The organism is Gluconacetobacter dulcium (assembly GCF_014174165.1).
Classification (GTDB): domain Bacteria; phylum Pseudomonadota; class Alphaproteobacteria; order Acetobacterales; family Acetobacteraceae; genus Gluconacetobacter; species Gluconacetobacter dulcium.
In genome coordinates this window covers 1-56,866 of the sequence record NZ_JABEQN010000026.1, presented here as the reverse complement: position 1 = coordinate 56,866, position 56,866 = coordinate 1, and the positions used below count along the sequence as shown (strand labels likewise).

The following is a 56,866-nucleotide window of genomic DNA, read 5'->3' as shown; positions in this document are numbered from 1 at the left end:
TTGCCCTTGGCGTCGCCGGTATCGGTTTCCTGTGCTGGCTGCTGTTTCTCTGTGCGGTCTATGCAGCTCCCCTGTTTGTGGCGGCAATGGTCTGCACCACATTTTATGACCACGCCATGATGTCCGGCTCTCATGCCATCCTTGCTGGTATCGCCGCCGGGATCATGGTTCTGGTGCTCGGTCAGGCGATCCTCGTCTCCTCGCACGATCCCGTCCTGCGGGTTACGGTCTCGCTCCTGCTTGCTTTGCCAGCCGCGCTGGCTGGATTTGGCATGACGCTGGGGTTCAGCGGTCTGGGCGATATGGGTGCCATTCCCTCGTATATCTTCGCGACATTCGGGGCGCTGTGTGTCGGTGGGGCCGCATGGACGCGGCTATGCGCCATCCAGCCCGCCTGAAAGATCGTTCCTTCGACGAACAGGAGGGGCTGAGGGTGGTCAGTCCCCGTTGCGCAGGGCAGCGTCATGGGGTGAGTTGACGCACTTCCCGCATCGAAAGGGCAGGGCACGGACCAGTGGATCGGAGGTCGGACCGTCCAGCTTCACGCTGAGATACACCTGTTCATACGGTGCAATGCAGGATCGGTGCTGCCCGCTGCCGTTTTCCTGCCCGGATGTGGGGGAGCAATAGATACAGGCCCGCTGTTCGATACGTGAACTGGTAACGGCCCCGGATTGTCCCGAGACGCAGAGAGACATCCCCATCAGACCCACGCCCCAGTCATGCAACACGACGGACTGCCCTGTCCCCACGCAAGGCTGACGGCGCCGCACATCATGGCCTCGGATAATGGCCGATCTGCCCGAAGACCGGCTTCGCCTCGCCCGGCTATGGCGCAACGGCGTCCCGCAACTTTCTTCCCCTGCCGGCTGCGCCGTCATTCCTCGCGAGGCAACAAAGTTCCGTGCCGCCGTCCTCCGCGTTGCTCCGGCCTGCCAGCAGGTGCGCCGCCGGTCGTCTCCGGGCTGACGATGGCCATCGAGGCCGTGGTGGTCGCGGCCCGATACAAGCCAGGAGACAGGACAATGATCATCGGTTCATTCAAAAAGGTCGGCGAGGGTTACGAAGGCGAAATCGTCACGCTGACACAGAAAATCCGGGGTATCCGCTTCGTGCCCGAAGCCAACCGGGCCAGCGACAATGTCCCCAACTTCCGGGTGCAGATCGGAAAACTGGAAGCCGGGGCCGCCTGGATCAAGCACACCACGGACTGGCGCAAATATCTCAGCGTGAAGCTGGACGATCCGACCCTTCCCGGTCCGATCTTCGCCAGCCTCTTCGAAGAGGAAGGTGGCGCCTACAACCTGGTCTGGAGCCGCCAGCGCCCGCGTAACGGGGACTGACCACCCCCGGCCCCTCCGGTTCGCCGGAGGGGCTTTCTTCTTCAGGCCAGTTATGGCTTCCCGCCGGTCGGTGCCTCTTCTGTTGCGACAACGTGGCTTTCATCCAGTAACGCCGCCGGCCGCACGCCCAGCGCCTGCGACGCATGCCACAGCGAAAGCAGCGTCGCGTTCTGTCGTCCGGTCTCGATCCAGCTGATATAGGCGCGGTCCACGCCCATCCGTTCCGCCAGGGCTTCCTGGCTGAGACCGGCGGCGCGTCGCAGGCGCCTCACGTTCGCGCCGAAGAGTCCTCGGATGTCCATCCGCAGGATAGGAACGATTTGTGTATTATCACGCTACGTATTATAATACACATGTGGTTTCTCTACCGCCGGAGTGATGTGCCGAGCGCATCACGTAATGCCGGAAAAACCGACATTTCCCGCCCGCGTGGCCTGAATCTTCCTCCTTCCTCCAAATAATCCCTATCAGGCCAAAGATTTTCGGGATCACCTCCCTGAGTCTTCGGGACTACCCGTTCTGGTCCTGCACCGGATACTGGGGGGAATCCATGACATATCGGGGGAGGAGGGCGTGCCGACAATCCGGCCGTGGGATGCCGCACCCCTTCGTCGCGCCTACGCCGGGCTCGACCCTGCCGGTCTCGCCCAGGAATGGCTGCGACATAATCCGGCCTACCGGCGCGATCATGCCGCAACCATTCGGACGAGCAAGGTTGACGCTGAGGCTTGGCGCACCTTCGCCCGTCGCTGGGGGTTGCGTTTTCCCTGTCGACCCTGATCTCCCAGCCTGGCTCGCCCCCGCTTTCTGGGATCCGGACATCGCGCCGGAGGTCGCCGTGCGTGGCGATGGGGGTGACATTCTGTCCCGTCTCGCGCCGTATGCGCGGGCACGATACGACGGTCCCGATGGTGTTCATCTCGTGCTGGACAGTGCAGCGGGTCTGCTGCGCCTTGTGATAGTCGTCGATCGGCAGCCCGATGCGCCAGGAACCTGGTTCATTATCGACGATCAGCACCTCGTGGCCCGTCTGGCCTGCGTCGCACGCTTTGGCCGCCTGCTTGCTGGCGAGATGCCCGGTCCTCTTCCCTCTACGCTGCGCCTGAGTCCCCAGCAGAAACTGCGGCAGATACGCATGCTCTGCATTGCCGAAGGCCGGCGCATGGGGGTGGCGGTCCGACGGATCGCGGCCGGCATCTACGGTGAGCATATCCTGCGCCTGTCCCGCAATGAATGGCGTGCCAGCTCATGGCACCGCGCCTTCTACCGCGATCTCGACGGTGCCGGTTTCTATCTGAACGGCGGACACATTGCTCTCCTTCAGGGGCTGAAGCAGGGGGGTGACAGTCTGGCGGCCTGAACTTTGTCATCCCTCCCCACAGCCCATTCTCCGGCAGCGTCCTCCCATGAGCCGCGACATCCCGCCAGCGGCCCGATACACCGGGAGAAAGACCCCATGCGTGTTCAGCCGACACTGCCACCGCGCTATCTGCGCACCCCGGACGCGGCCAATTTCGTTGGCCTGTCCATCCGCACCCTCGAAAAACATCGGAGCTGTGGCACCGGTCCGCTCTACCGCCAGCTTGGCGGCCGGATCGTCTATGCCGTCGAAGACCTCTGCGCCTGGGCCGATCTGAACGTCCGGCTGTCCACGGGTGATGGAGGCGGCATTCCCATGCCGTCCGATCCCCGCGCCTATATCATCCGCCTGCAGGCGAAGGCCCGTAAGGCACAGCGGAGTGCCGGACGATGATGCCGGCCGCTGATAGCTGGCGTCAGCCCGACCGCCGCTTCGTGGTCACGGGGTCGGCAAGGCCCCGTGACATTCGTGATCTCATGGGGCGTCCGTTTTTCGCATTGGGAAAAACGCCGCGCCTTACCCCGATCGATTACCAGGCACGACATATCGCGGTCATGGTTCGGGCTGAAAATGCCGGTGGTATGGCGACCGTCTGGGACGTCGATGTTCTGATCTGGCTGACCGGGCAGATCGTCGATGCGCTGAACCACGGATTGTGGGTGTCACGCCATGTGCGCTTCACACCATGGCGTCTATTTCAGGATCTGGGCTGGGCGACGGGCGCGCATGAGTATGATCGCCTCCATGGCGCGCTCGCGCGTCTGTCGGCGACAACAGTCATAACGAACATCCGCCAGGGCACTGACTGGAGGGAAAGACCGTTCCCCTGGATCAGTGATGTCCGGATATCCCGTGAAGATGGCGTGGCCCTGACGCTGCCGGAATGGCTGATGGAAGCCGCCTGCGATCGCTCGCGCGTGCTGAGCGTTGACCCAGCCTATTTCTGCCTTCGTGGCGGTCTGGAGCGGTGGCTTTACCGCCTGACGCGTCGGCATGCCGGACGGCAGAAGGAGGGGTGGCGCTTCGATCTGGCGGAGTTGCACGCACGCTCAGGCAGCCTGACCCGGCGTCGCGATTTCATCGCGAAAATCCGCGCCATTGTCGTCAGCCAGATCATCCCCGGTTATGCGTTTCGCGTCATTTCTGGCGGAAAACAGGGAGTTTTATGCGCTGTTCCAACGAGTCAATCCACCGAGGGTGTGGATAACGATGTGAAACATGTCGTTGGATCAACGGCGCATTATATCGTGGGAGCGACGGCGGATTTATCGTGGGATCATTGGCGAAAATCGGCGCAACGTGTTGTTTTCAAAAGAGGAATCAGCCCCGTAACTTATATAACTAATATAATAACTTATTATGTAGGGAATTTCGGTCTTTCGGTTCCCCTTCCGGCAGCCCGATCGGGACGTGCAGAAAAGGCTCGGGAAGCGGTCGCGGATCGCCTGGTCGGTGTCCCATGACCGCCCGTTCTTTCAGGCCGGACGATGCGGTCCTCACCACGGTTGAACTGACGTGGATCGAGAAGCGCATCGAACACTGGATCCGCTTCGGCCATCCCGTCGAGGATCGCATTCTCGATCGTCGGCGCAGGCTGATGAGTTTTGCGCCGGGCAGCGTGTTCGCGTTCATCCGCTGGGCCGCCAACGATTTCGGCACCGTGGTGTCCTGCATCGACATCGTGCGGGCGGTCGGGGCTCAGGAAGCCTGCCAGACGGTGCCGTTCGTGCGGCCCGGTGGCGAGAGCCTGCTGCGTCAGAGCGGCTGGCCCAAGGTGCGGCGCGTGCTGGAGGCCATCGACGGCGTGGAGGTGCTGGGGATCGATCCCGCCGCAGCCTGTCCCGATCACTGGCGGCATCTGCATCACCGGCTCACGGCGGCGCAGGAGCCACGTCCTTACACGTCAGAGCGCCATGAGGCATGGCTGCGCCGGAGGGCTGTGGCATGACGCATGGTCATTCCCCCATGGGTGACATCTCACCCCGCACACCCTTCCGCGTGCTGGACCTGTTCGCGGGTGCGGCTGGCGGCTGGACTCTGGGCCTGCACCGGGCGGGCTTCGTCACCGTCGCCGCCTGCGAGATCGTGGAATGGCGGCGCGTGCTCTATGCGGAGAACAATCCCCATGTCCGCCTCTACGACGACGTCCGGACCCTCACGGCAGGGCGACTTGTTTCCGACCTCGGTTTCCTGCCCGATCTCATCACGGGCAGCCCGCCGTGCCAGGACATCAGCAGCGCCAACATCAGGGGCAAAGGGATCGACGGCGCGCGGTCGGGCCTCTACCGCGAAGCCGTCCGCCTGGTCGGAGAGTGCTGCCCTCGCTGGTTCGCTTTTGAGAACAGCGCTAACCTCAGAACTCGCGGCGCGGACCGGCTGCTCGATGCGCTGGAGGCGCTCGGCTACGCCTGCGAACCGTGCGTGGTGGGTGCTGGAGACGTCGGCGCCTGCCATGTCCGCAAGCGGTCCTGGCTCATCGGTTTCGACCCCCGGCAGCTTGCCGACGCCGGTCTCGCAGTCGCAGCAGGGCGGGATGCGGATGGAAGGGGGATCGGGCGCGCGGGCGGCGATGAAGGCGTCGGGTCTTTACGATGTGTTCCGCACGGATCGTATGGCGACGCCACGGGCGTCGGATGCCGCGAAGGGTGGTCGGGGCGACGTGCTGGCGCAGATGACGGGGCAGGAGAACCGTCATGCGGGGATGCTGGGAACCCCGACTGCCAACCCTGCGCCACGGGGCAGCATGCTGCGTCGGTGCAGGGGGCGGATGACACCGGAGCAGGGCGATTTCAACCGTACGCCGACGATCGGGGAAGCGCTGTATTTCGAGGAGCACCAGCCTCCCTGCGGGATGCTGCCCACACCGCTCGCGCCGAATGGAGGTCGCCGGCTGAGTGCGGGGGAGATCAGGACAGGCCGTCGGGCGAACGGATCCAAGGCCCAGATCGACACGCCGAACCTACTCCGGCACGCGGATCTGGAAACGCTGCCCACGCCCACGAAACGGGACCGCCGGATGGACGGGTGGAGCGATGCCTACGACCGCCGCAAATCCCCGACGATGGACGCGGTGATGGATGGTGCGATGACGGGCCGAGCACCCCCGGACCGCTGGGCTGGAGCGCGGGCGCTGGCGGCGTTACTGCGGAGCCATGGGCTGACTGGAACGGCGGCCCTGCCGCTCACCTACGGCTGGATGATGGGCTTTCCGCCTGGCTGGCTCGCACGCGCGTTGCACTCGGCGATGGACGCCGGGCGTCTACCGCCAGCCTCGTCGTCGAGGCGTTCGGCGACGCGGTCGTCCCGGACATCCCCGAAGCCATAGGCAACGCCATCCTGCGGGTCGAACGCGCGCTCGACGCGGTCTTCGTGCGTGCGGCGGCGGGAGAAGTGTCATGACCCGGCGCGGCTGGTTTTTCACCACGTATTTCACCGTGCTCGGTGTGGGTGCTTCGCTGGCGTTTCATCCCACGCCGCACTGGGTCTGGAACGAGACGGCCAGCGTGCCGGTCGGCCTGTATCGCATCCAGCCCACGGTTCCGGTGCGCGTCGGCGACATTGTCGCCATCCGTCTTCCCGAGCACGAGGCAACGCTGCTGGCGACGCGCGGCTACCTGCCGTTCGGTGTGCCGCTGCTCAAGCCTGTGGCAGCGCTCGCGGGTCAGAGTGTCTGCCGCATCGGTGCGCATGTCAGCATCGACGGCAAACCTGTCGGTGACGCGAAATCTGTCGATCATCGAGGCCGCAAGCTGCCGGTCTGGCAGGGCTGTCAGCGTCTCGGTCAGGGGCAGGTGTTTGTCATGAACGCCGCCGTGCCGACCAGTCTGGACGGGCGGTATTTCGGCATCCTGTCGATGGACACCGTCATCGGGCGTGCCGTGCCGGTGCATGTGCGCACAGGCGAGGCCGAATTGCCTCCGCCGCATTTCGATCCCCTCCCGAAACCGGATGATTCCGTGAGGAAGGGACTGCTCCTGGCTCCGCCCATGATGCCCGCGAAAGAGAGCGAACCGCCGACCGAATGATGATCGTAAAGCACACGGATTTTCCATCATCCCTATCATTTCCGAAAGGATTTTTCCCATGAGCCAGATCGGATTTTTTACCCGCACCGCCGATGGTTTTGCCGGGCGGGTGCGCACCCTGTCGCTGGACGCCGAACTGACCTTCGTGCCAGCGGAAAACAATGGTGCGGAGCATGCGCCGGACTATCGCATCCATCTCGGTGACGGAGACGCTGGACCGGAGATTGGTGCCGGGTGGACCCGCACCGGGGAGCGTGCAGGCGAGTATATTTCCATTGTGCTTGATGATCCCAGTTTCATGCAGCCTGTCCGGGCCACGCTGTTCCAGGCGGGACGCGGTGGGCGTGAATGGCAACTGGTGTGGAACCGCCCCGCAAAACGTCCGGGAGGCCGGGAATGAACGGCCGCTTTTTCCTGCCTGGCCGCATGCTGGTCGTGCTCGCGCTGACGCTCTCGCCGACCATCGTCCGGGCGCAGGATTTTGACGATCTGGTGCGGCAGGCGGCGGAACGGAATGCGATCCCGGCGACGTGGGTGCGGGCGGTCCTGCAAGCCGAAAGTGCTGGCGATCCACATGCTGTTTCGGGTGCTGGTGCGATGGGGTTGATGCAACTCATGCCGGGCACCTGGAAGGAGGTCCGGCGCACGCTCAATCTGGGCGCCGATCCCTTCGATCCGCGTGACAATATCGCGGCCGGGGCAGCCTATCTGCGATGGCTGCACGACCGCTATGGCGATGCGGGATTTCTTGCCGCTTACAACGCCGGTCCCGGTCGCTATGACGATCACCTGGCGACTGGTAGGCCCTTGCCTGCCGAGACGATTTCCTACGTGGAATTCGTCAAACGGCTGATGAAAAACCGATCGTCTGACCTTCATCTTCCCGCTGCCTTTTTGCCCTTTCCGGCTCGTTCCTGGATGACGGCTGCGCTCTTCGTTTCCGGTCAGCCCGATGCGTTTCGGACCACAACTTCACGTCATGTCGCTGTTCCCGAGAATCTCTTCGCAGGGCATGCCGGGAGTACGTCCAACATGGTCCCGGTGAGGGGATCGGATCAGGTCCAGTGAGGCGTGAGAACCCCGGAAAACCAACAGAAAAGGGAGGGCTGGATAAAAGGCCGCACATCGCGGCTCGGTTGGGGTGTCTGTTTTCCGGGGTTTTTGAAGTCTTGTCGCGAGGTGCGTGGATTTTCCGCACCTCGCGACACGATGTCATCTCTTTGATCCGATGTGATCTTTCGCGCGGTGCGGGACATTTTTCATGAACAGGGATGAGGACTTCCGGGTTCGGCCAGGGCGTCTCCGCTCCACCCGCGCCCGGCAGGCGCGGCCCTTTGTGACGCAGGTGCTGGCGTCCGTGCAGCGGGCCGGTGGCAGGGTTTCCCGCTCGGGGAAAATCAGTGCCGGGCGTCGCTCCACCTTCGGGCGGGGCAGGGCCGCCGTCCATGCGGCCAATCGCCTGCTGACCAGCCGCTCGCGGGGCGTCGTCATCAAGGCGCGCGTCGTGCGCCACGCGCCGCGCGCCACACCATTGGCAGCACATCTGCGCTATCTGCGTCGGGAGGGGGTGACGCGGGACGGAGAGGATGCGCGCCTGTTTGGCAAGGACAGCGATGACATCCGCGCTTCGGACTTCGCGGAACGCTGCGATGGGGACCGGCATCATTTCCGTTTCATCGTCTCCCCGGAGGACGCGCCGGAGATGTCGGATCTGCGGGCTTTCGCCCGCGATCTGATGGGCCAGATGGAATCTGATCTCGGGACGAAACTGGACTGGGTTGCTGTCGATCACTGGAACACCGCCCATCCCCATCTGCACGTCATCGTCCGGGGTGTGGCGGAGGATGGGTCCGATCTGGTGATCGCGCGCGATTACATCCGTGAGGGCATGCGTGCCCGTGCCCAGGATCTGGTGACGCTGGAACTCGGGCCTCGCACCGATCATGACATCCATCAGGCGGTCGAGCGGCAGGTAAATGCTGACCGCTGGACCCAACTCGACCGACAGCTTCAGAGGGATGCCGGTGAAGATGGCATCATCGCTCTCGGGCGCGCGCCGGGCGAAACGCCGGACGCCTTCGCCACGGTGAAGCTGGGTCGCCTGCGTCGCCTGGAAACCATGGGGCTGGCGCATCAGGTCGGGCCGGATCGCTGGAGGATGGACGAGAGTGCGGAGGCCACATTGCGGGAGATCAGCGAACGCAACGACATCATCAAACGGATCCATCGGGGACTGGCGGAACAGAAGATCGATCGCACCGCGTCGTCCTGGGTGCTGGCGGGTGAGGACACCACCGATCCTGTGATTGGACGACTGGTCGATCGTGGCCTCGATGACGAACTGCGCGGCACGGCTTATGTTGTCATCGATGGAATTGATGGACGCACGCATCATGTCCGTATGCCGGACCTTGAAGCCGCTGGTGACGGAGCAGTCGGCTCCATCGTCGAACTGCGACATTTCATCGATAAACAGGGCCGTGGCCGTGCCGCGCTGGCCGTGCGTTCGGACGTCACGCTGGAGCGGCAGGTGACGGCGGACGGCGCTACCTGGCTCGACCGACAGGCCATCGCGCGGGAGCCTCTTGCGCTGGCCTCCACCGGGTTCGGCGCCGAGGTCAAGGAGGCGATGGAAAAGCGCACGGAGCATCTGGTGGAGCAGGGTCTGGCCAGCCACGATGGCGGGGGTATTCGATACGCGCGGAACCTGCTCGCCACGCTGCGCCAGCGGGAACTGGAGATGGTAGGACGGAACCTCAGCGGGAAGTCTGGGACACCGTTCCGGCAGAGCGGCCAGGGTGATCCCGTCACAGGCACCTATCGGCAGCGTTTCAATCTGGCGTCGGGCCGGTTCGCCATGATCGATGACGGGCTGGGCTTCGAACTGGTGCCATGGTCGCCCTCGCTGGAAAAGCAGCGCGGACGGGAAGTGTCGGGCATCATGCGCGGTGATGGAGGGATCGACTGGTCGTTCGCGCGGAAACGCGGGTTAGGTCTTTGACTGGGATGAGATGTATGTTGGCGGCTTATCACTTCAAAATAATTGCGTCTTAGGGGCGTCGGTATTCGAAGTGATACATTCTAATTGTTTCTTCGTATTTGTGATCGTGGATTGTATTGTCGAGGGTGTCGTTTGACACTCCCATATTGTTATAACTTTCCAGCCTGCCTCCTCCAGGAGAGACTTATTGCGTCGGTCGCGAGCGGCGTTTGCTTCAAGTTTGGGCTCCCAAAATTCTAACCGTGATTTGGGTAGCCGGGCGAGTTTGCAATTCGGATCTGAATGGCGGTGCCAGAAGCATCCGTGGACGAAGATGACCGTTTTCCGAGAACGAAAAACAATATCCGGATGTCCCGGAAGGGATTTGTCATGGAGACGATATCGAAAGCCCGCCGCGTGCAAAGCGCGGCGGACGCGAAGCTCGGGTTTCGTATTCTTCCCCTTTACCAAGGCCATTTGGGCGCTTCGTTCCGGAGAGACGTGTTCTTTCGCTTTAATCCGTGCCATCGTCCTCTGGACCTGGACCTCGGAAATTCACGGGTGGTTTAAGCTCTTCCGTCTCCGTCTCAAGTGCAACCGTATCATCCTGCCGAAATGCGACCAGCATTTCCTCAAGGAGTTGCTCGTGACTTCGACGCGGTGGCGTGCGCTCCAGCAATTCGCCAATACGACGCTGAATTTCGCTTGGGGAGAGCGCGTCTTCCTGCTTCTCGTCCGTTGTGTCGGCGGCCCATGCTTTGCCGGGATGAATCACGTGCCATGGTGACCGTTTATTTTTTCGGGTTTTATGGGAATCCCCATGTTTGCTCATGCCCCAGCAGACTTTCGTCTCGCTATTCCATAATGGCCAGAAAGTGGAAATGAGATGTCGTTCGGCGACAAGCTGGGCGTTTGTGGCGCATACCAGACGACGGCATTCGAAATCTTTCAGGCGAATAGGAAATAATCCGTCGGGAAGATGATTTTCATGGGCGTGCGCGTCAGCCGCTCGAATGGTTTTCGCGTGCTCTTTCAGTCGAGAGGTAAGTTTCGATCCTTGTTCCCGTGGAGTGTTCGCCTCGGGAGTCTCTGGATCAGCCTTTCCCACGTAGATCGGAGTTTCGGTGTGGCTGATGGCTTCATAGAATGGGTGATCGCCATTGTAGTAGATCGCGTAGACACCGGAACCATAGGCGTCTGGCACGGAGGCGAGCGGCAGCCGTGGTTGAGCTAGGAGAGCAAGGGCGACCATTCGGCCGACTGTTTTGGGATCGCCGGGGTCAAACGACGCCTTTGGTAGTTTAACCGTATCGGTGCTCTCGCGAGCGGTGTCTACTTTCTCGGCGAACTTGGTCAGTCCGTTCCGAAGCTTGCGCGTGGCATGAGCGGGCAGATCGGTGGACGCCAGACGAATTAACTCATCAAGGCCGTTTTCCAAGTCGGCTAATACCTTCTCGGGTGAGCTATCATTTGTCCCGAGAGCCGAGTTTGGCTGCTTCAGGCGGCCCGCCGTGCCCCGTCCGCTCGCGCTAGTAGTCTTTTTAACCAAAGTCCCGCAGCCTCTCCGAGCTGCGCTGGAACGGCGTTCCCAAGTTGACGCATGCTCTCGGTCCATGATCGCGGAAAAACATACGAGTCGGGAAGCCCCACAAGGCGTGCCGCCTCGCGAGTGGTGAAATAACGGACCCCACCATCATCGAGCACCGCCATGTTTTCGCCGCCGGGAACGCCATGATCGCCCGCTTTTAGGGCCTTGGCGGGGAGATCCAGAGGACTGCCGGTGTGTCCAGGGTAAACACGCGCACCTGGCTGATAGACGTGGTTACTCTTGCCGTTGGGCTCTCCAAGACCGAGCAGAGCGTCACGTACCGTAACCCATGGAAGCCCGATAGGTTCGACGTTCGATGCTTTGAGACGAGCCACGCGCGCCGCGTCAACCCCAGTCACGGGAGCGGTCTTCGTTGGGAGGCTATGTCGGGACCAGTACGTTCCCGTTACATATTGCTCCCAAAGCAGCCGATCTCGCGAATGAGTCGGAGACATGGGTTCGGGATTGATGCCAAGACGCGAGGCGATGCCAAAAATAAGGACGCGATGACGTATCTGCGGCGCGCCGTAATCAGCCGCGTTCACGACCTGCACCAAAACCTGATAATCCCCAAGGCGATCGATCTGTAGGAGGCGCTGAAGATGCCCGGCGTAAGTCTCGTTTTCCCGGCGCGTCATGCGCGGATGACGGAGGTGTGACGCGATCCATTCCAAATAGCTCTGGAACTTGGGGCCAGCGAGATTGCGGACGTTCTCGAACAAAAAAGCATCAGGTCGGGTTTCCCGTACCGCGCGAATGGCTTCCGGCCACATGTCGCGATCATCCTCGTGGCCGCGCTTCTTGCCACCGATGCCGAAAGGCTGGCACGGTGGGCCACCAGAAACCACCCTAAGCTTACCCGCGAGGGGTGACCAATCAATGTCTCGGACGTCGGTCTCGCCGCTAATCGGCCATTGCGCCACATGTTTGATGCGTCGCCGCTTATTATGCAGCAGGGTCGCAACAGCCTCGTTATTCCATTCCGCGAGGAGCGCGTGCTCGAAACCGGCGCGGGACATGCCGAGAGCGAGGCCGCCACATCCACAGAATAACTCCGCGCTAAGCATTGGTCTCTCCAAGGGCCAATGGGAGAAGGGGGCCGCCGTTTTCCTGCTCGATAAGTCGCTCACATGCTCGCCGCACAAGCCAAGCGGTCGTCATTCCATACTTGCGCGCGATGCGTGCCATTTCCGCGTGTTGCTGCTTGGTCAGGGTGGCGGTGACCCGATGCGCGTCTTTTCCGTCCTTGCCCATCACATGCTCCGATTCTATCCGCGGCTATCCGCATCTCCTTAATGTTTGGCTTCTCAACGCTCAAATCGCAACCAGAGATTTGAATGATCTCTTTAAAATTTTTATTAGAACATATAGAGAACATGATCAACGTTGGAAGCGGGCTTGGCTATGACGCGGCCTATACCGCACTCAAAGTGATTGTTCTGGATATGGACACCGAGCGGGATCCCGGTTTCGGTAGATCGCGAATTGCGGCATCGGATCAGAGCGTCGAGAACTCGTCACTCAGGAAGCCGTGCCGAATGTGCAGATTGTTCACCGCGTCGATCACACCGTGGTGCCTCCTCTGCTCTTCCGTGTCTTGCTGATCGACGCTGTCGTCAGACCGGAGCAGGTTCCGTGGGCCAGTCATGGCGCGACTCCTTCCGAGGGAACTCCCAAGTATGATGGGCGGGTTTGGCTGTAGCCCGCAACGCGCAAGTATTTTTTCGCTCCTGCCCGCTCCGGTACGACAACCAGTGGATCATGCTTGCGCCTTGGAAAAGGCCGGTTCTTCGCTGTTTCCCATGACGGGGGGAGGTCTCGATGGACCAGCCGGGAACACGTATCCAGTGGGGGCAGGCGCTCGTGGTCCTGTCCATGATCGTGCTGTCGTGGTGGACGGCGACACAATGGACGGCCAGGGAGCTGGCGTTCCAGCCTGAACTCGGCCGCCCGTGGTTTACGGTCCTGCATCGCTGGCCGGTCTATGCCCCGCCGCTGTTCTTCTGGTGGTGGTACGAGTTCGACGCCTACGCGCCGGCGGTGTTCGCGCGCGGCGCCTGGATCGCGGGTTCGGGCGGGGTTCTGGCTTTTGCCGCAGCCGTGGCGCTGTCCGTCCATCGCGCCCGCGAGGCAAAGCGCGCGGCAACTTACGGCTCCGCCCGATGGGCCGATGATGCGGAAATCCGCGCGGCGGGGCTGCTGGGCGAGGATGGCGTTGTGCTGGGCAAATACCGCCGCAGCTATCTCCGGCACGATGGCCCTGAGCACGTCCTGATCTTCGCGCCGACGCGCACGGGCAAGGGTGTGGGCATGGTGATCCCCACACTCCTGACCTGGCCGGGGTCGGCCATCATCCACGACATCAAGGGCGAGAACTGGCAGATCACCGCCGGTTTCCGTGCCCATTTCGGGCGGGTGCTGCTGTTCGATCCCACCAATCCGGCGTCCTCGGCCTACAACCCGCTGCTGGAGGTCCGGCGTGGAGCGTCGGAAGTTCGCGATGTGCAGAACATCGCCGACATCCTGGTCGATCCCGAGGGTTCACTGGAGCGCCGCAACCATTGGGAGAAGACCTCCCATGCCCTGCTGGTCGGTGCGATCCTGCATGTGCTCTATGCCGAGGAAGACAAGACCCTCGCCGGGGTGGCGAAATTCCTCTCCGACCCGAAGCGGTCGATCGAGGCGACCCTGTCCGCCATGATGCGCACGAACCATCTGGACGGGAAGGGACCGCATCCTGTCGTGGCGTCGGCGGCGCGGGAACTGCTGAACAAGTCGGACAACGAGCGCTCCGGCGTGCTGTCCACCGCCATGTCGTTTCTTGGCCTCTATCGCGATCCGGTGGTGGCGACCGTGACCAATCGCTGTGAATGGCGGATCGGCGATCTGCTGGAGGGTGAAAAGCCCGTCTCCTTGTATTTCGTCATCCCGCCCTCGGATATCAGCCGCACCAAGCCGCTGATCCGCCTGATCCTCAACCAGATCGGGAGGCGGCTGACGGAGGATCTATCTGGCCGGGAGGGGCGGCGTCGCCTGCTGCTGATGCTCGACGAGTTTCCGGCTCTGGGCCGTCTGGATTTCTTCGAGAGCGGGCTGGCCTTCATGGCGGGCTACGGGATCAAGGCGTTCCTGATCGCCCAGAGCCTGAACCAGATCGATAAAGCCTACGGCCAGAACAACAGCATTCTCGACAATTGCCATGTCCGGGTCAGTTTTGCGACCAATGACGAGCGCACCGCGAAGCGCGTGTCCGATGGGCTCGGCGTGGCCACCGAAATCCGGTCGCAGAAGAACTATGCCGGCCATCGACTGTCGCCATGGCTCGGGCATCTCATGGTGTCGCGTCAGGAAAGCGCGCGGCCACTGATGACGGTGGGTGAGGTCATGCAGCTTCCGGCGCGGGATGAGGTGGTCATGGTGGCGGGCTGCCCACCGATCCGCGCACGGAAGGCGCGGTATTTCCGGGATCGCCGCTTCGTCGAGCGTGTCATTTCGCCACCCGATCCCGCACAATTACCTCGCCAGGTCCAGCCTGATGACTGGAGTGGACGCACGCTTCCTGCCATCCCGCCGCCGGAGAAAACGTCGGCGGCAGAGCCTGACAGGCCCGACGATGCCGATAGCGATGAATCGCTCGGCACGGGGCGGAAGTGGTCGCGCGAGCATGATCCGGCGGAGACCGACAAACGCAAGCGGCGTGCGGCACCGGACCTTTTTGGTGAGGAACCGCCACAGGATCCAGAAGCGCGGGATCGCGCCGACCTGACGCGGATTGCCCGGCAGGCCGGGCTCGACCGTGGCAATGACCTTGGGTTGTGAGGGTGCAATGAGAACATCCCCGAAGAAGGCGCGGCTGTCGGTCTATCTGGAACCGAAACTGCTGGACGCCCTGACCGCGCATGCGGCGCGGCGCGATCTCTCCCTGTCCCTGGTGGCGGAAGCCGCCATCGCATCCTTCCTGTCGCCTGATGCCGATGAGCGGCGGGAAGCAGCGATGAGCCGCAGGCTGGATCGTCTCGACCGGCAGGTCGCCCGCATGGAGCGCGATCTCGGGATCAGCCTTGAGACGCTGGCTCTGTTCATTCGCTACTGGATGACGGTCAGCCCGCCCTTGCCGGAACCAGCGGCCGCTGCCGCGCGGGTGCAGGGGGCGGAACGCTACGAGGCGTTTGTAGCGGCTCTCGGTCGGCGACTCAGCCGGGGGCCGGTCTTCCGGCAGGAAATTCCCGACGACGTGTCTCCAGGGCCAGAAACCTGATCCCGCAATTCGCAAGTAAAAACCGCATCCGGTACGATCCTGTACTATGGCTGGAAAATACTGTTGAAATCAGGAGAAAGCAGCACTCTCTAATTGTCCCCGTCGTCGTCCGGAGAGGCCGGATGATCCGCAGAGACGGGGATTTCCATGGCGGTCACATCGATTGAAAGTGGTGCGCGCCAGCGCGGCATGTCCATGCTGCGCACGGCGATGGGACCGGCCATTGCCCGGTACCTCGCTGATCCCGCGATCGTCGAGGTGATGCTCAATCCCGATGGCAGGCTGTGGATCGACCGTCTGTCCGAAGGGCTGTCTGACACAGGCGAGACGATAACACCGGCTGACGCCGAACGCATCGTGCGGCTGGTGGCGCACCATGTCGGGGCAGAGGTCCACGAGGCAGCCCCACGTGTGTCGGCGGAATTGCCGACGGGTGAGCGGTTCGAGGGTTTGCTCCCACCCGTGGTGACGGCCCCGAGTTTTGCGATCCGTAAACCCGCCGTCGCCGTCTTCACGCTCGACGATTATGTCGCTGCCGGGATCATGACCGACGCCCAGGCCAGTTTCCTGCGCCATGCCGTCGTGGATCGGAAGAACATCCTGGTCGCGGGTGGCACATCCACGGGCAAGACCACTCTGGTCAACGCCCTGCTGGCCGAGGTCGCGAAAACCGACGACCGCGTGGTGCTGATCGAGGACACGCGCGAACTGCAATGTGCTGCGCCGAACCTCGTGTCTCTGCGCACAAGAGACGGCATCGTCACGCTGTCCGAACTGGTCCGGTCAGCGCTACGGCTACGCCCTGACCGTATTCCCATCGGCGAGGTGCGCGGCCCCGAGGCGCTTGACCTCCTCAAGGCGTGGGGCACGGGTCATCCCGGCGGCGTGGGCACGCTGCATGCTGGCACCGCCATCGGCGCGCTGCACCGCATGGAGCAACTGATCCAGGAAATCGTGGTCACGGTGCCCTGTGCACTGATCGCTGAGACGATCGACGTGATCGCCGTTCTGTCCGGGCGTGGCACGCAGCGCCGGCTGTCCGAACTCGCCACCGTGGACGGGCTCGACCCCGCCACAGGTGCCTATTGCATTTATTCAATCGATACCGATGGAGATTCCCAATGAACCTCACGCTGTTGCGCGTGCGTCGGCACGCGCCAGCCGTCTCTGTCATGCTGCTGTCCATCGCATGGTGCTCCTCGGCTCTGGCCTCGGGCTCTGACATGCCGTGGGAGGAACCGCTCAACCAGATCCTGGAATCCGTGCAGGGGCCGGTGGCGCGTATCGTGTCGGTGATCATCATCACCGTGACCGGCCTGACCCTGGCCTTTGGAGAAACATCCGGCGGGTTCCGTCGCCTGATCCAGATCGTCTTTGGACTCAGCATCGCTTTTGCGGCGTCCAGTTTCTTCCTGTCGTTCTTCTCCTTCTCCGGGGGAGCACTGATCTGATGGCGGGATATGACGATGATGCGGTGCCGGGCTTCCATGTCCCGGTGCATCGCGCCCTGACCGATCCGATCCTGCTGGGTGGTGCGCCACGCGCGGTCGCCATTGCCAATGGCACGCTGGCGGCTGCGATCGCGCTGGGCCTGCGCCTGTGGCTGATCGGCGCCGCGTTCTGGGTCGTGGGGCACACGCTTGCGGTCTGGGGCGCGAAGCGTGACCCTTTCTTCATTGAGGTCGGTCGGCGGCATCTCCGTTATCCCGCCTGGCTCCGGGCGTAGGGAGGGCAGGGCCATGATGTCCCTTGGCGAATATCGCAATCGTGCCGCGTTCCTGTCCGATTTTCTCCCCTGGGCCGCACTGGTCGGGAAAGGTGTTGTCCTGAACAAGGACGGCAGTTTTCAACGCACCGCCAAAATACGCGGTCCTGATCTGGATAGCGCCACGCCAGCCGAACTGGTGGGTGTCACGGGGCGTCTGAACAATGCCCTGCGGCGTCTTGGTTCAGGTTGGGCCGTGTTCGTGGAGGCACAGCGCGTCCCGGCCACGATCTACCCGGACAGCGATTTCCCGGACGCTGCCAGTCAGATGGTCGATCTCGAACGCCGGGAGCAATTCGAAGATGAGGGCGCGCATTTCGAGAGCCGGTATTTCCTCACCCTGGTCTGGCTACCGCCTGCGGAATCATCAGGCCGTGCCGAGCGTTTTCTCTATGAGGGCAGGGAACGTGACGGCCCCGATCCACATGGCATGCTCCATGCGTTCGTGGATCGCAGTGATCGGCTTCTTGCCCTGCTGGACGGGTTCATGCCCGAAGCGGCCTGGCTGAATGATGGCGAGACGCTGACCTATCTGCATTCGACCATTTCGACGCGGAACCAGCGCGTCAGGGTGCCGGAAATTCCCATGCATCTCGACGCGCTGCTGGTGGACCAGCCGCTCTTGGGCGGCCTGGAACCCAAACTGGGCGACGCGTTCCTCAAGACCCTGACGATCACCGGTTTCCCATCGCGGACATTTCCCGGAATCCTCGACGATTTGAACCGGCTCGCGATGCCCTATCGCTGGTCCACCCGCGCTATCCTGCTCGACAAAACCGATGCGACGAAGGTGCTGACGAAGATCCGGCGTCAGTGGTTTGCAAAACGTAAGAGCATTGCGGCCATTGTCCGCGAAGTCATGACCAACGAAGCATCCGTTCTGGTGGACAATGATGCCGCCAACAAGGCAGCCGATGCCGATCTGGCCTTGCAGTCCCTCGGTGCCGACGATGTGGGGCAGGCCTATATTACCGCGACGGTGACGGTCTGGGACGGCAGCGCCAGCATTGCGACCGAAAAACTCCGTCTGGTCGAGAAGGTCATTCAGGGCCGCGACTTCACGTGCATGGCGGAAAGCCTCAACGCGGTGGAAGCCTGGCTCGGTTCTCTTCCCGGCCATGTCTACGCCAATGTGCGGCAGCCCCCGGTTTCGACGTTGAACCTCGCGCACATGATTCCGCTCTCAGCCGTGTGGGCAGGGCCGGAGCAGGACGGGCATTTCAAGGGAGCGCCGCTGTTCTATGGCAAAACGGCAGGGGCTACGCCATTCCGGTTTTCCCTACATGTTGGCGATGTGGGTCACACGCTGATCGCTGGGCCAACGGGGGCGGGGAAGTCTGTGCTGCTGGCTCTGATGGCGTTGCAGTTCCGCCGCTATGTGGGCGCTCAGATTTTCGCCTTCGATTTTGGCGGCTCCATGCGCGCCGCCACGCTCGGCATGGGAGGAGACTGGCATGACCTCGGGGGTGGGCTGACGGATGATCATCCATCGGAAGAACAGGGCAGCAGCGTCTCACTCCAGCCCCTTGCAGGGATCGATGATCCGGACGAGCGCAAATGGGCCAGCGAATGGCTGGGGCAGATCCTTGTCGGCGAGGGCGTCGCGCTGACGCCGGACGTCAAAGCCCATCTCTGGTCGGCCCTGAATTCGCTGGCGTCATCGCCTGACCATGAACGCACGATCTCCGGGCTGGTGGCATTGCTCCAGTCTAACGCCCTCAAGCAGGCGCTGGCCCCGTACTGCCTGGGCGGTCCCTATGGTCGCCTGCTGGATGCGGACGCCGAGCGACTGGGCGATGCCGATGTGGTGGTGTTCGAGACCGAGGGGCTGATTGGTTCCGGCGCGGCATCATCCGTTCTGTCCTATCTGTTCCACCGCATCGAAGGCCGTCTGGACGGTCGCCCGACGCTGCTGGTCATCGACGAGGGGTGGCTCGTTCTGGATGACGGGAATTTCGCCGGCCAGTTGCGGGAGTGGCTGAAAACCCTGCGCAAAAAGAATGCCAGCGTCATCTTTGCCACGCAGTCTTTGTCAGACATCGCCAACTCACCGATTGCCCCGGTCGTGGTTGAAAGCTGCCCGACGCGGATCTTCCTGCCCAACGAGCGGGCCATCGAGCCGCAGATCATGGCGATTTATCGCGACTTCAGTCTGAACGACCGTCAGATCGCCATCATCGCACGTGCGGCCTCGAAGCGGGAATATTACTGCCAGACCCAGCGTGGCAACCGGCTGTTTGAACTCGGCCTCGGTCCCGTCGCTCTGGCCCTGTGCGCCGCGTCCGGCAAGGACGACCACAGGCTGATCGATGCGGTTCTGGCGGAACATGGGCGGGATGGCTTTCTGCCTGCCTGGTTCGAGGCGCGTGGTGTCATGTGGGCGGCTGACCTTCTGCAGGAAGGAGGTGTGCCATGAAATACGGCATGCGTCTTTATGTCGCCATTGGGGTCATTTCGATCACCATCATTCCGTCCGCCCGTGCCCAATGGGCAGTGTATGACGGTGCGAACCACGTCCAGAATGTTCTGATCGCGGCCCGCACACTCCAGCAGATCGACAACCAGATCACCTCGCTGGCTAACCAGGCCCAGATGCTGGTCAATCAGGGACGCAATCTGGCGAGCCTGCCGCTTTCGACATTGTCGACGCTGCAATCAACAATTTCCCAGACGACGGCTCTGCTCGCACAGGCGCAGAATATCGCCTACAGCGTCCAGTCCGTCGAACAGCAATACCAGCAGGCATACACGTCCGTCTCTTCAGGCATGTCCGACAGCGCCCTGTTTTCTCAGGCGCAGACCCGCTGGCAGAATTCCGTGGGTGGGTTCGAGGATGCGCTGAAATTGCAGGCGCGGGTGGTGGGCAACATCCCCAGCGACAGTTCGGCCATGACCCAGCTTGTCTCCTCCAGCCAGACCTCTTCAGGGGCGTTGCAGGCGGCGCAGGCCGGAAACCAGCTTCTGGCCCTGCAATCCCGCCAGTTATCCGACATTCAGGCCGAACTTGCCGCCAATGGTCGCGCCACTGCCCTGCAACAGGCGCGTGATGCCGCCACGGAAGCGGAGAGCGAGGCGCAATACCAGCATTTCTCCCAGCATGACGTCTACGTGCCCGGCACGGTGTCGATGTTCGGTAGCAGCGGGAACTGACCGCCATGGCGATGGGCGATGTGGGCGTTATCGATAGCTTCCTGAATACCTTCACCACCACGATCGACAGTGGGTTCGGTCTGGTGGAAGGGAACGTGATCTCCCTGGCCGGAACGCTGTCCGTGCTGGATATCGCTCTGGCCGGGCTGTTCTGGGCCTGGGCGGCGGATGAGGACATCATCCAGCGTCTGGTCAAGAAGACGCTGTATATCGGCTTCTTCGCCTTTGTGATCGATGATTTTGACCATCTGTCGAAGGTGGTGTTCGACAGTTTTGCGGCTCTCGGTCTGAAATCCGGCGGTGGAACGCTGGCGCTTTCGAGTTTCCTGCGTCCTGGCCGTCTGGCTTCCACCGGTTTTGACGCAGCTCAGCCGCTTCTGGACTCTGTTCACAATCTCCTCGGGCCTGTCGCTTTCTTTACGAATTTCATCCAGATCTTCGTGCTGTGCCTGTCCTGGCTGATCGTGCTGGCGGCGTTCTTCATTCTGGCCGTGCAGCTTTTTGTCGCCCTGATCGAATTCAAGCTGACGACGCTGGCAGGCTTCGTGCTGATCCCGTTCGCCCTGTTCAATCGCACCGCCTTCCTCGCCGAGAAGGTGCTGGGCAATGTCGTCTCGTCGGGTGTGAAGATCATGGTGCTGGCGGTCATTTCCGCCATCGCGTCTGTATTGTTCAAACAGTTCACCATCTCCTACGGCAGCGATGTTCCTACGATCGGGCAATCCGTATCGGTGGTGCTGGCCTCGCTCGCGATCGTCGGTCTGTCCATTTATGGTGGCAGTATTGCCAACGGTCTGATCTCCGGCGCGCCGCAGCTTGGCGCGGGTACTGCCGTCGGCACTGGCATGGCAGTCGGCGCGATGGGAGCTGCAGCGGTGGCTGGTGTTGGAGCCGTTGCTTCTGGCGGCGCCGCAGCCGTCGGTGCGACAGCTGCTGCCGCGCGTGGCGGAGCTGCGATCGCAGGGGCCGCCACGACCGCCTATTCCGTCGGTGCTGCCGGGCAAACTGGTGCCGCTGGTATGGCTGCTGCTGCCGGGAATGTTGGTCGCGCCGCCGGTAGCGCGGCAGTCAACGCCGTCAAGGGCAAAGCAGCCTCCGCCGCGTCATCCCTGAAGGACAGCTATGCCGCCGGCAGCCAATGGGCCGCGCGGGGCATGGGGGGCGGGAAGGGTGGTGAAACCGGTGGTTCTGACGGCGGCGGATCGCCGCCATCCGGTGGTGGTCCTGCTGGAGGAGGTGATGCACCCACAGGCGGTGGTCCGGCAGGTGGTGGAGAAGGCGGCGGTCCTGACGCTCAGCCACCCCGCTGGGCGCGAAATATGAAGCGCCGCAATGCCGCAGCCCATGCCGCCGAGGCTGCCCATGTCATCCGCTCCGCTGATGGCGGGGGCGGAAGTTCCAGTATTGATCTCTCGGAGAAAGAATGATGTTCCGTCGCTCCACCACACGCTACGGGAGCACGCCCGAGCCGGTCACCCCGTATCAGAAAGCGGCGCAGATCTGGGACGAGCGCATCGGCTCCGCCCGTGTGCAGGCCCGCAATTGGCGGCTGATGGCCTTCAGCTCATTATTCCTGTCCGCCGGACTTGGCGCGGGACTGATCTGGCAGTCCGCGCGCGGCACGATTGTGCCGTGGGTCGTGCAGGTCGATCGGCTGGGGCAGGCGCAGGCCGTGTCTCCGGCGACAGCGGGTTACACGCCTGCGGACCCGCAGATCGCGTGGTATCTGGCGCAGTTTATTGGCGATGTCCGTGGTCTGTCGTCGGATGCCGTTGTGGTCCGGCACAACTGGCTGCGGGCCTATGATTTCACCACCACGTCCGGTGCTGTGGCGCTGAACGACTATGCCCGTCTCAACGATCCCTTCTCACGCATCGGACATGAGCAGGTCGAGGTGGACATCGCCTCGGTGATCCGCGCCTCGCCTGGCAGCTTCCGTGTCGCCTGGACCGAGCGGCATTACCGCGACGGGGCCTTTACCGGCACCGAGCACTGGACCGCCATCGTGTCCATTGCTCTACTCACGCCGCGCGACGCCGACCATCTCCGAAAAAACCCATTGGGTATCTACGTTTCCGCCATCAACTGGTCGAAGGAGCTGGGCCAATGATCCGTCATGCGCTTCGTGTCCTGCCGCTGCTGATCCTGCCTCTGGCCGGATGTGCGCAGCAGTATCATCCGCCCGTCATCCGCTATGATGACGCTATGCAGGCGACACGTCTGCCAGACCCACCAAAGCCGGTGCAGGTAGTGGAAGTCCCGAAAATCCTTCCCCTGCCGGGGCAGCTCAAGCCGCTGTCGTCCCGACGCACGGCCCATCCGGCTTCCGAAGCAGCCGACCCGGCCGCACGGGTCACGCAGGCCAATCTGGCCGCGCGTATCCAGCCCACGCGGGCCGGGTTCATCAATGCCGTGCAGGTCTATCCCTATAATCCGGGCGCTCTCTATCAGGTCTACGCCTCGCAAGGAGAAATCACTGACATCATGCTCCAGCAGGGCGAAAAGCTGGTGGGTACCGGGCCGGTTGCCGCTGGTGACACCGTGCGCTGGATCATTGGTGACACCGAAAGCGGGGCTGGGACGACAAAACGCATCCATATTCTGGTGAAGCCGACACGGCCCGATCTGACCACCAACCTGATCATCAATACCGACCGACGGACCTATCTTGCCGAACTGCGCTCCACCCCTGCTACCTATATGGCGTCGGTCTCATGGAATTACCCCGAGGATGACCTGATCGCCCTGCACCGGCAGGATAGTGCGGCCGATGACGAAGCGCCCGTGGATGCAGGGCTGGACCTGAACGCGCTGAACTTCCGCTACGCCATCCAGCCGGTGAAAGGCGGGACACCGCCCTGGCTCCCGAACCGGGCGTTCGATGACGGGCACAAGGTCTATATCGCCTTTCCGGCCGGGATCGGGCAGGGGGAGCTGCCGCCGCTCTTCGTGCTGGGAGCCGATGGCGGGCCGGAACTGGTCAATTACCGGGTTCGGCAGAACTGGATGATCGTGGACCGGCTGTTTGCTGCTGCTGAATTACGGCTGGGAGACAAACACTCCGAGCAGCGGGTGCGCATCGTACGGACGGACGGCAGGAAGTCATGAGTGGGGAAACTCCAGCAGGCGAGAGTAATCCTGCCGCACCAGCAGCATCTCCACCGCCAGATCTGCGTTTGCGGGCGGAGCAGCCTCGTGTGGTGCGGCTGTCACGCACCGTGGTCTGGTCGTTGGGAGGTGCGGCCATGATCGCGGTGGCGTTCGCTCTGGGCTATGCGCTGGAAAGCAGCCGTCAGACTTCATCCTCGGCTGTCAGCCAGGACACGGATGCCCGCCCGTCCGCCGATGGTCTGGCCGGCCTGCCGTCCGACTATGTTGGCAACAGCGCGCCGAAGCTGGGGCCGCCCTTGCCCGGCGATCTTGGGCGCGCGATCGTGCACGCGCAGGGGCAGGGAAAGACGGCGTCAGGCGGTGAAGATCATCGTGCCGCGCAGGAGGTCGAGGCTGCGATTGCCAGCAGACTGTTTGTGCAGACCGGGACTGATTCGCGGGATCAGGTCAATCCCGCCATGGAGAGCGACTCTGGTGGCCAGGGACCGGCGGCCCCTTCGGCGGACGCGCAGTCTGGCAACCGCGCCTTTCTGGCGGGGCAGCCCGACCGGCTGACGACCGGCCCGGATCGCATCATGCCTCCGGTGTCGCCTTATATCCTCCAGGCGGGCACTGTCATCGCGGGAGCGCTAAACACGAAAATCAGCTCCGACCTGCCGGGCCAGATTACCGGCCATGTGACCCAGAACGTCTATGACAGCCCGACCGGACGCTTTCTGCTGATCCCGCAGGGGAGCCTGCTGTTCGGAGCCTATAACAGCGGCATTTCTTTCGGGCAGCAGCGCACCCAGATCATCTGGACCCGGCTGATCTTCCCGAATGGTGACAGCCTGGTGCTGGAAAAGCTGCCCGGTGGCGACGCCATCGGGCAGTCGGGCCTGTCTGATGAGGTGAACAACCACTGGGGTCAGCTTTTCAAGGCCGCCATCGTGACCACGCTTCTCAGCGTCGGATCAGAGGCCGGAACCAGTCAGAGCGAGAACAATCTGGCGCAGGCGATCCGCTCCGGGGCCAGCAATGGCTTCTCGATGGTAGGCAACCGCTTGATCGACCGTAGCCTGAACGTCCAGCCAACGCTCACCGATCGGCCGGGGCTGCCGTTCACCGTTCTGGTCGGGCAGGACCTGCTGCTCAAGCCCTATCGGGATCAGGGAGATATACGATGACGGACCTGAAAATCCGGGAACTTCCCGATGAGAAACCGGTCAGAATGACCGTGGCGTTACCTCTCGATATCCATCGCGACCTACTTGCTTACGCAGCACTTCTTTCCGGTAGTGGCGAGGCAATGGATCCAGCCAGGCTGGTTGCACCCATGCTTCGGCAGTTCATGATGTCAGACAAGGGGTTCGCCAGGGCGCGGCGGCAGGCAAAAGCGGCATCGCCGGAAAAGTAGGCTCAGGGCCGATGGTCTTCGAGATGCCGGGCGAAGGTTTGGGCGCAGGGATTTTCATTGTCGGGTCGCCAGACAATGCCGAATTCCAGATGGGAGGAACCATCCGCATCCCGGATTTCCAAGATCGCGACATTATTGCCCTGCTGATCGCGGATCAGCGGCAGCCACGAGGCGGGCAGCAGGGCGATGCCTTCCTTGTTCTCGACGAGAGCGATGACCCGGTTGCTGCCGATATCATGACGGCGGATTTTCGGGTGCATATCTGATTCGCCAAGTTTTCGTCGGATAAGTTCCTTGAAATCCTGACCGGCATTATCACGTCCGATCAGAAATGTTTCATGACGCAGGTCCGCCCAGGACACTTCCAGCTGTGTCGCTAGAGGGTGGTCGGCGGGGAGGGCGGCTACGATACGGTCGCTCCAAAGGGGCGTGACCCGCAGGGCTGGAGACAGATTGCGGCGTGTGACGACCGCGAAATCGATCTGCCCGCGTTGGAGCCGATGCAAAAGCCTTTTGCCTGTGCCCTCGGAATAACGGAAGACGATATCCGGATGTGTGGTGCGGAACTCCGCTGTGAAGGCGGAAAATCTTCCAGGCAGGACGCAGGTCTGGATGCCGACGGAGATCTGGCCGCTCTCGCCCTTGCCCGTTCGCCGCGCGCGAGCGTTCATGCCCGCCACATTGTCCAGGATTGTCTTGGTCCAGAGGACGAATTCCTCACCGAAGACGGTCGGAGCGGCCCCGGCGGGGGAGCGGGTGAACAGCCTGATATCAAGCCGCTCCTCCAGGTTGTGCAGGGACCGACTGACGGCCGATTGCCTTGTGTTCAGGAAACGCGCCGCGCCATGGATACTGCCGTGCTCGGCGATTGCCCGCACGCATAGCAGTTGCCACAGATCGAAGGGCGGGCGGCGCACGGCCTGTCACACCGTCTTGCTGCGGCGCGGCCTGATGACCGTATAGACCGAGGGCAGCACGAAGAGCGTCATGGTCGTGCCGACGATCATGCCGACGACGATCACCGTGCCCAGCCCGAAGCGGCTGTTGGCTCCGGCGCCCGACGCCATGACAAGCGGCAGCAGTCCCACCACCATCGCTCCGGTGGTCATGATGATCGGCCGGAAACGGATACCGGCCGCAGTCCTGATCGCCGTCACTCGGTCGAGATGGTCCCGGTGCAAAAGTTCGTTGGCGAACTCGACCATCAGGATGCCGTGCTTGCTGACGAGGCCGATCAGCGTGATCAGCCCGATCTCGGTGTAGATATTCAGTGTCGTCACGCCGAGGGCGAGCGGGATCAGGGCGCCAAAGACCGAGAGCGGCACGCTGATCAGGATGATGACCGGATCGGTGAAACTGTTGTACTGGACCGATAGCACGAGATAGATCGCGATCAGCGCGAATGCGAAGGCAAAGACGAGCGCCTTGCCTTCCTGCACATATTGCCGCGCGTCGGACTGCCAGTCATAGCTGTAGCCGGGCGGAAACTCCGCAGCCCGTGCCTTGAGGAAAGCCACGGCGTCGCCCATCGTGGCCCCTTTCGCGAGAATGGCCTGGAACGTGGCCGAATTCTGCTGGCCGAACTGCGGCAGGCGGTTGGGTTCGACATCGACGCGAATGCTCGCCAGCGCGGACAGGGGCACCTGATGTCCGTCCCTGTCGCGGACATAGTAGGTTTTCAGCGCGTCGGGGGAGAGGCGCGCCCCAGGCACCGATTGCGGGATCACGTCATAGGAGCGGCCGTAATAGCCGAAGCGGTTGACGTAGTTCTCGCCGATCATGGCGTTCAGGGCATCGCCGATCTGCTCCATGCGGATGCCCATGGCGTTCGCTTTCATCCGGTCGACCGTGACCCGGACGACTGGATTGTCGAAGGCGAGATCGCTGTCCACCACGGCGAACAGCCCGCTTTTCTGGGCCTCCTCCCGCAGATGGGAGACGACGCCGAAGACGTTGCGGTAGGAATCATCGCTGCGGATGACCATCTGGACCGGCAGGCCGCCGGTCGACCCGGGCAGGGACGGGAGCTGGAATACGAAGACGCTGGTGCCTTGGAGACCGGCGACGCGCTGTTGGAGGTCCATCTGGATCTGGTCGGCATTGCGTCGGCGCTCACCCCAATCGTCCAGATTGACCCCGCCTACGCTGTTGGCGATCCCTTCGATGCCGTTCATCATCCAATGGCTGTGCCCTTCCGGGATTTCATCCATCTTGTCGTAGAGCGCCTGGGCGTAGGTCTCGACATAATGGAGGTTGGCATATTGCGGCGCCTTCACCGCCGTCAGGACCAGATCCTGGTCTTCATTGGGCGCCAGCTCGCTCTGCGAGACATGCAGCATCACCGGGATCAGGAGGAAGATCACGGCGGCCGAGCCGAGGGGGATCCACCGATGGTGCAGCGAGAAATCGAGAACGGCCTCGTAGCGCGCGTTCATGAAGCCGAACACATGCTCCGCCATTCGCTCCATGAAGCCTTCCTTCTCCTTCGCTTTCAGCAGTTTGGCGCTCATGATCGGCGAGAGGGTGAGGGCGACCACACCGGACACGACAACGGCGCCGGCCAGCGTCAGGGCGAATTCCTTGAACAGCGTGCCCGTCAGTCCGCCCATGAAGGCGATGGGGGTATAGACGGCTGTGAGGGTGAAGGTCATTGCGATCACTGGGCCGGCGACTTCGCGCGCGCCGAGCAGGGCGGCGTCGAAGGGCGATTTGCCCTCCTCGATATGGCGATGGACGTTCTCGATCACCACGATCGCGTCGTCGACCACCAGCCCGATCGACAGCACCATGGCCAGCAGGGTGAGCAGGTTCAGGCTGAACCCGAAAGTGTACATCAGCCCGACCGCACCAAGCATCGACAGCGGAATGGTGGCGATCGGGACGATCACCGCCCGCACGGTGCCGAGGGAGAGATAGATCACCAGAATGACGATGAGCAGCGCCTCGATGAAGGTCTCGGTGACCTCGTCGATCGACGCCTGGATGAAATGCGCGGTCTCGTAGGGGACGCGGACATCGATCCCCGGTGGCAGTGTGGCCCGGAGTTTGGGCATGATCTGGTTGAGACGGGCGATGATCGTCAGCGGATTACCAGTCGGCGAGGCTTCAAGGCCGATGAAGATCGCGGGTCGCGGCGTTGGTTTGCCGCGCGGCGGGCGCAACGTGCTGGCCTCGGAACTGGTATCGGTATTGTCCGGGCCGAGGTCCGCGCGCCCGATATCGCGGATCCGGATGACCCGGCCTCCGATCGAGCGCAGGACCATGTCGCGGAATTCCTCGACACTTTTGAGGTCCGTGTTGAGGTTGATGTTGCTGATCGTATAGATGCCCCGGATGCGGCCGGGTGCGGCCTGGAAATTATTCTGCCGGATGGCCTGGGCGACGTCCTCGCCCGTCATGCCGTTCGCGGCCAGCTTCTCGGGATCGAGCCACAGGCGCATCGAGAGGCGTTGCTCGCCGAAATAGCTGATCTCCGACACACCATCGATCCCCGAGAGCATCGGCGCCGCGACGCGGTGAATGTAATCGGAAATTTCGTAAAGCGGCCGCGTCGTGCTGGCGAAGGCGATATAGGCGACGGCGGTGAAGCCGCCCGAGGTGCGTTTGATGACCGGATCATACGCGCCTTCCGGCAGCCGGTATTTGACCGCGTTCACCTTGGACATGACGTCGGTCAGGGCGCGCATGGAATCGTAATTCAGCATCATGCGCACCGTCACCACGCTGAGGCCTTGCGTCGTGGTGGAGGAAAGATAATCAATTCCCTCGACGGACGCGACGGCCTCGCTGATCGGCTGGGTCACGAAGCCCTGCATAAGATCGGAGGACGCGCCCGGATAGCGGGTCGTCACCATGATCGTCGAGGTTTCCAGCGTCGGGTACTGGCGGGTCGAGATGCCGCCCAGCGCGCGGATGCCGAACAGGATGATCAGGATCGTCACGACGATCGCGAGCACCGGACGCCGAAGGAAGCGATCAGTAAAACTCATTGTGCCAGCTCCCGCAGGCTGGCCAGAGGCAGGGCTTCTGGGATCTCGCGCACCTTCATGCCGGTGACGAGGCGGTTCTGGCCGCTGGTGACGACGCGGTCATCCGGCTTCACCCCGTCGTCGATGACCACCCACCCGTTGCGGCGGTCGCCCGCGCGTACAGCCGTCGCGGTGACGGTGGGGCCATCGGTGGACGGCTGCTCGACGAAAAGCGTCTCTCCGTAGGCGGTATAGGTGACGGCGGTTTCCGGGACCACGAGATGTGGCGCCACCTTCGCGGCAATGGAGACATGGGCGTAGGTGCCAGGATGCAGGTCGGTCGGCGGCGCGTCGAGCAGGGCCTGGATGGAGAGCGTATGCGATCCGTCGATGCGCGGGTCGATGGTGGTGACCGTGGCGGTGAAATCCTGCCCCGGCGTCGTGTCGAACGCCAGGTGGACGGTCTGTCCGAGCTGCACGCTGGCGGCGTTCTCTTCGGCGAGGATAAAGTTCACCCGCATCCGGGTGTAGGACGTCAGCGTGGCGATGGCGTCACCCGGATTCAGATACTGGCCAAGATTGACCTGTCTGATCCCGACGGCGCCGTCGAAGGGCGCGCGGATATGTTTCTGGTCGATCACCGCCTGCACTCTGGCGACATTGCCTTTCGCAGCTTCGAAGCGCGCCGTGGCTGTCTCCAGATCCTCGTGGCTCTCCACTCCGGTGCGGATGAGTGAGCGGGCGCGGGCAAGATCGGCTTCGGCCGCCCTCAGTTCGCCGCTCTGGCGGATCAGCTCGCCCTGTTCCGGTGCGTCATTGAGGATCAGGAGCAGCTGGCCTTTCCGGACGGTCGCCCCGGAATCGAAATCCAGTTCCGTGATCCGGCCGGCGATCTCGGGGGAGAGCGTTACCCCCTGCAACGGCTCGACCTGACCGATCGTCTCGATATGGGCGGCGAAAGGGACAGGTCTGACCGGCCAGACGGATACTGCCGTTGCCGGAGTGTCCGCAGCCCTGCCGGCGGCGGACAGGGACATCAGCACCGCGAGAGCGGTGGCATGGTGCCAGGGGACGGAGAAGCGTCGCACAGAAATCTCCCGAAGTTATTGTTATACGCGGATATACGTACCTATAGGGCTGGAAAGGCCGGACATTGGAGGCCGGACGTGCGTCAGATGCCGGTCATCGCGCCGCGAGCCGGACGGATCGCCACTGATCGGGGGAGACATGGGGGGCGGCCAGGCCACCGCCCGTCGCCACCATGATCCGTACCGTTTGACGGAACATCTCGGTCTGTGCCCGGACTGTGTTCTGGCGCGCGAGCAGAACGAGCCGCCGGGCGTTGATCGGCTGGAGGATAGTCTCCCGGCCCGCCTGATACCCGGTCTGGCTCAAGGTCAGCGCGTTATCGGCCGAGGTTAGGGCCTGTCGTTGGTTATCCAGTTCCGTCGCGGCGTTCTTCAGGCCGTTCAGACTATCGGCGACTTCCCGGAAGCCATTGATGACCACTGACTGGTAGTGATCGAAAGCGATCCGGTAATCTTCTTCCGCCTGTTTTTTCCGGGCCTTGAGGGTGCCCCCATGGAACAGCGGCAGAGCAGCGCCTCCGACCAGGCGCCATGCCGCGCCAGCGGGGCCGCCCATCAGACCTTCGGCAGCGGCGGCCGCGCTGAGGGTCAGGCGCGGAAAGAGGTCGGCGGTCCGGACGCCGATTTCGGCATTCGCTGCACGCATCATGGCTTCGGCGCCGATGATGTCCGGACGGGCGTGAACGAGTTCGGACGGCACCACCACAGGGATGTCAGGCGGGAGGCTGAAATCCGCGAGGGTCAAGGTCGGTGCGGTCCAGTTGGCGGGCGAGTGCCCGGTCAGGACGGCCAGCGCCGTTCGCGCGGCTTCATGGGCATTGACCAGCGATGGCAGGAGAGACTGATCGTGCGCCAGTTGTGCTTCGGCGGTCACGACATCCAGTCGGGGCCTCCTGCCTGCCTGCCAGGCGAGTGTCGCCAGCCGGAGCGTTTCCCGGTCGGTGTCGATCACGCCCCGGATCACGGTGATCTGGTCTGCTGTCGAGGCCACTTCGAAGGCGGTCAGGACCGTGTCGCCGACCACCAGCAGCATTGTGACATCACGTCGCTCCCGTTCGGCATCCTTCTGTGCGCAGGCCATCTGCACCAGACGGTGGTTGCCACCGAAAATATCGGGGTCATAGGAAACGTCGAGACCGGCCGAATAGGCGGAGAAGGCCGGGAAGGTCCAGGCCCAGGGACCGAATAGGGCGGCGCCGTATTCCTGTCGCCCCTCGGTACCGGTCGCGTCGATCTGGGGCATAAGGCTGCCTTGGGCGGCGTGGAGCCCCTCGGCCGCCTTGCGCAGGTTGGCCTGGGCCGCCTGGATCGACCAGTTGTTCCGGAGCGCCTCTGTGACGAGGGCGTCCAGCCGAGGCGAACGAAAGAGACGCCACCAGTCCAAGGCTGGCTTTCCAGCGGCCTTATACGGGGAGGTAGCCGAAGCGACGGTCGCTGTGTCCGATCGGGTTTCGCCGTATGTTGCGGCGTCCGGTGGCGGGGGAGCCTTGTAGGTGGGGCCGACTGTGCAGCCTGTGAGGCCCGGTACGAGAGTAACGAGAATCAGTCGGGCCGCGCGTGATGCTGCGGCAATCCGCTGTTGGCTGTGAGTAGGAATCAGGAAATCGGGTGGCAAGGCGGCCTCCGGTCGTCATGAACGAGTCTCATTGATACGAACATAGACGTACATACGGATTAAAGGCCAGCCTTATCGAGAAACTGGTTTACGAAGGGGGCTCGGAAGCAGCGTTTTCTTGACCCGCTCCCATGATACGCGTACCAATCCACGCATGATCGCACGCCATCCGAAACGCGAGGATATTCGGCTCGACGCCGTGCTGACGGCATTGGGTAATCCTATCCGCCTGGCTGCGGTGCGGACGATCGCCGTGGGGGGCGAACATCCCTGCTGTGATGTGCTGCCGCAGATTCCGAAATCCACCATGACCCATCACTGGCGCGCGTTACGTGACAGCGGTGTGGTCTGGCAGCGCCATATCGGTCGGGAATACCGTCTTGAGCTGCGGCGCGAGGATCTGGACAGCCGGTTTCCCGGTCTGCTGGATTCCATCCTCGGCCCGCTTGTCAGCGATCCGCTCACGCAGGAGACGATCGCCGAATACGACCGTTCCCGCCAGGGCGCGTCTGCCTGACAGGAACAGCGGCGGGACGGTTTTTGCTCAGAGAGTCCCGGAGCCGGAAGGCGGGATAACGCATTCCGTGCTGTCGCAGGTCATGCCGGCGGCAGGATTCTCGGACGCCGTTTTGCGTGCCTCGTTCCATGACTGGCGCAGGGCGGCCAGCAATTGTGCTTTCGGCTGCGCACCTGAAAGAGCGTAGGCACCGTCGAAGACAAAGAAGGGCACGCCATGAACGCCCGCCTGTGACGCACGGGTTTCATCGTGCCTGACTGCTTCGGCGAAGTCGGTGCTCGACAGCATGACGCGTACGGTGTCGGTATCAAGACCGACATCCTGCGCAAGGCCGACAAGCACATCATGGTCGGCGAGGGGGAGATTGTCGGTGAAATAGGCCCGGAACAGCCGCTCCGTCATGTCCGCGCCGCGTTCGTGCTGCTCGGCGAATTTGGTCAGCCGGTGCGCGTCGAAGGTGTTGGTGTAGCGGACCGAGGCATAACGCATGTCGAGACCGCATCTCTCGCCCATGGATGTGATATGGTCGATCATCGCCTGGGCGTCGCTCCGGCTTTTGCCATATTTCCGCATGATGCGGTCGAGCGTTGTGGTGGTCACTGCCGGACCCGATGTCGGATCGAGTTCGAATGCTCGGAAGACGATCTCGACTTCGCGGGCATGTTCGAATTCGGCCAAGGCGGCTTCGAGAAACCGCTTGCCGATATAACAGTAGGGACAGGCATAGTCGGACCAGATTTCGAGTTTCATGACAGCCTCCGCATGCTTGATAATGTACGATTATACCCGTACCATGGTTTCATCAAGCATTACGAACGCCAATGGTGAAAGGAGCAGGGGATGAAGCCGCTGAAAGCGCTGCAGGTCGAAACCGGGAAAAATCCCGTCGCGTCGATCATCCTCATTCACGGCTTGGGGGCGAGTGGCCGGGATCTTGCAGCCATTGCCCAGGCGCTTGATCTGCGCTCCGTTGGCGCGGTCCGGTTCATTTTTCCCAATGCGCCCGTCCGACCGGTTTCGGTCTGCGGCGGCGAGCGCCTGCCGGCGTGGTATGATCTTCTCGCGACTGACCTGCTTCTGCGGGAGGATGAGGCAGGGCTCCGTGACGCCCAGGCCTATCTGGCCAGCCTGATCGACCAGGAAGTCGCGCGCGGCATTCCGTCCCGGCGCCTCTTGATCGGCGGGTTTTCCCAGGGCTGCGCGATGTCACTGATGACCGGGTTGCGTTACCCGTTGCCCTTGGCCGGGATCGCCGGTCTGTCCGGCTATTTGCCGCTGGCCGGGCAGACGGGAAGGGAGGCGACAGAGGCCAACTGGGCAACGCCGGTTTTTCTGGCGCACGGTGAGGGCGACACGGTCGTGCCGCTGGCAGCGGCCCGCCTCGCACGGGACTGGCTGCGTGCCGAAGGGCATGACGTTGCCTGGCATGTTTATCCGATGGGTCATGAGGTCATTGGCAAGGAGATTGCCGATCTCAATGCCTGGTTGATAGGGTGTCTCGTGTCATGATCACATCGGTCAAGGGAAGCGGTGTGACGCATCTCAGACTTTTAATAGCCCATCTTGATCTAAGTGGAGGCAAGGTTAGCAGACCGGCTCGATACCGAATTTTCAGTTTCTGACGATTTTGTCCGGATTGGGAGTAAGCAGCAGGTCGGCTGTTGTGCGCATGACAAGCGGAGCGGACATTTACATCGAAGGTCTTTACGACGATTATATGCTCATTTATGTCGTTTGCTCGGTTGCACTCGGATCCTGAAAGCAGCCGCATTGGCTTTAGGTTCATCCGCCGAGCGACCTCAGTGCGTTGGAGCTAATATCTTCCTGCCGGGACCATAGGCTATTATCTCAAGGATGCGGAGCGCAGGGTTGATAGAGCGGATACGAAACAGACTCGCGAGAGCATTAGAAGCGCAAGGCTCCGGCAAAGCCATTCGCACGTACAGCGGTGTTGTGATTGGATCAAGTGTTGGGCAGGTGCGGAAGCGCAATGAAGATTGCTGTCTCGTCGCGCGAGTGTCCTATGCACATGGTGGTCGCACGAACTTCACCATTGCGATGGTTTGTGACGGTCTTGGTGGCATGAGTCAAGGCCGGGAGGCCGCGATCCTTGCTGCCAGCTCCTTTACGGCTTATTTGTTTTCGACCCCAATTATCGGCTGGAAAGAGCGCCTCTCTAAGGCAATCGCATTTGCGAACGCGCAAATTTATCAGCGACTGCATGGTGCTGGCGGCACGACGCTGTCTGCAGTAATTTCTTCCAATGATGGGGCAATATTTTGTCACGTGGGCGATAGCCGCATCTACGGTGTCATGCCCGACCGCGTGGTAGAGCAATTAAGCCGCGACGACACCATCAATGCCCTTTTGAAACGACAAGAAGCTCAGGCGGAAGCTCCAAAGGATTCGCGGTTGCTGCAGTTCGTCGGGATGGGCGAGGAAATGGAGGCGCAAATTGCCCCCGTTCCAGGCCACTGCCGTTCGGTGCTCCTGACATCTGATGGTGCGCACGATGTTCCCCATTCTGTATTCCAGCGTGTCGTCAGTGCCGCTGCGGGAGGGAGTGACCTTGTCCGCAAATTGCTGATGCTGTCCGACATGACGGGTGGCCGCGACAACGCCTCCGCCATTTTTTTTCCTATAGGAATAGAGGCAGAACTCTACGATCATAGCGGAGATAACGAACTGCTTGCCATCCTACCAAACGATACCTTGGCGATCCATTTCACGGGGCCGGACGCATGGGAACGTTCGGAACGCATACGCAATGCGCCGCTAAACTGTCGGCCTTCTGAGCCGAGCGACCGGATCGAAGAGCTGCCCTCCTCGGAGAAGACCGTCACTGCGGAGCACGCCGGCAGCAAGGAACCGCAGCCTAAGCCTGCTGCCTCCAAGGAGAAAGCGCGGACAAGCAAGACGCGCAAACCCAAACGTAGGGTCGCGACTCCAAAAGCCGATGCTGTCGCCCAGTTGCCGCTTGATGAGCCCGGCAACGAAGTCGATGTCCAGTTTTCGTCTCCGGCCACCCAACCGGAAGAGGACAAACAATGAAGTTGCCGCCCCGCTATGAGAAAGTTGGCTCCTCTTTTTGCGGTGGTGGGATGTCGACCGCTTTCAAGTGCAAAGACAAGCATCTGGATCGCCATGTGCTCGTCAAGGTGCTTCAACCGGGGGTTGACCAGAAACGCATTCTCGACGAAGTCAAAGCCCTGAGTGCCATCCGATCGAAACATGTCGTTCAGATTTACGACGTGCTGAAAGATAGTTCCGGTGCGGTTACGGCGCTTGTGGAGGAGTTCCTTCCTGGCCAGGATATGAATGCCGTCATCCCGATCAAAGATGTCGACACGTTTTTACGCTATGTTTATGCGATTGCCTGCGGTCTAGCTGATATTCATGTGGTCGGGGTGGTGCACCGCGACATCAAGCCCAACAATATGAAAATCGATGCAGAAGGTTGCCTCCGAATTTTCGATTTCGGCTTGTCTCGTACGGACGGTGTGAATTGTGAAACAATCGGGACGATCGGCACACTGGGCTATATTGCGCCAGAACTTTGTGCTCCACCGAATCAAAAGGTTAACTTCACGACGGCGGTCGACGTTTTTGCCTTTGGTGCTACTGCGCTCAAGCTAGTCCGAGGCAAGCTACCCAACAATCTGCGCACGATTCCGCCCAGCCTACCCAGTGCGGATGCGGACTTCACCAGCCAAACGCTCACCCTTCCGCCAGAGATCGCCGCTATCCTCAATCAGTGCCTATCAAAAAAGGCAGCCCGCCGCCCAAGCATGGAGACCGTCCGGGATACTGTTGGGCGCCATTTGTTGCATGGCCGACATAAGGCGACCATGATTGTCGGTGAGAAAATCCACTACCTCGAGAAGATCGGTCAATCCGTGAAACTGAGCGCAGGCTCACTTGGTTCGGTAAACGTGAGTTACAACGGATATAATTTCATCGCGACCAATGTCGTTGGTGATGTTTTTATCAATAATATGAACATTGTTCCGCCACAGAATTTGCCTGGCGCTTGCGTGATTACGCTCGGAGCACCTAGTCTTGGCGTCAGAAGACGATACATTACTTTTGACGTGACGCATCCGGAGGTGGTTCTATGAGTGGTGTGTTGCATGCGACTGGCGATCTTGTGGGCGATCGGTACGAAGTGGCCAACTATATCGGTCAGGGCGGTATGCAGGAAGTCTATCGCGTCCACGATCAGTTGCTCGAACGTGACGTCGTTCTCAAGTCACCCAAAAACCCGACCGCTAAAAAGCGTTTTAGCAGAAGTGCTACTCTTAGTGCTCGCGTTAACCACGACAATGTTGCCAAGACGCTCGACTATGTCGAAGAAGATGATCGCTTCTACCTGGTCGAAGAACTGATTGAGGGCTGCGACCTAGGCCATTTCCTGAAAAACTATGTCGCGATGCTCGATCCTTTCGCTGCCGGACGCGTAATGCATCATTTAGCCAAAGGACTGGCGGCATCTCACCACGTCAATGTGATCCATCGCGACCTCAAGCCGACCAACGTCATGGTTGTAGGAGGCCGAGATTTTATTGGTTTCAAGATCACGGACTTCGGCATCGCAAAGATGGCTCAAGAGGAGATCCAGGAAGCCGTGGCTGGTGATGAAGAAGGCCTCACGAGTTCTCAAACCGCGCTCGGGGCCTTGCCTTACATGGCACCGGAAACGATTGACGATATGAAGCACGCAGGCAAGCCCGCCGATGTTTGGGCGATCGCCGCACTAACCTTCGAGATTCTGACCGGCAAACGACCATTCGGCGCTGGTTACAAAGCCGTACCGCTTATTCAAGCAGCACAGGTGCCCCCGCTACCTGCTCCTCTGATAAGTAAAAGCCAGTTTACACCATTTGTCACAGCGATATTCGATCTCATCAAGCTATGCATGCAGAAAGATCCTGCAGCGCGTCCAACAGCCGACCAACTCGTTGCGGCCTGCGAGGGCCTCTATTACTCGACGGTTCCACGCGAATTTGGGACTATAAAAAGATTCGACAACAATAACTGGGGCTTTGCAACTACAGTGGGCAGCGATATTTTCTGTCATGTTGACTCGGTTTATGCCGAGCCCGCTTTGGCCATTGGTGAGCGCGTCTGGATGAGTCCATATCCAGGTTCGCCCTCGCGCCGGGCTTTTCCAATTGTAAAGGCCAAATAGGTCGATGCTTCGGCATTTACCCAAGTAATCCAAATTTAAGCGTTACCTGACATGTCATAGCACAGTACGTCGACCTGCGGGCGTTGTAACAAACGGTAGATCTTGCCGTTTGAGTCTTCCAAAGGGACAAATACGCCGATGTTTAAACTCGGCAGTGGCACTTTGTCGGCTTAGAGGAAGGCCATCAGAAGATCCATATGTCCGACATGAGGGGATTGTGTTGAAAAAATCCCGCGCGAGCTGGCACCGACCATTCTGATTCGATATTATAACATATAGAGTATTGTAATCATTTGGAGTTTTTTTGTTACATAAAAAACCATGAGTGTAAGCTATGAACAGACTGTTTCAACACAATCAGGGCGTAAGCGAACATGGCTTTGAATAAATAAACTCTCTGTTTGGCGAGGGCTGGGGGCTATTAATTTCGGCAAGGAGTCAGGCATGAGCAGAAAAAATCTTATCAAAACAACTTAGTAATCGTGCTTTGTTCTCAACTTGTGATTTCTGCAATTTGAGAAGCAATCCTGCCCCCGCAATACCCGATACCGACACTCCCGAAGCCCTGGCTCCGGGAGTGTTCGCGTTTCTGGACCCCTGACCGCCTGAGGCGGCGAAGTCCAGCAGCGTGCCAAGCTCGCCATGGAGCGTGGCGTGCATCTCGCCCCGACCCTTGCCGGGATGGAGCACGATCTTCTCGATCAGCGCCCGGATGGCCTCGGAGGCTTCCTGCCGGTCCTCCGGATGGTTCAGCGTCTCGGCCAACCGCTCGACCTTGTGTTTGAAGATCCCGGCGACATTGGGGTGGATGTCCGGCACATCCTGCGGCTGGGCGGCGAGCAGGGCGACCAGTTCATCCTCGCGGGCTTCCATCTCGCGCATCCGCTCGACCATGCCGCGCGTGTAGCCGCCATCCTCGATCACCTGGAGCATCTGTTTCAGCCCCTTGCGCAGCCTGGTCAGTTCCGTCTGCCATCCTGCCGTGCTGGCGCGGCGCTCATGATTGGCGCGGTTCGTTTCCTCGACATAGGCGCGCATGGCCTCCGCTGCCGCTTCGGGCGTCATCAGCCGGTCCTTGAGACCCGACAGCACCCGGTCTTCCAGTTCCGGCCGGCGGATTGTGGTCCTGTTGGTGCAGGAGCGGTTGTCCATGTGGGTGGAGCAGGCGAAGCGGTCGCCGCCCCGGATCGAGCAGGGACCGCCGCATACCCCACAGAACACCAGGCCGGAGAGCAGGGATTTTGGACGGCGCTGGCCATTGAGCTTGTTGATCGAGGCCCGGATGCCGGCACTGATGTTCACGCTCTTCTCCGCGATCAGCGCCTGCCGGTCGCGCACCGCCTGCCAGAGATCGTCATCCATGATCCGCAGTTCGGGAACGTCGGTGATGATCCACTCCGATTGCGGGTTCAGCCGAGAGACGCGCTTGCCGGTTTGCGGGTCTTTCAGATAGCGCAGGCGATTCCAGACGAGGCGTCCGATGTAAAGCTCATTGTTCACAATGCCGGTGCCGCGCAGGGCGTTGCCCCGTAGCGTGGTGTTGTTCCATTTGCCGCCGGTAGGGCTGGGGATACCTTCGTCGTTCAGGCGGCTGGCGATGGCAAGCGCGCTGCGGCCCGAGGCGAACTCATGGAAGATGCGGCGCACGATCTCGGCCTGGACCGGATCGATCTCGCGCTCGCCCCGGATCAGTTCGCCCCGCGCGTCCATCTGATGCACGACGCGATAGCCGTAGCACAGGCCGCCGCCGGATTTGCCCGCTTCGACACGCCCGCGCAGGCCGCGATGAGTTTTCATCGCCAGGTCCTTGAGGAACAGGGCGTTCATCGTTCCTTTGAGGCCGACATGAAGCTCGTTGATCTCGCCCTCGCCCAGGGTGACGATGGTGACGCCGGCGAATTGCAGGCGCTTGAACAGCGTTGCGACGTCAGCCTGATCGCGGGACACGCGATCCAGGGCTTCGGCCAGTACGATATCGAACTGCCCGGCCTGAGCGTCGCGCAGCAGGGTCTGGATGCCGGGACGCAAAATCATGCTGGCCCCGGAGATGGCCGCGTCACGGTAGCAATCGACCAGTTGCCAGCCCTCGCGTGTGGCGCGTTCCTCACAGAGCCGGAACTGGTCCTCGATTGAGGCTGCCCGCTGGTTGTCCGAAGAATAGCGGGCATAGAGCGCGACACGGGTCATGACCTTACCTCCTGAATCCTGACCAGTTCTCCACGATCAGCGACGCACGGCAGCACTTTTCTTCTGCCGGGCGAGGGCGACGAACTCCGCCTTGATCCGGGTAAACAGGCCCGGCGGAATGAAGCCGTAGGCGAAGACGCCGACCTTGCCGGGGACCGGCGACACGCCGCCGGTCGGCCATTCATCGACGTTGTGTTCCGAGACGATGACCCAGCTTGGCACATCGTCCAGTCCGATCGCCGCCTTGACCTTCGCCGGTATCTCGATCCCGACCGTATCGCCGGAAGGTGGCGTGTGGGTGATCGGCAGAAGCACGACATAGCGGGGCCGCAGCATGCTGTCGCTGGCCGCGACGAGGCAGGCGGGACGATCTTTGCCCTGGTCCTGTCCCCGCGTGGCCTCATGCGTCCACAAATAATCGTAACGGACGACGAGGCCCGGTTTGGGTTCGGGAAATGACACGGACGGCCCTTATTTCAATAACTCGTCGAGATGCGTGTGTTCGGGGTCCATCTCGGCGCGTTCCACGGCGGCCAGCACCACGTCGGACACGTCTTCCGTCCGGTGGCTTCGCTGGGCTGTTGCGCGGAGCCAGTCGTAATGATCGGCGGACATCAGCACATATTCGCGACGACCGTGACGGGTGATCTCGACCGGCTCGCGCTGGGCCTGATGCTGGAATTCGCCAAATTTGCGCTGGAATTCGAGGGCGCCGACGGTGGGCATGGGCAGGGCATCCTACTGGTGGAATGGTGATGCCCAAATTATACGTATAATACCTCTTTCTCAAGGATAATCTCATTCCTCATGCTCCGACGCTGCTGTACCGGCCGGATCGTTGGCGTTGGCGATTTGGCCCAGCCGCTGCTCGAATTCTTCGCGGGCGATCTGCCGTCCCAGCAGGCGCGCCAGGACGAGGATCAGTGCGTCCGTTCGCGCCTTCATGGCCGGATCGGGAAGAGCGGACTGGATATTGCCCGCGGGTTTGTTATCGTTGGCCGGAGAATTCGGTCCGGCGTTCGATATGCGGTTTTCGTCCGTCATCGTCCTGCCCTTTCCGTCTGGAGAGGACAGCACCATCACGCGCTGAAAAACGGCGTGCAACCGGAAAAATCAAGCTATTCCAATGGATTGTCGGTGTGTGTCGGTTGCGGCGGGCTGTGGCGTAGTCAGGCGTACATTTGGCGGTATTTTGTTCGCAAACCAAAGAATCACAAGTTGGTGAATTTTTGCTTCGAGGGTACGACTCGCTGATTGGGTGACGACGGCGGCTTCCGCCATTCATCGAACCGTCAAGCCCTCCCAGTAGCGGCCCATTGCCGGTTTTTCTTGACGTAGGAAGTGGGAGCGGCCAGCGGTGAGGCCATGGATACCATCAGCCTCCTTGCCCTGCTTCTGACACTTTCGGCAGGCTTCAGCATTCTCAATCACCATACGCTCCGCGTTCCAGTCACGATTGGCGTGCTTGTCTTCTCGTTGCTGACATCGCTTCTGGTCATGATCCTGAATCCGCTGATCCCGGCCTATGATCTTCAGGCTCTTCCACGGTCTGTGCTCGGATCCATCAATCTGCCTGTGACACTTCTTAATGGTGCGCTGTCGCTGTTGCTTTTTGCCGGGGCCATGCAAGTGAATGTCGGGCATCTGCGCGCAAAGCTTGCCTCGGTCACGGCCCTCTCTGTTCTGGGGACCGTGCTGGCTGTCGCCTTTCTGGCGATCGCGGCGTGGTGTGTCTTTCCCCTGTTAGGCCACGCCATTCCTTTTGCATGGTGCATCGTCCTCGGCGCTATTCTCGCACCAACCGATCCGGTTTCGGTCGTGGGAATGCTGAAACGTCTAGGATTGCCGGGACCGCTTCAGGCTGTTTTCGCGGGGGAAAGCCTGTTTAATGATGGCGTAGGGGTTGTCATTTTCGGTGTCACGATCGGACTCCCTACCGGGGACAGTCAGGGGGCAACCACCTCCGAGATTGCTCTGAGTTTCTGCCGCGAGGCGATCGGTGGCGGTTTGCTGGGCGCATTGACCGGATGGATCGCGCTCAGTGTGCTTAAGGGGCAGCGGGATCCGCATATTGATCTGCTGACGTCGCTGGCTCTGGCGACTGGAACCTTCAGCATCGCCAACCAGCTTGGCATGTCGGGTGCGATTGCCGTGGTCGTCGCGGGACTGTGTTTTGGAACAAGCTATAGTCACTCCGTTTTCGATGAGGCATCCCGCAAGGAACTCGACAGCGCATGAACACTCATTGATGAGGTGCTGAACGTGCTGCTGTTCATGCTGATCGGCTTTGAAATCCTTGAGATCACGCCGCATCTGTTTACGGTGCTGGCCACGCTTGCCGTAATCCCGCTGTCCATTGCCGTGCGGGCATTGAGCGTGCTGTTTTCAACGCTTCCGGTTCATCTGAGGCAATGGGAGCGGGGCCGCGTTCTCGGTATTCTGACCTGGGGCGGCCTGCGTGGTGGCATCTCCGTCTCTCTGGCACTTGGATTGCCGCCCGGAGACTTGCGCGACCTGCTGTTGCCGGTCTGTTACGGCGTCGTCGTGTTCACCATCATCGTGCAGGGGCTGACCATGGAACGGGTCGCCCGCAGACTCTATCCGTCATCCGCATCCCAATCTCAGTAATGCGTTCCTCCATTCTTTCAGCGGCATTCGTGCCGCCTGATGAGTGGGTCGTGAAGAGGAAACAGACGTGATGGTTGATGATCCGTCCGGCCTGATCACGACGGTCGAACTGACCTGGATCGAGAAGCAGGTGGAACGCTGGCTGCGCTTCGGGCGGCCGGTCGCGGACACCATTCTCGACCGTCAGCGACGCGCGCTCAGCTTTGCCCCCGACAACGTATTCGCCTTCGTCCGCTGGGCCGCCAACGACTATGGCACGGTTGAGTCGCACATCGACATCGTGCGCACGGTCGGCTCCGGCGAAGACTACCAGACTGTCCCATGCGTGCGGCCGGGCGGCGAGGTGTTACTGCACCAGACTTCATGGCCGCGCGTCCAGCATGTGCTGGAAGCGATCGACGCGGTCGAGGCGCAGGACATCGACCCGATAGAGGTCAGTCCCGATTACTGGCGTCACCTGCACCATCGGCTGGAGGCACGGCAGCAGCCCGACGCCTATACCAAAGCACGGCATCGGGCATGGCTGCGTCGTCGCGCGTTGCATTGAGTGTGCTTCCCGCGTCTGGCTTACCGACGTTTGCCCGTGCCTTTCCCTTCTCTTTCCGGCCAGCTTTTCCATCCTCCTGTCGCATTCGTTTTGTGCCGGGACAACGCGGCGCTTCGCGCCGCGGGCGGAAGGCGCCGGCTGCGCCGCCGCGTCTCTTTCGGGTCGTCTTTGGCGCTGCTTTGGACACCATTCCGACGAACGATCCGGCGTTCAGTGACACGAGTTTTCCCGCGTCCGGAACACCATCTGCAGGCGCTGGACGGGCGGCCCGGATGCACGACGAACGCAGGCTGACCGATCCGTCATCGTCGCCGGGAGCGTCATCACTTTGACAGTTCCCAGTCATGTGCGGATCTGGATTCTGATCACGTCCGACGCATGATTTTGACATGTTCACAGCACGTCATAAGACACACGGAAGACAGATCGCGGCGCAGCGTTTTGTCGTTCCGTTCGCGTGGTGTCGAGAGGTAATCTGTGGCAGGTTTTGCCAGTCCCCCGGTCAGGCTGGAAGTGGCCATCAGATTCGGAAAAGCCGAATTCAGAGGCCAAAAAGAAGAAAAAACGTGAGGGCAAGATTAAAGGAATAGGCACTCCTGCCGGTCCAGACCTTCGGTTTTCTTCGTCTGCACATGGGGTTAGGGATATTTCGAGTGGCACTCTGGATTTCTATCGTCTGAGCCGTCATTTTTCAGGCGTGAAGGTTTCCCGCCGTTTCTGACGGCACTGTCCCCCGAAAAGCCCGGTTTTCGCGAGGTCTGGCCATGGCGCAGGATGACGACACCGCGCTCCGTCCCCGGCCGGGACGCATCCGCTCGAAGGGTAGCGCGACACGCGGTCGCACGGACTTTCTGGCCAGCATCCGGACGCAGGTTCGCCGGCAATCGCTGCACCCCGGAAAGAGGGGCGGCAGCGGGGCGGGCGGCGGCCAGGGCCGCCGCTTCTCTTCTGAGTCTGGTGCGACCTCGCGTGCGGGGAGTGCGTCGCGTTCCGGTTCCACCCGTGGGGTGGGTCGCGGGCGGGGCGCGTCCTTCGTCCGGGCGCGCGGGATCGCCGGCTGGCGGCATCAGGTTCCTGGTTCCCGGCGTGTGACGGTGAAGGCGCGGGTGGTGCGGCAGGCCGGGAAGGGAGGCGGGGCCGCCGCCCACCTGCGCTACATCCAGCGCGACGGGACTTCCCGCGACGGCGAGCGGGGTGTCCTCTACGGCGCGGCGACCGATCGCGCCGATGCGAAAGCCTTCCTCGAACGTGGCGCCGAGGACCGGCATCAGTTCAGGTTCATCGTCTCACCGGAGGACGCCGACCGGCTGGAGAATTTGACGGACTTCACGCGCGAGCTGATGACGCAGATGGAAGCCGATCTCGGCACGCGGCTGGATTGGGTGGCGGTGAACCATTTCAACACCGCTCATCCCCATGTTCATGTCGTCGTTAATGGCCGCGACGACCAGGGCAAAGACCTCGTCATCGATGGCGGGTATATCACCCACGGCCTGCGCGAACGCGCGTCTGAATTCGTGACGCTGGACCTCGGTCCTGTGTCCGAGATCGAACGGCGCCAGAAGCTGGAAGCCGGCATCGACCGTGACCGCTTCACGCGCATCGACCGTGCCCTGCTGGCGCAGGCGCAGGATGGTACAATCGACATGCGCCCCGGCATCGAGACGCCGACCTCGGATCTGGTGGACCGGCGGCTGCGCCTGTCGCGCCTCGCGAAGCTGGAACGCATGGGGCTGGCCCGTCCGACAGCGCCGGGCCGATGGACGCTCGACGAGCGGCTGGAAGAGCGTCTGCGCAATCTCGGCGAGCGGGACGACATCACAAAGCAGATGCACCGCGCCCTGAAGGCGCGCGGCAAGGGAACGGAGCAGGACCGCGACCCGGCGCATTTCCGCTTCCATGACGAAGTTCCAGACAAATCGGTCACCGGGCGGCTGGTGGACAGGCATCTGACGGACGAACTCGGGGAAAAACTGTCGCTGGTGGTCGATGGCCTCGACGGGCGGGTGCATCACCTGCGCGGTTTCGATCCCGCCCAGATGGAGGACCTCCCCCGTAGCGCGATCGTGGAAATCGCCGCCGCTCCGGTTCCCGACAAGCCGCGCCCGTCCGACCGGGCGATCCTCGCCAATACCGAGGATGGGATTTATCGCCCTTCCGCCCATCTGGAGCGGATGCAACTCGACCGCTGGAGCGTCAAGGGTAACCCGGAAGACCTGATCAAAGGCCACGTTCGCCGCCTGGAGGCGCTACGCCGGGCGGGGATCGTGGAACGGCTGCACGCCGACCGCTGGCGTATCCCGGAAGACTTCCAGCAACGCTCCATCGCCTATGACGCCACCCGTGCGCCGAAGGCGACGGTGCGGCTGCTGTCGGCCTTCGATCTGGAGGCGCAGATCGGCTCCGATGGCGCGACCTGGCTCGACCGGCGGCTGGTGGCCGGGGTAAGCCGCGAGGGCGACCGGGTGGAAGCCGGGTTCGGGGGCGAGGTCGGCGACGCCCTGGCCAGACGGCAAAAGGCCCTGATCCAGCGTGGGGACGCCAGCCTCACCCCGGAGGGCATGGTGCGCTACCGGAAGAACCTGCTGGCGACGCTGGAAGGGCGGGAGGTGGAACGGGTCGGGCAGGCCATGGCCGAGAAACGGGGGAAGCTGTGGCGTCCGCTTGATCGCTTCGAGACGATCCAGGGCACGATGAAAGGCCCGATCGATCTGGCCAGCGGGCGCTTCGCGGTGCTGGAAAGCGGACATGAATTCTCGCTGGTGCCCTGGCGTCCGGAGATCGGCAGGCAGCGCCAGAAGGAGATGGCTATTTCCATGGACGAGCATGGCGGCATCTCGTGGGAACTGGGTCGGGGCAGGGGGCTTGGCCTGTAGCGGGAAACCACCACGAGTCGTTTCGGAAGGCAGACAAAGACCGACAGGAGCCGCCAATTTTACGCCAGGCTACGCTCCTGTACTATGCCGATCCAACAAGGACTTGCGTCGGGAAAATTTCAGCGCACTCTGTCATCGGACCTCCAGATCGGGAGCACGGCGATGACCAGACGGCAGCGGATGAACGTGTATTTCGAGCCGGGCCTGCTGAAGCAGGTCGAGGCGCTGGCCGAGCGCCGGAAGGTGTCGAAATCGGCGGTGATCGAGGCGGCGGTGCTGTCGCTCGTGTCCGGCGAGGACGATGGACGCCGGGATGCGGCACTGTCGAAGCGTCTGGACCGGCTCGGGCGGCGGATCGACGATGTGGACGAGGCCGTTGCCGTGCTGGGCGAGGCATTCGCGCTCTATACCCATGCCTGGATGATGCGTCAGCTTCCGATCCCGGCGAACGAGAACGAGGCCGCGAAGGATCGGGGCGCGGATATGTATGCCCGGTTCAACGAGGTGCTCGTCCGGCGGCTGGCGAAGGGGCAGCGGTTCCTACATGATCGGGTGCGAGATGCTATTAAAACATCAAATGTAACCAGCAATAAATAATTTTTTATGGTTATAAGCATCTGATTTTTTTATAGAAATATTTTGTCACGGCGCTTCATGCATATGACGGGTGCTTCCGCGTGGTAGCGTTCAGCACTGAAATTAGCTTGCCCCTCTATATTGCTAGGAGCACGTCAATCATGACGAGCCGTTCTTAGGATAACTGAATGACTTTGATAAAAAGAAGAGTCATAGGCAGTTTCATCTTTGTTTGTGCGGCAATTGCTGTAAATATGTCACATGGTCGGGCGGAGAGTCTCCACGATGCCATTATAGCTGCTCGTTCGCGCGATCCTGAAACGCACTCAGCCGACATTGACCACCAGACAAGTCAGAAGACGGCACGTGCGCTTGATGCTTGGTTTCCTTCCGGCCCCGTATTGAGCGGCCAATATCTCGACGATCACTTCATTGGCAGCAAGGTAGGCTATACTACCTATCAGGGCGGCATCAGCGTTCCCCTTTGGCTTCCGGGCCAGGGTAAAGCCAGCGTACGTAACGCAGAAGCGGGCACAGCGGTCGCCGATGCGCGCATCAAGGTCCAAAGATTGCTGGTCAGTGTTCGTGTGCTTGACTTGACGAGTCTGGCGACGTCCCTTTCGCTCGAAATCGCCAATCTCGACGAGATGGTCTCCCTGCTAGATCAGACTTTGACGACCTCGCGCCGGGCCGTAAGAGCGGGTGAAGTCTCGCCCGCAGACGAGGAGGCTGTCGAAGCAGAAAAAGAAGACTTTGAGGCGCAGGTTGCGGAACGTCGTCAATCCTTGGATGTGGCGCGCGCGGAACTGGAAACAGCCACCGGCTCGGATGAGATCCCGGACCTGCTATCGATCGACGGCCGAATGCTGTCCGTCCGCAAATTCCGGCTCGACCCCGACAACGATCCTCGGATCGCTCTGGCAAACAGTCTGACGCATGAAGCACAGACGGCGTTCGACCTGACCCGGCATTCCTACATGCCCAATCCGCAGATCGGCATCCAGGTGTCGCGTCAGGAACAGTATGACAGCCCCTGGGATACTCAGGTCGGAGTGCAATTCCAGGTTCCACTGCCAAGCGCGGCACGAAATACACCAAAACTGATGAAGGATGTCAGCGCGATCGGCGCGGCGCGACGTGACGCAGAGCTTGCTCGTCGGAAGGTGGCAGTGGAATATCGCCGTATCCGCGCGCAAATGGCCTCCGCCATCGTCGTGACGAAACATGCACGCGCGTCCCACGATGCCTTACGGAAACGGGCAGTCCAACTCGACGCAGCGTGGCGCGCCGGCGAAACGCCAATCATAGAATATATTCGCGCGCGACGGGGAGAACTTGAAGCCAGCCAGCGTCTGGCGCAGGCAGATGTCATCTGGCGCGCCTCTCTCGTTCGTATCCTCCTCATGTCGGGCCAGACACCATGAATTTTTTTTGCAAACGTCAGACTGGTGTCGGTACGCTTTTCGTCCTGGGCGTAACTCTGCTTGGTATAATGATGGCATTCATGCCTGTCGCTTGGGCACAGGAGCGCTGGCCAAAAGGGCCAGTGATCATCGCGCCAGCCGCTCTGACGCGCGAGGGCATCGAAACCGCAAAGGCCGAGCCTGGGGCCTTACACAACTATATCGAAGCTCAGGCTTATGTCGCCGCTGACGAACGGCGGATTAGCCGTATCCGGCCTGTTGGTACCGGACGCGTCATGGACGTCCTCGTTACCCCTGGTCAAATCGTCAAGCCTGGCGATGCTCTGATGCGGTATGACGATTTCAGTCTAAGCGACGAACGCCAACGCCTTGTATCCGCAGAGGACGCTCTCCGGCAGGCGGAGGCAGAGGAACGCGACGCAGTTCTCGCATGGCAACGCGGTGAGCGCCTGCGCGGCGGTGTCATCGCGGCAGGCGAAGCGGAGAGGCGTCAGGCACGCATGACTGAGATGCACGCGCTCGTCTCTCAGCGCAAAGCTCAGGTACAGAACGAGAAAGAGCGCATGGGGAGGTTTTCATCTCCGATCGAGAAAGTTGACGGCCTCTCATCCACTGTCATCTCTCCGGTCAATGGAATCGTCAGGCACGTCAATATCAGTATCGGCGAAGCCATCGCGACGACCCCGGCGATTCCCATCGAAATCGACAACCTGAATTCGGTCTGGGTCATTTCGGAAGTCTCGACCGAAGATGCAGGCAAGCTGGCCATTGGCGGGCAACAGCAGACCTGGCTCCGTGGAGTGGACGATCCGATAGCCTCCCGGATCGATCTGATCGAAGGCGGCGTGGATATAGGGACACGCCGCGTCCTGGTACGCAGTCTAGTGCCGAACGCGCAGTCAGCACTGCGTCCGGGCATGCTAGCTCGAACGCGACTCTTTTTCTCTCACCCCGTTGCCGGTCAGGTCATCCCCACCTCCGCCTTACAGACGATTGCCGGACAAAAGTGCGTTTTTGTGCAAACCGGTCCGGATCACTATGCGGCACGGCATGTCGTTGTCGGCCCCTCGTTGGACGGTCGCACCGTCCTTACTCAAGGTGTCGAGGCAGGCGAGATCGTCGTTACGCACGGCAGTTTCATTCTCAAATCCCAGGCTCTGCTTAATCCGACGCCCCAGAGCGGGCAGGTGGAGAAATGAATTTTGTCCTGAAACTGCTAGCGGGGCGCAAGGCTCTGCTCGGCGCAGTTATCCTGATCATGATCGCCGGGATTTTCGACCTGCGATCCCTGCCGGTCGAACCAGTGCCGGACATTTCTCCACGACAGGTTTTGGTCTCGGTCAGCGCCCCTGGCCTCCCGACACAGGAAATCGAACGCCTCGTCACCGTGCCAGTAGAGACTGTACTCTCCAGCGTCGTGGGCTTGGGCTCAATGCGCTCCGTGTCGCGGACCGGTGTGTCGGTTCTCTACCTCCAGTTCGATGACGGCACAGACATCTACCGGGCTCGCGAACTCGTCTCACAACGGCTGACCGAAGCGCGCAACGCAATTCCTGTCGAGCATGCATCCCTCAGCATGGGACCGATGACGACCGGCATGGGCGAGATCCTTCAGCTCCAGATTCACGGCGCCGGACACTCGCTCGCCGAACTCAACACGATCATGACGTGGAACGTGGTCCCAAAGCTGCGCCTTATTCCTGGCGTGGTTGACGTCAACGTCAACGGGGGAGCGTCCCAGACCTATGAGGTGGAACTAAACCCCCTCGTTCTTCGTCGTTATGGCATATCTGTTTCCGATGTCTTCAAGGCAGTCGATAGTGGAGACGAAGCTGCGGGCGGCGCATGGCTGGAGCAGAACGACGAGCAGCATATCATAGGCGGTCGGTCGCTGATCGACAGTCTGGAAGAGTTCGGTGATATCCAGGTCTGGAGCGGCGCGAACGGTGCGGCAGTTCATATCCGCGAACTCGGCCGTGTTCATGAAGGGCAGTTGCCGCGCCTCGGCGCCGTCACTAGGGATGGCAATGGCGAGATCGTCAATGCCGTCATTCTTCTGCGTGAAGGCGCAAACGCCAAGAAGACCCTGGCGGCTATCAAGGCCGCCTTGCCCAAGGTGATGCACAGCCTACCCCAAGGCATTACGCTTGAACCCTATTACAGCCGTTCGACACTCACGAATGTCACCATCATGACCGTCCGCGACAATCTGGTCATGGGCGCCATATTGGTCTTCGCGGTATTGATGGTTGTCATCGGCAACTGGAGGGCCTCACTCGTCATCATTTCGGTCATACCGTTCTCCCTGCTGTGCGCAATGGTGGGGATGAATCACCTGGGAATTTCCGCCAATCTCCTAAGCCTGGGCGCGATCGATTTCGGCATGATCGTCGACAGTGCTCTTGTGATCGTCGAAAGTGTCATGAGCCGTCGCCTCGCGCCGGGGAGCAGCTTTGGCGATAGCATCGCTCAAGTCGTCGCACTCGTCGCCCGCCCGGTTACCTTTGCGATTCTTATCATCATTCTCGTCTACCTGCCGATTCTGACCCTCGAAGGCATTGAAGGCCGAATGTTCAGGCCGATGGCGGAGACCATCATTCTTGGCCTCCTCGCCTCGCTCGCGTTCTCGCTCGTCTGTATCCCGGCCCTTTCCTTGATGCTGATCCGTCCCCATTATGCGGAAGCGCATGATGACGAGGCAGATGATGAAAGCGCTCACGACACGCGCTTTATTGCGCTTCTGCGCCGTGGTTTTCTGCCCGCCTCGCGCTACTGCGTCGCGCATACGGGACGCGTAACCGTGATCGCTTTAACCATTCTTGGTCTGTCGGGTTTTATGGCGACACGGCTGGGGGGCGAATTCATCCCCCAGCTTCAGGAAGGCGATCTCGTCGTCACCTCGACGCGTTTGCCAGGTATCTCGTTGGCTGCTTCGCTCCGCTCGGTTGATGCGATCGAACGAACATTGCGCACCTTTCCCGACATCCGGACCGTTGTCAGCAATACTGGCACTTCCACCATTCCGACCGATCCCCAGGGCGGCGAGCAGACCGATACCTATATTCTGCTCAAGCCGCGCTCCGAGTGGAAAACGTCGTCGACGCAGGACGGCTTGGTGCGCGCCTTCGACACAGCACTGCGGAAGAACAATCCTGGTTCGCTTTATAACTGGAGTCAGCCCATCCAGATGCGCATGGACGATCTTCAGTCCGGTGTGCGCTCGCAGATCGCCGTAGGCGTCTATGGCCCGGACCTGAAAAACCTCTCGACACTTACCGCGCGGATTTCGGAGGCGATCGCCGCCGTGCCCGGCGCTGCCGATGTGGCTCCGCAGGATGTCGGTACCATCCCGTATCTGCATATCGATGTCGATCGCGCGGCCGCTGGTCGGCTGAATGTGTCGACCGCGGAAGTCCTTGATGTGATTGAAGCGGTGGGTGGCCATGTCGGTCCACCCGTCTCTATTAACGGCGCCTTGGTGCCGACGGAGGTGCGCTTCGGCGCTGACAGTCGCAATAGCCTGTCACAACTGCGTCAATTGCCGGTTCTGACGCGCGACGATCATGTCCTCGAACTGTCTCTGGTAGCCCATATCGCACTGGATGACGGGCCGGCCGCCATCCGCCGCGATCAAGGCGAACGCCGCATGATGGTACAGGCCAATGTACGCGGACGCGATCTGGCATCTTTTGTTCAGGCGGCACAGAAAAGTGTTGCGGACAAGATACAGCTTCCGTCCGGCTATCGGGTGGAATGGAGCGGACAGTTCCGTAATCTCCAGACGGCCGTCGCCCGTCTCGAAATCGTGGTCCCAATTACCCTCGTACTGATTTTCCTGCTGCTTCTGCTGGCATTGGGCGACCCCTGGCTGGCAGGACTCGTTTTCATCAATCTGCCATTCGCCGCAACGGGCGGCATCATTGCACTTTGGTTACGCGGAATGCCATTCAGTATTTCGGCTGGCATTGGCTTCATTGCGTTGTTTGGGGTGGCCACGCTCAACGGTGTTGTTCTCGTCTCCTGGATCATTGAAAAACGTCGTAATGGCTTCGATGGATTCACGGCAGCGACGAGGGCGGCACGGGAACGCTTCCGCCCCGTCATGGCCACCGCTTCTGTCGCATGCCTCGGCTTTTTTCCCACCGCATTTTCTATGAGTGAAGGTGCAGAGGTGGAGAAACCACTGGCGACAGTCGTTATCGGCGGTCTGGTTTCATGTACTGCGCTTACCCTACTTGTTCTGCCGGCTTTCTACATCAAGCTCAATAGCTGGCGGGAAAAGGCGCGATAATATCTTATGTTTATATTATCGTAGCGAGCGAGTATTGGCATCAGCCAGACCGCAATCGCGCAAGCACATTATGCTTTACTAATGCGTCTGCGTCTGCGTCTGCGTCGCGGGTGGTTCTGCGTCCAGCAGAATCGTCGCCAATGAACAGACACGTGCCTGTCATTTTGGCGAAGGCATCGTGCTGAACGATGATGGTTCACGGCGACACTCGGTGTAAGCACCGAGCGGGCGAGATGTACTGCTCGCCCAGTTAGCGTTTGGCGACGGCGGCCCGGTTGCGGAGGGCTTCGTAGATAGGCGCCTCCTGCATGCCGTCCGCGACTAGCATCGCGGCGAAGCTCCCGGAGAGAAGCGGCAGCAGCAGGCTGGTCGCATTGGTCATCTCCGTGACGAGAATGATTCCCGTCAGAGGCGCACGGACGGACCCAGCGAACATCGCCGCCATTCCGACAATAACGAAGGGAGCGGTATCGCCCGCCAGACGCGGTTCAAGCACATGTGCGATATCGCCGCAGCCGAGCCCGGCAAGTGCGCCGAGCGCCAGCATGGGCGCAAACAGGCCGCCCGGCGTCGCGGCCGCATAGGAGAGCGCTCCCAGAGCCAGACGCAAGACGAACAGCCCCGAGATGACCGACCATGCGATGGTGCCATTGATCGCGCTTTGCGTCAGCCAGTCTCCGCCTCCCGCCAGATGCGGGGTCAGCCAGACGATGACGCCTGCCAGAGCGCCGATCAGCGCCGCGCGCGTCTCCACTCCGACCGGTAGACCTTCCGCGAACCGCAGTGTTGTAAGGACAGTCCGGTTATACAGGACGGAGAGGACACCCATCGCGAGCCCGGTCAGCAGAAACAGGAGCTGGGTCGAAACGTCGATCACTGCGGGCGCTACAGAGACCATGAAATCCGGGTTCCCACCCAGCATGGCGCGGGCCACGAGAATGGCGGAGACGGAGGCTCCCAGTGCCGAACAGACAGTGCGGGCTTCGAAGCGGCCGACGAGTTCTTCCAGAACGAAGATGGCCCCTGCCCCCGGCGCGTTGAACGCGGTCGCGAGACCCGCCCCGGCGCCCGCCGCCAGCAAGACCCGACAGTCCGACCGGCCGAGCCGGAGCACGCGGCCGATTGTGTTCGCAGCCGTTGCCCCCATCTGCACGCTCGGTCCTTCGCGCCCGAGTGCCAGCCCGCCACCAATCGCAAGCAGACCACCGACGAATTTCACAGGTATCAGACCAGCCGAAGCGGGCGTGGTCGATCCGGCCAGGACAGCCTCGACATGCGGAATACCGCTGCCAGAGGCGAGCGGGGCCAGCCGCCGCACCATCAGCGCCGCAAGGAAGGAGGCAAGGCTCGATGCCAGAATCAGGAGCAAGCCGGCCGGAAAGCCGTGCCACGGACCAAGAGCGAACGCCGTGCGCAACCCGTCAGACCATTCGAGGAGCAGCCGGAACGATCCGCAGATCACGCCCGCGACGAGGCCCGTCAGGATCGACAGCAACGAAAGAATCGTCAGGCCGCAGGGAGGATCGTTTTCAGACGTTTGTATCACGGGGTTTTTCCAAGCCGCAGCGCGTTGGTGATGACCGTGACGGAGGAGAGCGCCATGGCCGCGCCTCCGATCATGGGCGACAACAGAAGCCCGAATACCGGGTAGAGGACACCTGCCGCCACAGGGATGCCGATCCCGTTGAACAGAAACGAGAACGCCAGATTCTGCCGGATGTTGTGCATCGTGTCATGCGCCAGAGTCCGGGCACGAACCAGCGCGCCGAGACTGCCATGGGCCAGCGTAATCCCCGCGCTCTCGATGGCAACGTCCGTTCCCGTACCCATGGCAATGCCGACGGACGCGGCGGCGAGCGCGGGAGCATCGTTCACGCCATCCCCCATCATCGCCACATGCGCCCCCGCTGCCTCAAGCCTCCGGATAATGTCCGCCTTGTCCTGCGGCTTCAGTCCGGCATGGATTTCGGCAATATTCCCAGCGACCTTCGCCACAGCCGCTGCAGTCGCCTCATTGTCGCCCGTGAGCATAACGATGCGCAACCCGTCGGCGTGCAGGGCCGCGAGCGCCGCCTTCGTATCCGCCCGCAGGGGATCGGCCACCGCGATCAGCCCAGCCAACCTGCCATCAATGGCGACGAACATCACGCCCGCGCCGTCCTGACGCCGCGCCCCGGCCGTCGCCTCCAGCGGCGCGGTATCGGCCCCCGCCTGCTTCAGCCGTTCGGCATTGCCGATCACCACCTGATGCCCGTCCACTCTTCCGCTGACGCCCAGACCGGGCTGCGAGGCGAAATCCCCGACCGGCGCGGGTTCGCCGTGGCGCTCCTTCAGCGCCCGGACCACGGCCTGCGCCAGCGGATGCTGCGACTGCGCCTCGACCGACGCAGCCAGATGCAGCACCTCATCCTCCTGCCAGCCCTCCGCGACGTCCAGCGCGATCAGCTTCGGGTGCCCTTCAGTCAGCGTGCCAGTCTTGTCCACGACCAGCGTGTCCACCTTGTCCAGTGCCTGCAATGCGCCCGCGTCGCGCACCAGCACGCCCTCGCGCGCGCCGCGCCCGGTGCCGACCATCACAGACATCGGCGTCGCCAGACCCAGCGCGCAGGGGCAGGCGATGATCAGTACCGAAATCGCGTTGAGCAGCGCGTGACCGAAGCGCGGCGCCGGACCGACGGCATACCAGACGATGAAGGTCACGATAGAGACAGCAAGCACCAGCGGCACGAACCAGCCCGAGACGCGGTCTGCGACGGTCTGGATCGGCGCGCGCGAGCGCTGGGCCGAGGCGACCATCTTGACGATGCGCGCCAGCATCGTGTCGCTGCCGACCGCCTGCGCCTCGATCTCCAGACTTCCTGTGCCGTTGATGGTGCCCCCTGTCACCGGATCGCCGGCTTTCTTCTCGACGGGCGCGGGCTCGCCGGTGATCATGGATTCATCCACGCTCGACGCGCCGTTCAGTACCGTGCCGTCAACGGGGACAGATTCTCCCGGCCGGACGCGCAGCCGGTCTCCTTTCATAACGTTCTCGACCGGGACATCCTGCTCCCTGTCGTCGGCACCGATGCGGTGCGCCTGTTTCGGCTTGAGGTCCAGCAGCGCGCGGATGGCGTTGCCGGTCGCCGCACGGGCGCGCAGTTCTAGCACCTGGCCGAGCAGCACCAGCGCCACTACGACACCCGCCGCCTCGTAATAGACGGGCAGCGTGCCATCCGGCATCCGGAAGGTCGCGGGAAAGGCATTGGGCACAAAGGTCGCGGCAAGGCTGTAGCCGAAGGCCGCGCCGACGCCGAACATGATCAGGGTGAACATGTTGAAGTGCAGCGTACGCAGCGAGGCGAGGCCACGCTGGAAGAATGGTAGTCCCGCCCAGCAGACGATGGGCAGCGTGAGCGCGAGCTGAATCCAAGGTGAAAGAGCGGGCGGAAGGAGGCGCAGCCCGACATCACCGCCCATTGAGACGATCAGAAGGGGAACGGCGAGCGCCGCGGCCACGATCAGACGCCGCGTGAAATCCTTCAGTTCGGGGCTTTCCTCGGACTGACCCGCCGGTTCCTCCGGCTCAAGCGCCATGCCGCAGAGCGGGCAGTTTCCCGGATGGTCCCGCCGGATCTGCGGATGCATCGGGCAGGTCCAGATCGTATGTGAGCCGGCGGAAGGAAGCGCGGCCTTCATTGAAGTCGGCGACGCATGCTCCGGATCGTGGCGCGTCATAGCATGCCGCATCTGGTGATTGTTCATTCCCGGCATCGACGGCATGGCGCCGGTTTCGTCCTCCTGCTGAAGCGTCATGCCACATTTCGGGCATTTCCCAGGCTGCGTCTCCCTGACTTCCGGATGCATGGGGCAGGTCCAGACTGTCTCGAGCGTGGAAGGATTTTGATCGTCCTGCTGCTGTGTCTGCTGCATGCCATTTCTCTCGAATGATCCAGTAGGAGGAGCCAACCGTCAGCTATCGACTAGCACGTTTTGAAGGAAATGGCGGAACGTCCGCTTGCGCAAACAACTTCGCCTTTCCGCGATGTCTGACATGAGGGCGATTGATCCACGGCGACAAAGGCTACGACACCAACGCGGTGCGTCGACAGATCGAGGGCGAGGGCGCCGCACCAAACATCCCGCCCAAGGCCAACCGGGTCTGGAGGAACTGCTTTTCGTCGGTCCTTTATCGGACGCGAAATGCCATTGAACGCATGTTCAACCGCCTCAAGGGCTTCCGCCGCGTCGCGATACGTTACGATCGCAATGCCACTAACTTCCACGCCGCCATCTGCCTCGTCGCGGCCGTTAGCTACTGGTTGTGAGTTCGGGCTCTAGATGACTGCTGACAACGAATGTCGGCATCGGCCAGACCGTGCCCCCGCAACCACACGCTAAGTGTCTGAAAAGACAGAAGAAAAGCCACCCTCAAGGGTGGCTTTTTTTGTGCCCGGAATGCGGCGCAGGATGCACATAGGATGCAAATGGGAGCGAAAGCGCAGCGTAGTTAGCGCACAAAATGGGACATTATCACGATAGCGTGATAGCCGTTCCAAGCCTCGCTGCTCAGTGAAAATGGCGCGATCTGACGACTCGGCTCTCTAGAGAACGCGAAGCTGAAGTGACTCCTGGTGGAGAGCGTGATGGACGTCTCGACGCTGAAGGAACTGCTGGCAAAAAACTCGTGCCCCCCGGCTTGTGGCGGGAGGCCGCGACTTGGGCGATTACGGAGCGGGATTACTCGCAGCGATGGGCCTGCCAGCTGATCGGCATCGATCCGAAGACCTGGCGCTATGCGTCACGGCGTCCGGCCGAACAGGCCGCGCGGGTGGGCATCTTGTTGCGCAGTTGCATGCCCAACTCCTTGTAACGACGATAGATCCGCTTCGGGTGGGACTGTCAGGAATTTCGTGTGCGAGGCGTTGAGCACATTGTTGATCAGACGGTGGCGCGCGCGAAGCGTTCACCGAAGAGAATGGCGAACTGTGCCTTTGCCATGGACC

51 protein-coding genes and 4 pseudogenes (1 of these 55 cut by a window edge) are annotated in these 56,866 nt (G+C 61.6%); 39 read left to right on the top strand and 16 right to left on the bottom strand.

What is annotated here, in order from left to right; translation table 11 throughout:
* Window positions 1-398: the 3' portion of a hypothetical protein gene (locus HLH25_RS17145; RefSeq protein WP_012553486.1), read on the top strand. Its footprint begins 19 nt before the window's first position; 398 of the gene's 417 nt are visible here — the last part of the coding sequence; the start codon falls outside the window, past its left edge; the stop codon is at window positions 396-398.
* Between the two features lie 627 nt (window positions 399-1,025).
* Window positions 1,026-1,343: a DUF736 domain-containing protein gene (locus HLH25_RS17140; RefSeq protein WP_182975230.1), complete on the top strand. Its 318-nt coding sequence runs from the start codon at window positions 1,026-1,028 to the stop codon at window positions 1,341-1,343.
* Window positions 1,344-1,393: 50 nt separating this feature from the next.
* Here HLH25_RS17140 and HLH25_RS17135 read toward each other — a convergent pair whose 3' ends face one another.
* Window positions 1,394-1,645, bottom strand: coding sequence for a helix-turn-helix domain-containing protein (locus HLH25_RS17135; RefSeq protein WP_182975229.1), 252 nt, complete (start codon window positions 1,643-1,645; stop codon window positions 1,394-1,396).
* 271 nt (window positions 1,646-1,916) lie between these two features.
* Between HLH25_RS17135 and HLH25_RS20070 the strand changes: the two genes are divergently transcribed.
* From HLH25_RS20070 to HLH25_RS17090, 11 genes and pseudogenes are all read left to right on the top strand, one after another.
* The gene (locus HLH25_RS20070) at window positions 1,917-2,123 is read left to right on the top strand and encodes a transcriptional regulator domain-containing protein (protein WP_310889138.1); all 207 of its coding nucleotides are present in this window, start codon (window positions 1,917-1,919) and stop codon (window positions 2,121-2,123) included.
* 58 nt (window positions 2,124-2,181) lie between these two features.
* The gene (locus tag HLH25_RS17130; RefSeq protein ID WP_310889137.1) at window positions 2,182-2,703 is read left to right on the top strand and encodes a DNA -binding domain-containing protein; all 522 of its coding nucleotides are present in this window, start codon (window positions 2,182-2,184) and stop codon (window positions 2,701-2,703) included.
* A gap of 96 nt (window positions 2,704-2,799) precedes the next feature.
* Complete coding sequence (locus tag HLH25_RS17125; RefSeq protein ID WP_012553482.1) at window positions 2,800-3,096, top strand: helix-turn-helix transcriptional regulator; 297 nt, start codon at window positions 2,800-2,802, stop codon at window positions 3,094-3,096.
* Entirely contained in the window at window positions 3,093-4,166 is a 1,074-nt protein-coding gene (locus HLH25_RS17120) for a replication initiator protein A (protein ID WP_182975227.1), read from the top strand. Before HLH25_RS17125 ends, HLH25_RS17120 begins: the two co-directional genes overlap by 4 nt.
* Window positions 4,163-4,651: a DUF2840 domain-containing protein gene (locus tag HLH25_RS17115; protein ID WP_182975226.1), complete on the top strand. Its 489-nt coding sequence runs from the start codon at window positions 4,163-4,165 to the stop codon at window positions 4,649-4,651. The genes HLH25_RS17120 and HLH25_RS17115 overlap by 4 nt, the downstream gene beginning before the upstream one ends.
* Window positions 4,624-5,133, top strand: a pseudogene (locus HLH25_RS20380) (DNA cytosine methyltransferase); the annotation flags it as partial. The gene HLH25_RS17115 and the pseudogene HLH25_RS20380, both read left to right, overlap by 28 nt.
* Before the next feature lie 22 nt (window positions 5,134-5,155).
* Window positions 5,156-6,028, top strand: a complete 873-nt coding sequence (locus HLH25_RS20375; protein ID WP_246402634.1) for a hypothetical protein — start codon at window positions 5,156-5,158, stop codon at window positions 6,026-6,028.
* Between the two features lie 70 nt (window positions 6,029-6,098).
* The gene (locus HLH25_RS17105) at window positions 6,099-6,728 is read left to right on the top strand and encodes a S26 family signal peptidase (protein WP_182975224.1); all 630 of its coding nucleotides are present in this window, start codon (window positions 6,099-6,101) and stop codon (window positions 6,726-6,728) included.
* Window positions 6,729-6,786: 58 nt separating this feature from the next.
* Window positions 6,787-7,128 (top strand): DUF736 domain-containing protein, encoded by a 342-nt coding sequence (locus HLH25_RS17100; protein ID WP_182975223.1) that lies wholly within the window; start codon window positions 6,787-6,789, stop codon window positions 7,126-7,128.
* On the top strand, window positions 7,125-7,796 hold the full coding sequence (locus HLH25_RS17095) for a lytic transglycosylase domain-containing protein (RefSeq protein WP_182975222.1): 672 nt from the start codon (window positions 7,125-7,127) through the stop codon (window positions 7,794-7,796). Before HLH25_RS17100 ends, HLH25_RS17095 begins: the two co-directional genes overlap by 4 nt.
* Before the next feature lie 193 nt (window positions 7,797-7,989).
* Window positions 7,990-9,729 (top strand): relaxase/mobilization nuclease domain-containing protein, encoded by a 1,740-nt coding sequence (locus HLH25_RS17090; protein ID WP_182975221.1) that lies wholly within the window; start codon window positions 7,990-7,992, stop codon window positions 9,727-9,729.
* A 33-nt stretch (window positions 9,730-9,762) separates the two neighbouring features.
* Here HLH25_RS17090 and HLH25_RS17085 read toward each other — a convergent pair whose 3' ends face one another.
* From HLH25_RS17085 to HLH25_RS20065, 4 genes are read right to left on the bottom strand one after another with little or no spacing between them, the layout of a single operon-like run.
* Window positions 9,763-10,236, bottom strand: a complete 474-nt coding sequence (locus HLH25_RS17085) for a very short patch repair endonuclease (RefSeq protein ID WP_182975220.1) — start codon at window positions 10,234-10,236, stop codon at window positions 9,763-9,765.
* A complete protein-coding gene (locus tag HLH25_RS17080) occupies window positions 10,223-11,146 on the bottom strand; it encodes an Eco29kI family restriction endonuclease (RefSeq protein ID WP_182975219.1) in 924 nt (307 codons plus the stop codon). Before HLH25_RS17080 ends, HLH25_RS17085 begins: the two co-directional genes overlap by 14 nt.
* 59 nt (window positions 11,147-11,205) lie before the next feature.
* Window positions 11,206-12,363, bottom strand: coding sequence for a DNA cytosine methyltransferase (locus tag HLH25_RS17075; protein WP_182975218.1), 1,158 nt, complete (start codon window positions 12,361-12,363; stop codon window positions 11,206-11,208).
* Window positions 12,356-12,550 carry a CopG family transcriptional regulator gene (locus tag HLH25_RS20065; protein WP_220791874.1) on the bottom strand — a complete coding sequence of 65 codons (195 nt, stop codon included), beginning with the start codon at window positions 12,548-12,550 and terminating at the stop codon, window positions 12,356-12,358. The genes HLH25_RS17075 and HLH25_RS20065 overlap by 8 nt, the downstream gene beginning before the upstream one ends.
* Before the next feature lie 567 nt (window positions 12,551-13,117).
* Here HLH25_RS20065 and HLH25_RS17065 point away from each other — a divergent pair.
* The 12 genes from HLH25_RS17065 to HLH25_RS17010 all read left to right on the top strand — a co-directional run bounded on the left by HLH25_RS17065 (window position 13,118) and on the right by HLH25_RS17010 (window position 24,976).
* On the top strand, window positions 13,118-15,115 hold the full coding sequence (locus tag HLH25_RS17065) for a conjugal transfer protein TraG (protein WP_182975216.1): 1,998 nt from the start codon (window positions 13,118-13,120) through the stop codon (window positions 15,113-15,115).
* A 7-nt stretch (window positions 15,116-15,122) separates the two neighbouring features.
* Complete coding sequence (locus HLH25_RS17060; RefSeq protein ID WP_182975215.1) at window positions 15,123-15,554, top strand: ribbon-helix-helix protein, CopG family; 432 nt, start codon at window positions 15,123-15,125, stop codon at window positions 15,552-15,554.
* 147 nt (window positions 15,555-15,701) lie between these two features.
* Window positions 15,702-16,679: a P-type conjugative transfer ATPase TrbB gene (gene trbB, locus HLH25_RS17055; RefSeq protein WP_182975214.1), complete on the top strand. Its 978-nt coding sequence runs from the start codon at window positions 15,702-15,704 to the stop codon at window positions 16,677-16,679.
* On the top strand, window positions 16,676-17,005 hold the full coding sequence (locus HLH25_RS17050) for a TrbC/VirB2 family protein (protein ID WP_182975213.1): 330 nt from the start codon (window positions 16,676-16,678) through the stop codon (window positions 17,003-17,005). Before trbB ends, HLH25_RS17050 begins: the two co-directional genes overlap by 4 nt.
* Window positions 17,005-17,280: a VirB3 family type IV secretion system protein gene (locus tag HLH25_RS17045; RefSeq protein ID WP_182975212.1), complete on the top strand. Its 276-nt coding sequence runs from the start codon at window positions 17,005-17,007 to the stop codon at window positions 17,278-17,280. The genes HLH25_RS17050 and HLH25_RS17045 overlap by 1 nt, the downstream gene beginning before the upstream one ends.
* Window positions 17,281-17,293: 13 nt before the next feature.
* Window positions 17,294-19,735: a conjugal transfer protein TrbE gene (trbE, locus tag HLH25_RS17040; RefSeq protein ID WP_182975211.1), complete on the top strand. Its 2,442-nt coding sequence runs from the start codon at window positions 17,294-17,296 to the stop codon at window positions 19,733-19,735.
* Between the two features lie 8 nt (window positions 19,736-19,743).
* Window positions 19,744-20,469: a P-type conjugative transfer protein TrbJ gene (gene trbJ, locus HLH25_RS17035; protein WP_246402630.1), complete on the top strand. Its 726-nt coding sequence runs from the start codon at window positions 19,744-19,746 to the stop codon at window positions 20,467-20,469.
* A 5-nt stretch (window positions 20,470-20,474) separates the two neighbouring features.
* Window positions 20,475-21,896: a P-type conjugative transfer protein TrbL gene (trbL, locus tag HLH25_RS17030; RefSeq protein ID WP_182975209.1), complete on the top strand. Its 1,422-nt coding sequence runs from the start codon at window positions 20,475-20,477 to the stop codon at window positions 21,894-21,896.
* The gene (trbF, locus tag HLH25_RS17025) at window positions 21,896-22,579 is read left to right on the top strand and encodes a conjugal transfer protein TrbF (protein ID WP_182975235.1); all 684 of its coding nucleotides are present in this window, start codon (window positions 21,896-21,898) and stop codon (window positions 22,577-22,579) included. The genes trbL and trbF overlap by 1 nt, the downstream gene beginning before the upstream one ends.
* Window positions 22,576-23,577, top strand: a complete 1,002-nt coding sequence (gene trbG / locus HLH25_RS17020) for a P-type conjugative transfer protein TrbG (protein WP_182975208.1) — start codon at window positions 22,576-22,578, stop codon at window positions 23,575-23,577. Before trbF ends, trbG begins: the two co-directional genes overlap by 4 nt.
* Window positions 23,574-24,746, top strand: a complete 1,173-nt coding sequence (locus HLH25_RS17015; protein ID WP_182975207.1) for a TrbI/VirB10 family protein — start codon at window positions 23,574-23,576, stop codon at window positions 24,744-24,746. Before trbG ends, HLH25_RS17015 begins: the two co-directional genes overlap by 4 nt.
* Complete coding sequence (locus tag HLH25_RS17010) at window positions 24,743-24,976, top strand: DUF2274 domain-containing protein (RefSeq protein ID WP_182975206.1); 234 nt, start codon at window positions 24,743-24,745, stop codon at window positions 24,974-24,976. The genes HLH25_RS17015 and HLH25_RS17010 overlap by 4 nt, the downstream gene beginning before the upstream one ends.
* A gap of 2 nt (window positions 24,977-24,978) precedes the next feature.
* Here HLH25_RS17010 and HLH25_RS17005 read toward each other — a convergent pair whose 3' ends face one another.
* The 4 genes from HLH25_RS17005 to HLH25_RS16990 form a co-directional block, all read right to left on the bottom strand.
* The gene (locus tag HLH25_RS17005; protein WP_182975205.1) at window positions 24,979-25,893 is read right to left on the bottom strand and encodes a LysR family transcriptional regulator; all 915 of its coding nucleotides are present in this window, start codon (window positions 25,891-25,893) and stop codon (window positions 24,979-24,981) included.
* A 6-nt stretch (window positions 25,894-25,899) separates the two neighbouring features.
* Window positions 25,900-28,965, bottom strand: coding sequence for an efflux RND transporter permease subunit (locus HLH25_RS17000; RefSeq protein WP_182975204.1), 3,066 nt, complete (start codon window positions 28,963-28,965; stop codon window positions 25,900-25,902).
* Window positions 28,962-30,032: an efflux RND transporter periplasmic adaptor subunit gene (locus HLH25_RS16995; RefSeq protein WP_310889136.1), complete on the bottom strand. Its 1,071-nt coding sequence runs from the start codon at window positions 30,030-30,032 to the stop codon at window positions 28,962-28,964. Before HLH25_RS16995 ends, HLH25_RS17000 begins: the two co-directional genes overlap by 4 nt.
* A gap of 94 nt (window positions 30,033-30,126) precedes the next feature.
* Complete coding sequence (locus tag HLH25_RS16990; protein WP_182975203.1) at window positions 30,127-31,647, bottom strand: efflux transporter outer membrane subunit; 1,521 nt, start codon at window positions 31,645-31,647, stop codon at window positions 30,127-30,129.
* Window positions 31,648-31,765: 118 nt separating this feature from the next.
* On the opposite strand from HLH25_RS16990, the gene HLH25_RS16985 reads away from it, so the two are divergent.
* Window positions 31,766-32,164 carry an ArsR/SmtB family transcription factor gene (locus tag HLH25_RS16985; RefSeq protein WP_246402627.1) on the top strand — a complete coding sequence of 133 codons (399 nt, stop codon included), beginning with the start codon at window positions 31,766-31,768 and terminating at the stop codon, window positions 32,162-32,164.
* A 27-nt stretch (window positions 32,165-32,191) separates the two neighbouring features.
* Here HLH25_RS16985 and HLH25_RS16980 read toward each other — a convergent pair whose 3' ends face one another.
* Complete coding sequence (locus HLH25_RS16980) at window positions 32,192-32,914, bottom strand: DsbA family oxidoreductase (RefSeq protein ID WP_182975202.1); 723 nt, start codon at window positions 32,912-32,914, stop codon at window positions 32,192-32,194.
* 90 nt (window positions 32,915-33,004) lie between these two features.
* Between HLH25_RS16980 and HLH25_RS16975 the strand changes: the two genes are divergently transcribed.
* From HLH25_RS16975 to HLH25_RS16960, 4 genes are all read left to right on the top strand, one after another.
* On the top strand, window positions 33,005-33,673 hold the full coding sequence (locus tag HLH25_RS16975) for an alpha/beta hydrolase (protein ID WP_182975201.1): 669 nt from the start codon (window positions 33,005-33,007) through the stop codon (window positions 33,671-33,673).
* A 360-nt stretch (window positions 33,674-34,033) separates the two neighbouring features.
* Window positions 34,034-35,215, top strand: a complete 1,182-nt coding sequence (locus tag HLH25_RS16970) for a PP2C family protein-serine/threonine phosphatase (protein ID WP_182975200.1) — start codon at window positions 34,034-34,036, stop codon at window positions 35,213-35,215.
* Window positions 35,212-36,282 carry a serine/threonine protein kinase gene (locus HLH25_RS16965; RefSeq protein WP_182975199.1) on the top strand — a complete coding sequence of 357 codons (1,071 nt, stop codon included), beginning with the start codon at window positions 35,212-35,214 and terminating at the stop codon, window positions 36,280-36,282. Before HLH25_RS16970 ends, HLH25_RS16965 begins: the two co-directional genes overlap by 4 nt.
* Window positions 36,279-37,352: a serine/threonine-protein kinase gene (locus HLH25_RS16960; RefSeq protein WP_182975198.1), complete on the top strand. Its 1,074-nt coding sequence runs from the start codon at window positions 36,279-36,281 to the stop codon at window positions 37,350-37,352. Before HLH25_RS16965 ends, HLH25_RS16960 begins: the two co-directional genes overlap by 4 nt.
* Window positions 37,353-37,790: 438 nt before the next feature.
* Here HLH25_RS16960 and HLH25_RS16955 read toward each other — a convergent pair whose 3' ends face one another.
* The 4 genes from HLH25_RS16955 to HLH25_RS16940 form a co-directional block, all read right to left on the bottom strand.
* Window positions 37,791-39,539 carry a recombinase family protein gene (locus HLH25_RS16955; RefSeq protein WP_182975197.1) on the bottom strand — a complete coding sequence of 583 codons (1,749 nt, stop codon included), beginning with the start codon at window positions 39,537-39,539 and terminating at the stop codon, window positions 37,791-37,793.
* 36 nt (window positions 39,540-39,575) lie between these two features.
* A complete protein-coding gene (locus HLH25_RS16950; protein ID WP_182975196.1) occupies window positions 39,576-40,001 on the bottom strand; it encodes a hypothetical protein in 426 nt (141 codons plus the stop codon).
* Between the two features lie 9 nt (window positions 40,002-40,010).
* On the bottom strand, window positions 40,011-40,265 hold the full coding sequence (locus HLH25_RS16945; protein ID WP_182975195.1) for a type II toxin-antitoxin system prevent-host-death family antitoxin: 255 nt from the start codon (window positions 40,263-40,265) through the stop codon (window positions 40,011-40,013).
* A 72-nt stretch (window positions 40,266-40,337) separates the two neighbouring features.
* A complete protein-coding gene (locus tag HLH25_RS16940; RefSeq protein WP_182975194.1) occupies window positions 40,338-40,583 on the bottom strand; it encodes a hypothetical protein in 246 nt (81 codons plus the stop codon).
* 321 nt (window positions 40,584-40,904) lie between these two features.
* Between HLH25_RS16940 and HLH25_RS16935 the strand changes: the two are divergent.
* From HLH25_RS16935 to HLH25_RS16905, 7 genes and pseudogenes are all read left to right on the top strand, one after another.
* A pseudogene (locus HLH25_RS16935) lies at window positions 40,905-42,167 on the top strand (cation:proton antiporter).
* 70 nt (window positions 42,168-42,237) lie between these two features.
* Window positions 42,238-42,714, top strand: a complete 477-nt coding sequence (locus tag HLH25_RS16930; protein ID WP_182975233.1) for a DUF2840 domain-containing protein — start codon at window positions 42,238-42,240, stop codon at window positions 42,712-42,714.
* Between the two features lie 764 nt (window positions 42,715-43,478).
* Entirely contained in the window at window positions 43,479-45,590 is a 2,112-nt protein-coding gene (locus tag HLH25_RS16925) for a relaxase/mobilization nuclease domain-containing protein (protein ID WP_182975193.1), read from the top strand.
* A gap of 162 nt (window positions 45,591-45,752) precedes the next feature.
* Entirely contained in the window at window positions 45,753-46,187 is a 435-nt protein-coding gene (locus HLH25_RS16920; protein ID WP_182975192.1) for a ribbon-helix-helix domain-containing protein, read from the top strand.
* Between the two features lie 167 nt (window positions 46,188-46,354).
* Window positions 46,355-47,590 (top strand): TolC family protein, encoded by a 1,236-nt coding sequence (locus HLH25_RS16915; RefSeq protein WP_182975191.1) that lies wholly within the window; start codon window positions 46,355-46,357, stop codon window positions 47,588-47,590.
* Window positions 47,591-47,670: 80 nt separating this feature from the next.
* Window positions 47,671-48,789, top strand: coding sequence for an efflux RND transporter periplasmic adaptor subunit (locus tag HLH25_RS16910; RefSeq protein ID WP_182975190.1), 1,119 nt, complete (start codon window positions 47,671-47,673; stop codon window positions 48,787-48,789).
* A complete protein-coding gene (locus HLH25_RS16905; protein ID WP_182975189.1) occupies window positions 48,786-51,881 on the top strand; it encodes an efflux RND transporter permease subunit in 3,096 nt (1,031 codons plus the stop codon). The genes HLH25_RS16910 and HLH25_RS16905 overlap by 4 nt, the downstream gene beginning before the upstream one ends.
* Before the next feature lie 250 nt (window positions 51,882-52,131).
* Here the strand turns inward: HLH25_RS16905 and HLH25_RS16900 are convergent, their stop codons facing one another.
* Both HLH25_RS16900 and HLH25_RS16895 read right to left on the bottom strand, forming a co-directional pair.
* Entirely contained in the window at window positions 52,132-53,427 is a 1,296-nt protein-coding gene (locus HLH25_RS16900; RefSeq protein ID WP_182975188.1) for a chloride channel protein, read from the bottom strand.
* Entirely contained in the window at window positions 53,424-55,793 is a 2,370-nt protein-coding gene (locus HLH25_RS16895; protein ID WP_182975187.1) for a copper-transporting P-type ATPase, read from the bottom strand. Before HLH25_RS16895 ends, HLH25_RS16900 begins: the two co-directional genes overlap by 4 nt.
* 131 nt (window positions 55,794-55,924) lie before the next feature.
* On the opposite strand from HLH25_RS16895, the pseudogene HLH25_RS16890 reads away from it, so the two are divergent.
* Both HLH25_RS16890 and HLH25_RS16885 read left to right on the top strand, forming a co-directional pair.
* Window positions 55,925-56,188: pseudogene (locus HLH25_RS16890) on the top strand (transposase); the annotation flags it as partial.
* Window positions 56,189-56,467: 279 nt separating this feature from the next.
* Window positions 56,468-56,691: pseudogene (locus HLH25_RS16885) on the top strand (IS3 family transposase); the annotation flags it as partial.
* Window positions 56,692-56,866 lie beyond the last annotated feature (175 nt).

What these genes read in the sequence shown, in the direction of transcription:
- HLH25_RS16975 (WP_182975201.1), top strand. Translation starts at nt 33,005, where the DNA reads ATGAAGCCGCTGAAAGCGCTGCAGGTCGAAACCGGGAAAAATCCCGTC.
- trbJ (WP_246402630.1), top strand. Translation starts at nt 19,744, where the DNA reads ATGCGTCTTTATGTCGCCATTGGGGTCATTTCGATCACCATCATTCCG.
- HLH25_RS16960 (WP_182975198.1), top strand. Translation starts at nt 36,279, where the DNA reads ATGAGTGGTGTGTTGCATGCGACTGGCGATCTTGTGGGCGATCGGTAC.
- HLH25_RS16915 (WP_182975191.1), top strand. Translation starts at nt 46,355, where the DNA reads ATGACTTTGATAAAAAGAAGAGTCATAGGCAGTTTCATCTTTGTTTGT.
- trbB (WP_182975214.1), top strand. Translation starts at nt 15,702, where the DNA reads ATGGCGGTCACATCGATTGAAAGTGGTGCGCGCCAGCGCGGCATGTCC.
- HLH25_RS17135 (WP_182975229.1), bottom strand. Translation starts at nt 1,645, where the DNA reads ATGGACATCCGAGGACTCTTCGGCGCGAACGTGAGGCGCCTGCGACGC.
- HLH25_RS16925 (WP_182975193.1), top strand. Translation starts at nt 43,479, where the DNA reads ATGGCGCAGGATGACGACACCGCGCTCCGTCCCCGGCCGGGACGCATC.
- trbF (WP_182975235.1), top strand. Translation starts at nt 21,896, where the DNA reads ATGTTCCGTCGCTCCACCACACGCTACGGGAGCACGCCCGAGCCGGTC.
- HLH25_RS17120 (WP_182975227.1), top strand. Translation starts at nt 3,093, where the DNA reads ATGATGCCGGCCGCTGATAGCTGGCGTCAGCCCGACCGCCGCTTCGTG.
- HLH25_RS16930 (WP_182975233.1), top strand. Translation starts at nt 42,238, where the DNA reads ATGGTTGATGATCCGTCCGGCCTGATCACGACGGTCGAACTGACCTGG.
- HLH25_RS16955 (WP_182975197.1), bottom strand. Translation starts at nt 39,539, where the DNA reads ATGACCCGTGTCGCGCTCTATGCCCGCTATTCTTCGGACAACCAGCGG.
- HLH25_RS16980 (WP_182975202.1), bottom strand. Translation starts at nt 32,914, where the DNA reads ATGAAACTCGAAATCTGGTCCGACTATGCCTGTCCCTACTGTTATATC.
- HLH25_RS17060 (WP_182975215.1), top strand. Translation starts at nt 15,123, where the DNA reads ATGAGAACATCCCCGAAGAAGGCGCGGCTGTCGGTCTATCTGGAACCG.
- HLH25_RS17105 (WP_182975224.1), top strand. Translation starts at nt 6,099, where the DNA reads ATGACCCGGCGCGGCTGGTTTTTCACCACGTATTTCACCGTGCTCGGT.
- HLH25_RS16905 (WP_182975189.1), top strand. Translation starts at nt 48,786, where the DNA reads ATGAATTTTGTCCTGAAACTGCTAGCGGGGCGCAAGGCTCTGCTCGGC.
- HLH25_RS16965 (WP_182975199.1), top strand. Translation starts at nt 35,212, where the DNA reads ATGAAGTTGCCGCCCCGCTATGAGAAAGTTGGCTCCTCTTTTTGCGGT.
- HLH25_RS20065 (WP_220791874.1), bottom strand. Translation starts at nt 12,550, where the DNA reads ATGGGCAAGGACGGAAAAGACGCGCATCGGGTCACCGCCACCCTGACC.
- trbG (WP_182975208.1), top strand. Translation starts at nt 22,576, where the DNA reads ATGATCCGTCATGCGCTTCGTGTCCTGCCGCTGCTGATCCTGCCTCTG.
- trbE (WP_182975211.1), top strand. Translation starts at nt 17,294, where the DNA reads ATGATGTCCCTTGGCGAATATCGCAATCGTGCCGCGTTCCTGTCCGAT.
- HLH25_RS16920 (WP_182975192.1), top strand. Translation starts at nt 45,753, where the DNA reads ATGACCAGACGGCAGCGGATGAACGTGTATTTCGAGCCGGGCCTGCTG.
- HLH25_RS16945 (WP_182975195.1), bottom strand. Translation starts at nt 40,265, where the DNA reads ATGCCCACCGTCGGCGCCCTCGAATTCCAGCGCAAATTTGGCGAATTC.
- HLH25_RS17065 (WP_182975216.1), top strand. Translation starts at nt 13,118, where the DNA reads ATGGACCAGCCGGGAACACGTATCCAGTGGGGGCAGGCGCTCGTGGTC.
- HLH25_RS17050 (WP_182975213.1), top strand. Translation starts at nt 16,676, where the DNA reads ATGAACCTCACGCTGTTGCGCGTGCGTCGGCACGCGCCAGCCGTCTCT.
- HLH25_RS17125 (WP_012553482.1), top strand. Translation starts at nt 2,800, where the DNA reads ATGCGTGTTCAGCCGACACTGCCACCGCGCTATCTGCGCACCCCGGAC.
- HLH25_RS17090 (WP_182975221.1), top strand. Translation starts at nt 7,990, where the DNA reads ATGAACAGGGATGAGGACTTCCGGGTTCGGCCAGGGCGTCTCCGCTCC.
- HLH25_RS17100 (WP_182975223.1), top strand. Translation starts at nt 6,787, where the DNA reads ATGAGCCAGATCGGATTTTTTACCCGCACCGCCGATGGTTTTGCCGGG.
- HLH25_RS17115 (WP_182975226.1), top strand. Translation starts at nt 4,163, where the DNA reads ATGACCGCCCGTTCTTTCAGGCCGGACGATGCGGTCCTCACCACGGTT.
- HLH25_RS17095 (WP_182975222.1), top strand. Translation starts at nt 7,125, where the DNA reads ATGAACGGCCGCTTTTTCCTGCCTGGCCGCATGCTGGTCGTGCTCGCG.
- HLH25_RS20375 (WP_246402634.1), top strand. Translation starts at nt 5,156, where the DNA reads ATGTCCGCAAGCGGTCCTGGCTCATCGGTTTCGACCCCCGGCAGCTTG.
- HLH25_RS17015 (WP_182975207.1), top strand. Translation starts at nt 23,574, where the DNA reads ATGAGTGGGGAAACTCCAGCAGGCGAGAGTAATCCTGCCGCACCAGCA.
- trbL (WP_182975209.1), top strand. Translation starts at nt 20,475, where the DNA reads ATGGCGATGGGCGATGTGGGCGTTATCGATAGCTTCCTGAATACCTTC.
- HLH25_RS16940 (WP_182975194.1), bottom strand. Translation starts at nt 40,583, where the DNA reads ATGACGGACGAAAACCGCATATCGAACGCCGGACCGAATTCTCCGGCC.
- HLH25_RS16895 (WP_182975187.1), bottom strand. Translation starts at nt 55,793, where the DNA reads ATGCAGCAGACACAGCAGCAGGACGATCAAAATCCTTCCACGCTCGAG.
- HLH25_RS17045 (WP_182975212.1), top strand. Translation starts at nt 17,005, where the DNA reads ATGGCGGGATATGACGATGATGCGGTGCCGGGCTTCCATGTCCCGGTG.
- HLH25_RS16910 (WP_182975190.1), top strand. Translation starts at nt 47,671, where the DNA reads ATGCCTGTCGCTTGGGCACAGGAGCGCTGGCCAAAAGGGCCAGTGATC.
- HLH25_RS17140 (WP_182975230.1), top strand. Translation starts at nt 1,026, where the DNA reads ATGATCATCGGTTCATTCAAAAAGGTCGGCGAGGGTTACGAAGGCGAA.
- HLH25_RS17075 (WP_182975218.1), bottom strand. Translation starts at nt 12,363, where the DNA reads ATGCTTAGCGCGGAGTTATTCTGTGGATGTGGCGGCCTCGCTCTCGGC.
- HLH25_RS17085 (WP_182975220.1), bottom strand. Translation starts at nt 10,236, where the DNA reads ATGGCACGGATTAAAGCGAAAGAACACGTCTCTCCGGAACGAAGCGCC.
- HLH25_RS17010 (WP_182975206.1), top strand. Translation starts at nt 24,743, where the DNA reads ATGACGGACCTGAAAATCCGGGAACTTCCCGATGAGAAACCGGTCAGA.
- HLH25_RS17000 (WP_182975204.1), bottom strand. Translation starts at nt 28,965, where the DNA reads ATGAGTTTTACTGATCGCTTCCTTCGGCGTCCGGTGCTCGCGATCGTC.